This is a genomic window from Burkholderia sp. DN3021 (assembly GCF_049805555.1).
In the GTDB taxonomy this organism is placed as follows: Bacteria; Pseudomonadota; Gammaproteobacteria; order Burkholderiales; family Burkholderiaceae; genus Burkholderia; species Burkholderia pyrrocinia_C.
Genome location: NZ_JBNCAB010000059.1, coordinates 1 through 42,613, shown reverse-complemented (window position 1 = coordinate 42,613; position 42,613 = coordinate 1). Strand labels below are relative to the sequence as shown.

Annotated in this window: 36 protein-coding genes and 2 pseudogenes; 8 read left to right on the top strand and 30 right to left on the bottom strand. The window is 67.4% G+C overall.

Annotated elements, in window-relative coordinates:
• Nucleotides 1-131: 131 nt before the first annotated feature.
• A pseudogene (locus ACPUER_RS25315) lies at nt 132-368 on the top strand (LysR substrate-binding domain-containing protein); the annotation flags it as partial.
• Nucleotides 369-419: 51 nt separating this feature from the next.
• Here the strand turns inward: ACPUER_RS25315 and ACPUER_RS25310 are convergent.
• The 5 genes from ACPUER_RS25310 to ACPUER_RS25290 form a co-directional block, all read right to left on the bottom strand.
• Nucleotides 420-1,682 (bottom strand): MFS transporter, encoded by a 1,263-nt coding sequence (locus tag ACPUER_RS25310; protein ID WP_425132427.1) that lies wholly within the window; start codon nt 1,680-1,682, stop codon nt 420-422.
• A 273-nt stretch (nt 1,683-1,955) separates the two neighbouring features.
• Complete coding sequence (locus tag ACPUER_RS25305) at nt 1,956-3,443, bottom strand: MFS transporter (protein ID WP_425132426.1); 1,488 nt, start codon at nt 3,441-3,443, stop codon at nt 1,956-1,958.
• A gap of 83 nt (nt 3,444-3,526) precedes the next feature.
• Nucleotides 3,527-4,546 carry a cyclase family protein gene (locus tag ACPUER_RS25300; RefSeq protein ID WP_425132425.1) on the bottom strand — a complete coding sequence of 340 codons (1,020 nt, stop codon included), beginning with the start codon at nt 4,544-4,546 and terminating at the stop codon, nt 3,527-3,529.
• A 66-nt stretch (nt 4,547-4,612) separates the two neighbouring features.
• Nucleotides 4,613-5,893, bottom strand: a complete 1,281-nt coding sequence (locus tag ACPUER_RS25295) for a CaiB/BaiF CoA transferase family protein (RefSeq protein ID WP_425132424.1) — start codon at nt 5,891-5,893, stop codon at nt 4,613-4,615.
• A gap of 72 nt (nt 5,894-5,965) precedes the next feature.
• On the bottom strand, nt 5,966-6,730 hold the full coding sequence (locus tag ACPUER_RS25290) for an IclR family transcriptional regulator (protein ID WP_034184341.1): 765 nt from the start codon (nt 6,728-6,730) through the stop codon (nt 5,966-5,968).
• 232 nt (nt 6,731-6,962) lie between these two features.
• Between ACPUER_RS25290 and ACPUER_RS25285 the strand changes: the two genes are divergently transcribed.
• The 3 genes from ACPUER_RS25285 (at nt 6,963) to ACPUER_RS25275 (ending at nt 10,673) form a co-directional block, all read left to right on the top strand.
• Nucleotides 6,963-7,865, top strand: coding sequence for an HpcH/HpaI aldolase/citrate lyase family protein (locus ACPUER_RS25285; RefSeq protein ID WP_425132423.1), 903 nt, complete (start codon nt 6,963-6,965; stop codon nt 7,863-7,865).
• A 201-nt stretch (nt 7,866-8,066) separates the two neighbouring features.
• Nucleotides 8,067-9,149, top strand: coding sequence for a porin (locus tag ACPUER_RS25280; RefSeq protein WP_425132422.1), 1,083 nt, complete (start codon nt 8,067-8,069; stop codon nt 9,147-9,149).
• Nucleotides 9,150-9,194: 45 nt separating this feature from the next.
• Nucleotides 9,195-10,673 (top strand): MmgE/PrpD family protein, encoded by a 1,479-nt coding sequence (locus ACPUER_RS25275; protein WP_425132421.1) that lies wholly within the window; start codon nt 9,195-9,197, stop codon nt 10,671-10,673.
• A 21-nt stretch (nt 10,674-10,694) separates the two neighbouring features.
• Here ACPUER_RS25275 and ACPUER_RS25270 read toward each other — a convergent pair whose 3' ends face one another.
• The 21 genes and pseudogenes from ACPUER_RS25270 to ACPUER_RS25170 all read right to left on the bottom strand — a co-directional run bounded on the left by ACPUER_RS25270 (nt 10,695) and on the right by ACPUER_RS25170 (nt 33,037).
• Entirely contained in the window at nt 10,695-11,624 is a 930-nt protein-coding gene (locus ACPUER_RS25270; protein WP_425132420.1) for a LysR family transcriptional regulator, read from the bottom strand.
• A gap of 291 nt (nt 11,625-11,915) precedes the next feature.
• Nucleotides 11,916-12,935, bottom strand: coding sequence for a cyclase family protein (locus ACPUER_RS25265; protein ID WP_425132419.1), 1,020 nt, complete (start codon nt 12,933-12,935; stop codon nt 11,916-11,918).
• The gene (locus tag ACPUER_RS25260; protein WP_310134124.1) at nt 12,932-14,425 is read right to left on the bottom strand and encodes an MmgE/PrpD family protein; all 1,494 of its coding nucleotides are present in this window, start codon (nt 14,423-14,425) and stop codon (nt 12,932-12,934) included. The genes ACPUER_RS25265 and ACPUER_RS25260 overlap by 4 nt, the downstream gene beginning before the upstream one ends.
• The gene (locus ACPUER_RS25255; protein WP_425132418.1) at nt 14,422-15,294 is read right to left on the bottom strand and encodes an HpcH/HpaI aldolase/citrate lyase family protein; all 873 of its coding nucleotides are present in this window, start codon (nt 15,292-15,294) and stop codon (nt 14,422-14,424) included. Before ACPUER_RS25255 ends, ACPUER_RS25260 begins: the two co-directional genes overlap by 4 nt.
• Nucleotides 15,291-16,529, bottom strand: coding sequence for a CoA transferase (locus ACPUER_RS25250; RefSeq protein WP_310134121.1), 1,239 nt, complete (start codon nt 16,527-16,529; stop codon nt 15,291-15,293). The genes ACPUER_RS25255 and ACPUER_RS25250 overlap by 4 nt, the downstream gene beginning before the upstream one ends.
• Nucleotides 16,530-16,631: 102 nt before the next feature.
• Nucleotides 16,632-17,795, bottom strand: a complete 1,164-nt coding sequence (locus tag ACPUER_RS25245; protein WP_072445218.1) for a quinone oxidoreductase family protein — start codon at nt 17,793-17,795, stop codon at nt 16,632-16,634.
• 57 nt (nt 17,796-17,852) lie between these two features.
• Complete coding sequence (locus ACPUER_RS25240) at nt 17,853-18,440, bottom strand: hydrolase (protein WP_204420686.1); 588 nt, start codon at nt 18,438-18,440, stop codon at nt 17,853-17,855.
• 9 nt (nt 18,441-18,449) lie between these two features.
• The gene (locus ACPUER_RS25235) at nt 18,450-19,934 is read right to left on the bottom strand and encodes an MFS transporter (protein ID WP_310134116.1); all 1,485 of its coding nucleotides are present in this window, start codon (nt 19,932-19,934) and stop codon (nt 18,450-18,452) included.
• Between the two features lie 461 nt (nt 19,935-20,395).
• Nucleotides 20,396-21,439, bottom strand: a complete 1,044-nt coding sequence (locus ACPUER_RS25230) for a lipase secretion chaperone (RefSeq protein WP_425132417.1) — start codon at nt 21,437-21,439, stop codon at nt 20,396-20,398.
• Between the two features lie 3 nt (nt 21,440-21,442).
• Nucleotides 21,443-22,534 (bottom strand): triacylglycerol lipase, encoded by a 1,092-nt coding sequence (locus tag ACPUER_RS25225; RefSeq protein ID WP_175963843.1) that lies wholly within the window; start codon nt 22,532-22,534, stop codon nt 21,443-21,445.
• 628 nt (nt 22,535-23,162) lie between these two features.
• Complete coding sequence (hutC, locus tag ACPUER_RS25220; protein WP_072445201.1) at nt 23,163-23,918, bottom strand: histidine utilization repressor; 756 nt, start codon at nt 23,916-23,918, stop codon at nt 23,163-23,165.
• A gap of 70 nt (nt 23,919-23,988) precedes the next feature.
• Nucleotides 23,989-25,482 carry an HAL/PAL/TAL family ammonia-lyase gene (locus tag ACPUER_RS25215; RefSeq protein ID WP_034184352.1) on the bottom strand — a complete coding sequence of 498 codons (1,494 nt, stop codon included), beginning with the start codon at nt 25,480-25,482 and terminating at the stop codon, nt 23,989-23,991.
• A gap of 7 nt (nt 25,483-25,489) precedes the next feature.
• Nucleotides 25,490-26,281, bottom strand: a complete 792-nt coding sequence (locus ACPUER_RS25210; protein WP_425132416.1) for an ABC transporter ATP-binding protein — start codon at nt 26,279-26,281, stop codon at nt 25,490-25,492.
• 27 nt (nt 26,282-26,308) lie between these two features.
• Nucleotides 26,309-27,055, bottom strand: a complete 747-nt coding sequence (locus ACPUER_RS25205) for an ABC transporter permease (RefSeq protein ID WP_175963845.1) — start codon at nt 27,053-27,055, stop codon at nt 26,309-26,311.
• Nucleotides 27,056-27,067: 12 nt separating this feature from the next.
• Nucleotides 27,068-27,790 carry an ABC transporter permease gene (locus tag ACPUER_RS25200; protein ID WP_175963846.1) on the bottom strand — a complete coding sequence of 241 codons (723 nt, stop codon included), beginning with the start codon at nt 27,788-27,790 and terminating at the stop codon, nt 27,068-27,070.
• Nucleotides 27,791-27,887: 97 nt separating this feature from the next.
• Nucleotides 27,888-28,748 carry a transporter substrate-binding domain-containing protein gene (locus ACPUER_RS25195; protein WP_310134239.1) on the bottom strand — a complete coding sequence of 287 codons (861 nt, stop codon included), beginning with the start codon at nt 28,746-28,748 and terminating at the stop codon, nt 27,888-27,890.
• A 418-nt stretch (nt 28,749-29,166) separates the two neighbouring features.
• Nucleotides 29,167-29,577 (bottom strand): annotated as a pseudogene (locus ACPUER_RS25190) (glyoxalase); the annotation flags it as partial.
• Nucleotides 29,578-29,655: 78 nt separating this feature from the next.
• The gene (locus ACPUER_RS25185) at nt 29,656-30,102 is read right to left on the bottom strand and encodes a DoxX family protein (protein ID WP_425132415.1); all 447 of its coding nucleotides are present in this window, start codon (nt 30,100-30,102) and stop codon (nt 29,656-29,658) included.
• Nucleotide 30,103: 1 nt separating this feature from the next.
• Complete coding sequence (locus ACPUER_RS25180) at nt 30,104-31,993, bottom strand: amidohydrolase (protein WP_425132414.1); 1,890 nt, start codon at nt 31,991-31,993, stop codon at nt 30,104-30,106.
• A gap of 19 nt (nt 31,994-32,012) precedes the next feature.
• On the bottom strand, nt 32,013-32,180 hold the full coding sequence (locus tag ACPUER_RS25175; RefSeq protein WP_034184358.1) for a DUF1427 family protein: 168 nt from the start codon (nt 32,178-32,180) through the stop codon (nt 32,013-32,015).
• A gap of 170 nt (nt 32,181-32,350) precedes the next feature.
• Nucleotides 32,351-33,037 carry a hydrolase gene (locus ACPUER_RS25170; RefSeq protein WP_072437974.1) on the bottom strand — a complete coding sequence of 229 codons (687 nt, stop codon included), beginning with the start codon at nt 33,035-33,037 and terminating at the stop codon, nt 32,351-32,353.
• 310 nt (nt 33,038-33,347) lie between these two features.
• Here ACPUER_RS25170 and ACPUER_RS25165 point away from each other — a divergent pair, with 310 nt between their 5' ends.
• Both ACPUER_RS25165 and ACPUER_RS25160 read left to right on the top strand, forming a co-directional pair.
• Entirely contained in the window at nt 33,348-33,614 is a 267-nt protein-coding gene (locus ACPUER_RS25165; RefSeq protein WP_111021481.1) for a XapX domain-containing protein, read from the top strand.
• A 332-nt stretch (nt 33,615-33,946) separates the two neighbouring features.
• Entirely contained in the window at nt 33,947-34,855 is a 909-nt protein-coding gene (locus tag ACPUER_RS25160) for a LysR family transcriptional regulator (protein WP_425132413.1), read from the top strand.
• A gap of 64 nt (nt 34,856-34,919) precedes the next feature.
• Here ACPUER_RS25160 and ACPUER_RS25155 read toward each other — a convergent pair whose 3' ends face one another.
• Nucleotides 34,920-36,383, bottom strand: coding sequence for a mechanosensitive ion channel family protein (locus ACPUER_RS25155; protein WP_175961651.1), 1,464 nt, complete (start codon nt 36,381-36,383; stop codon nt 34,920-34,922).
• Nucleotides 36,384-36,743: 360 nt separating this feature from the next.
• Entirely contained in the window at nt 36,744-38,537 is a 1,794-nt protein-coding gene (locus tag ACPUER_RS25150) for a winged helix-turn-helix domain-containing protein (RefSeq protein WP_425132412.1), read from the bottom strand.
• Nucleotides 38,538-39,043: 506 nt separating this feature from the next.
• Between ACPUER_RS25150 and ACPUER_RS25145 the strand changes: the two genes are divergently transcribed.
• A complete protein-coding gene (locus ACPUER_RS25145; protein ID WP_425132411.1) occupies nt 39,044-39,685 on the top strand; it encodes an HD domain-containing protein in 642 nt (213 codons plus the stop codon).
• Nucleotides 39,686-39,731: 46 nt separating this feature from the next.
• Here the strand turns inward: ACPUER_RS25145 and ACPUER_RS25140 are convergent, their stop codons facing one another.
• Complete coding sequence (locus ACPUER_RS25140) at nt 39,732-40,553, bottom strand: alpha/beta fold hydrolase (protein WP_175961654.1); 822 nt, start codon at nt 40,551-40,553, stop codon at nt 39,732-39,734.
• A 70-nt stretch (nt 40,554-40,623) separates the two neighbouring features.
• Nucleotides 40,624-41,049, bottom strand: a complete 426-nt coding sequence (locus ACPUER_RS25135; protein WP_175961655.1) for a DUF3331 domain-containing protein — start codon at nt 41,047-41,049, stop codon at nt 40,624-40,626.
• Between the two features lie 555 nt (nt 41,050-41,604).
• Here ACPUER_RS25135 and ACPUER_RS25130 point away from each other — a divergent pair.
• The gene (locus tag ACPUER_RS25130; RefSeq protein WP_425132410.1) at nt 41,605-42,426 is read left to right on the top strand and encodes an alpha/beta fold hydrolase; all 822 of its coding nucleotides are present in this window, start codon (nt 41,605-41,607) and stop codon (nt 42,424-42,426) included.
• The last annotated feature ends 187 nt before the right edge of the window (nt 42,427-42,613 follow it).

The window sequence follows — 42,613 nt, the reverse complement described above, 5'->3', positions numbered from 1 at the left end:
CCGATCAACCGCATCGACGAACTGCTGCCGTGGAACGTGGCTCTGTCGCTGCCGTCTACTGCTCACGTCGTGCCCATCCGATAGCATCGCGGCTCCCCGTCGTCGTCGACCTACGCTACGGTGCTGATCGAGTGCTTACGAACGGCGCGGGTATCGGCGTGCTTCAGGAACACGTCTGCATCGACGCCCTGGAATCCGGCCGGCTCGTCAGGCTGCTGCCGGATTACACGGTACCGGGATTCGACCTGCATGCGCTGCTGCCGGTCACGCGGCCCGTCCCTTCGAAGACACAGGTCGTCGTGAAGATCATCGAGGAGTATCTGCCAAAGGCGATGGCGCGGGCTGCGAACGGCGCGCTCGACATGTAGCGCGCCGCGCCGGAACGATCGGCAGCGATGCGCGCGCCGGGAGAAGACACATCAGTCGTAGGCGCGCGAGCCGACGGACACGGTCGGCACGGACCACTTTCGGCCATACGCCAGCATCATCACGAAGCTGAGGACGAAACTCAGGCCGCCGACCATCAGCAGGCCGAGCTCGCCGAGCACGGGCAACAGGTTGGTGAGGAAGCCCGTCACGACCCAGGCGATCGCCATCACGGAGCCGGCGACACCGAGCGCCCAGCCCTGGCGGTCCTCGGTCACCGCGTCCGAATACGCGGTGTACATGGTGGTGTATGCAACCATGTCGAAGCAGCCGACCACCATGCCGAGCACCCAGAGCGTGTTTTCGTGCGGAAACAGCGCCGACAGCACTTGCCCGACGCCCGCGATCAGCAGGCCCGTCTTCGCGATGTCGACCACGCTCCAGATTTTCAGCATCAGCCGCACGATCACCATCAGCCCGAACACGAAGGACATGCCGATCAGGCCGCTGAACAGGCCGAGCTGCGAGCTCGTGTACTGGAATTTCGTCTGCAGCACCAGCATGATCGTCTGCAGATACAGCCCGTATCCGACCTGCATCAGGAAGAACACGATCGACAGGAACGCGATGCGGCGGTGCGTGCCGGCCTGGTAGATGATCCGCAGCGGCATCAGCAGGTCCACACGCGTGTTGCCGGTCGGCGCGACCGCGTTGCGATACGACCAGAACGTCCAGAGCCCGCAGACGACCGACAGCGCGGCGACCAGCAGGAACGGCGTGCCGTAGTTGAAGAACGGTGCGATCGTGCGGTCCGACGTGACGCCGCCGAGCACGGGGCCGACGATGACGCCCGCGCTGAACGCGATCGACATGATGCTCATGTTGTACGCCTTGGTTTCCGGCGTGCTCATGTCCGTGATCGCGGCCTGCGCGATCCCCTGGCAACCGGCCATCAGGCCGCTCAGGCCGCGTCCGATCAGCAACAGCGCGATACTCGGCAGCAGCGCGCCGAGCGCCATCAATAAGTAGCTGAGAGCCAGCCCGAACACGCACAGCAGCATGATCTTCCGCCGGCCGTAGCCGTCGGACAGCTCACCCATCAGCGAGGAGCCGAAGAACATGCAGAACGGATAGACGCCGTACCCGAGCCCCAGGTAGAAATTGCGGAGTTGCGGACTCGTATCGGCCCCGATGATGCCGGATTGGGGATCGGAGAAGATCGCCGCCATGATCGGGTACACGAGCCCGAACCCCATCGCGTCGATCGCAATGGCGAGCAGGCATGGACCCAGTAGTTTGAGATTGAGTTTGGACATGTATGGCCTCGGTAGTAACGTGACAGCTACAGTAGTCGAAGGCCGGTTTTGCGAGTAGAGACGTATCTGCAATAGAAATTATCGTAGTTACCGATAACCAACGATATCCTTTCAGACGTGTAAGGAACGGCTAATGGTAGCGGGTCTGCGGCCCGATGAGTTTTTAAACGGGCAATCTTGTCGCGACGCGACGACGCTCGATCGACTGCGCGACGGCGCCTGCCGTCTTGAAACCGTTCGAATCCGCGTCCTACCCCGTTGCTGCCGGCGCCGTTACACCGCCCCATCCCCGGCTCCTTTACGCCGCCCATCGACACGCCGGGTTGGCAATGCGGCGAGCCCGCGCACCGCCGCCGCGTTCTCGGCGCCATCCTCGCTGCTGTCCGTGATCTCGTCCAGCGCCTGGTTGTTGGTGTACGGCCCGAACACCCCTATCGACACCATCACGATCAGCATGCTGCCGCCGATCAGCACGAACACCGCGGACACCCCGGCGCGTTCGAGCAGCAGCGCGACGATGAAACTGCTCGCGATTCCCGTCAGGCGGCCGATCGAATGCACGAAACCGAGCGCGCGCCCGCGGATCTCGGTCGGAAACACTTCCGACTGATACGCGGTGCCGTTGCTCGCGAGCACCGTGTTGGAGAGCGTGACGAGCAGGCCGAACGCGATCACGAACGGCGCCTGCGCCGACATCGCGAACGCGGTGCCGAACAGCGCGACGCCAAACGCCGACGCGACGATCAGCCACTTGCGCTCGATCCGGTCGGCGAGCAGGCCGGCGACGAACGGCGACACCGGATACGCGAACGCGATCACGAACGCATACCAGAGGCTCTTCGTGACGGTCGCGCCCTGCGCGGCGAGCAGCGTCGGCAGCCACTGGCTGAAGCCGAAGAAGCCGATGCTCAGGAATGCGTTGAACACGATCAGCATCGTCGTGCGGCCGCGATGCCGCGCATCCCACATCGACGGCGCGCGCCGCGCGGCCGGTGTTGCGACGGCCGGCATCCGGACCGCGGGCAGCGGCCGGCCGGATTCCCGCTCGACCGCCTGCTCGAGCCGCTGCAGCACGGCTTCGGCCTCGGCCTCGCGGCCGGTGCGGGCGAGCCAGCGCGGCGACTCCGGCAGCCGCGACTGCAGCCACCAGACGACGGCCGCGCCGCTGCCGCCGAGCAGCACGACCCAGCGCCATCCGGACATGCCCAGCGGATCGTGCGGCACCCACAGCCACGACACCAGCGCGAGCACCGGCATCGCGAGATAGCCGACCGCGAAGCACAGCGCGAACGCACGGCCGCGCACGGCCTTCGGCACCAGCTCGGTCAGGAACGCGCCGATCGTGATCAACTCCGCGCCAATGCCGCAGCCCGCGATGAAGCGGCACACGAGAATGCCGAGCGCATGGGTCTGCACGCACATCGCAAGGCTCGCCACCGTGTAGAGCAGCAGCGCGCCGGTGAACAGCGCGCGCCGCCCGAAGCGGTCCGCGAGGCGCGACACGAACATCTCGCCGACGAACAGCCCGGCGAACGTCGCCGCGCCGAGCGCGCCCTGGTCCGACATGCCGAGCACGCCGTGCGAGCCCGCGTGAAAGATGCCGTCGCGGATCAGCCCCGGCGGCAGGTAGGTCATCTGGAACAGGTCGTAGACCTCGAAAAACCCGCCGACGCTCAGGAACAGCACGAGCATCCAGATGCTGGCCGTCGCGGGCAGGCGGTCGATGCGCGCGGCAATCGACGCCGCATGGGAATGGGACATGGCGACTCCTCGATGATTCGCCCGCGCGGGCTGCGCGCAGCGGCGGACAGCGCGCCGGCGCGGGGTGCGCGCGGCGCCGGCGTTCATACGGTGGCGACCGGATTGACCGGCGACCCGACAAGCCCGCGCAGGTGCAGCGGCGGCGCGGTCAGCAGGAAGCGGTTGCGCCGGTGCGCGCGCAACCAGTCGGCGAGCGGCGTCAGGTGCCACAGCTCGCCGAGATGAATGCCGAGCTTGAACAGGCACAGCTCGTGCAGCGGCATCAGCGCGCCGGGCCGCTCGCGCGCCGACGCATGGCGCGGGCGCTCCTCGACCGCGTGGTTGTCCGCTGCGAGCGCGGCGAGCCCCGATGCGTCGATCCATTCGAGCAGGCACGGGTCGTTGCCGTCCAGCACGCAGCACACGTCCGACGCGCCGGGCTCGCCGCGCGCGTCGGCGTCGAGCAGGCGATCGGCGAAGCCCGTATGCACGCACACGATGTCGCCGCGCTCGACGACCACGTCGTCCTCGCGCAGCACCGCCATCCATTCCGCGTAGCCGATCTTGCGCCGCTCGTCGCCGAAGTGGCGGCGCAGGTCGACCAGCACGCCGCGCCCCTGCACGCCGGTTTGCGCCATCACCTCGATGCCGAGCGCACGCGCGCCGCCGCGCGGCGCGCCCGCTTCGGGCACCTGGATGTGCTCGTCCATCCGGTAGCCGTTGTAGAACACGCGGGCTCGCTCGCCGTCGCCCGCCGGATCGAACAGCGAGCCGACGTGCGACAGCGCATCCCATTGCGTCGAGAACTGCGAGTGCATGCAGAACGAATCGTCGCAGACCACGTCGGTTGCGTTCGCAACCTGTTCGTCCGCGCGATAGCCGAAATACGGCTGGTCGCCGAGCAGCGCCGGCATGATCGCCGGCGGCCGGCGCCGCGCGTTCAGCCCGCCGCCGCGCGGCACGTCGAGCGGCAGGCTCAGCGAAAACACGCGGCCTTCGCGCACCTCCGCGACGCCGCGCAGCACCGCGTCGGCCGTCAGCCAGTTCAAGCGCCCTTTCTGATCGTCCGGGCCGAAATCCCCCCAGTTCGAACCGGGCGGCCGATGGGTCCAGCGTGGCTTCATGGTGTCTCCTCCATGCAATGTCCAGGGTGCGGCGGCCGTCCTTCGCGGCCGCGTCGCAGGTCGCGCCTAGCGCGTGCGGATCACGCCCAGCCCGGCGAGCCGCTCGTATTCGCGTTCGCCGAGCAGCGGCAGCAGAATCTCGCGATTGTTCTCGCCGAGCGCGGGGGCCGGCCGGCGGAACGTGCCGGGCGTGGCCGACAGGCGCGGCGTGATGTTGTGCATCGGCAGGCTGCCGACGTCGTCGTCCGGCAGCTCGACGAGCGCCTCGCGCTCGATCACGTAGTGGTCCTCAACGATCTGCGCGATGTCCTGGATCGGCCCGACCGTCACGCCGGTATCCTCGAAGAACGCGAGATTGGCGTCGAGATCGCGCTCGGCAATGAATTCGCCGACGATCGCATCGAGCGCCTCCGCGTGCTGCACGCGCTGCACGTTGGTCGCATAGCGCGGATCGTCGATCAGGTCCGCGCGGCCGATCGCGCGGAACAGCCGCTCGGCCATCGCCTGCGTCGAGCTCGACAGGCACAGCCACTTGCCGTCACGGGTGCGATATGCGTTGCGCGGCGCGGTGTTCGACGAGCGGCTGCCGGTGCGCGCCTTGATCTCGCCGGTCATCACGTAGTTCGCGGCGGCCGGCCCGAGGATCGACAGCAGCGGCTCGAACAGCGACACGTCGATCACCTGCCCCGCCGCGCCGTGCGCGTCGCGCGCATGCAGCGCGACCAGCACGGCGATCGCGCCGGACAGCCCGGCCGTCATGTCGCCGAGGAACATCGGCGGGAGCACCGGCTCGCGATCGGCGAAGCCGTTGATCGCCGCGAACCCCGCGTACCCTTCCGCGAGCGTGCCGAAGCCCGGCTTGTGGCGGTACGGCCCCGTCTGCCCCCAGCCGGAGATCCGCGCGATCACCAGCTCGGGACGGATCGCGAGCAGGTCGTCCGGGCCGAGCCCCATCTTCTCGGCAACGCCGGGCTTGAAGCTCTCGACGAACACGTCCGCGTCGCGCACCAGCCGGCGGACGATGTCGATCCCCTCGGGCGCGCGCAGGTCGACGCATACGCTGCGCTTGTTGCGCCCGTACACCTTCCAGTTCGTGCTGATCCCGCCCGCGCCGACCGCGCGCAGCGTATCGCCGCGCTCGCTCTCGACCTTCACGACGTCCGCGCCGAAATCGGCGAGCTGCACGCTCAGCATGTTGCCTGCCATCAGGCGCGACAGGTCGACGACGCGCACGCCCGCGAGCGGCCCCTGCGCGCCGGCGTCGAACGGTTTCGGATGGATCGGGCCGGTGGACGCGCGACGGCGCGCGCCGGCCGCGTGAGCGGCCTGCGGGTCGGGAACGAACATGCTTGTCTCCTGGTTGGTGTGTGCGTCGTTCGATGCGGACTTCGAAGTGCGCGCGCTCGGTCGCGCACGGCGCTACTCGAGCAGCACGCCAAGCTGGTCGGCCGCGCGGAACGCCGCGCCCGCGGCGGGCAGATCGCCGCCCAGCGCATGCGTCAGCTCGGCGGCGGCCGCCTGCACGCGCGGCAGGTAGTCGGCCAGCACCTTCTTGTTGAAGCGATAGCGCGGCACGCCGAGCGAGATCGCGCCGCTCAGCACGCGGCCGACGCCGAACGCCGGGCACGCGATCGCCGCGCTTTCCGGGTCGCGCTCGGCGATCGACACCGCGTAGCCTTGCTCGGCCGTCTTCTCGTAGTCGCCGCCGCGCGTGCCGCTGAACGCGAGCAGCACGCGCCCGGCCGCGCCGACGTCGAGCGGGAAGCGGTCGCCCTCGCGCAGATGCGTGCGCACCGAGCGCTGCGCCTGGATGCGGAACAGGCACACGCGCTGGTCGCCTTCGCGCACGTAGAACGCGGCCGTCTCGCCGGTTTCCGCCGACAGCTTCGACAGGATCGGCATCACGTACTCGCGCAGCTGGAACGACTCGCGATACATCATCCCGAGCTGGAACACGGCGGGCCCCAGCACATAGCGCCCGTCCGGCAGGCGCTTGATGAAGCGGAACTGCTCGAGCGACTCGAACATCCGCAACAGCGTGCTCATGTTGAGCCCCGTCTCCTCGCTGACCTGCGCGAGCATCAGCCCGCCGGGCGCGTTGCCGAACGCCAGCAGCGCGGTCAGCGCGCGGTTGACCGCGGCCACGCCGCCCTCTGCCGGATTGCTTGTCTCCACCTTGTTCATGTCCACCTCGTGCGATGCCGGCAGAGTCGCGCCGCGACGCGGCGGCCGGCACCTAAAAAATGAAAGTTACTTTCATTATACGCAGATCATCGATGACATCAACATGAATCCGCGCGGCTTCGGTCGCTCATCTTCTTGCAACCGCCTTTGAAACTAGGCGTTAACGATAATCTTGACGAATGCCCTCATCCATCACAAAAATGAAAGTGACTTTCATTTTACGAGATCAACGATGAATTCGTCGCCTCAACCCGTCTGGCGTTCGCTGCTGTACGTCCCCGCCCACGTCCCCCGCTTCGTCGCATCGGCCGCCGCGAGCGACGCCGATGCACTGATCCTCGATCTCGAGGACAGCGTCCCGCCCGCGTGCAAGGAGGCCGCCCGCGACGGGCTGGCCGACGCCGTGCCGGCACTGCGCGCGCCGGGCCGCGACGTGCTGGTGCGCGCCAACGGTCCGCTCGACCTGCTGGTGCCCGACCTGCGCGCGGCCGTCCGGGCCGGCGTGGACGGCGTCGTGCTGCCGAAGGTGCGCGGCGGCTCGCACGTCGAGGCGATCGACGAACTGCTGGCCACGCTCGAGGAGGAAGCCGGCGTGCCGCCCGGCGGCACGCGGATCGTCGCGATCGTCGAAACGCCGCGCGCGTTCCAGTCGATGGACCGGATCGCGCGGGCATCGCCGCGCGTCGTCGCGATGATGCTGGGTGGCGGCGACTTCGCGCTGAACTGCGAAAGCGGCGCGGGCGCCGACGTGCTGCGCGTGCCGAAGCAGCTGCTGATCATCGCCGCGCGCGCCGCCGGCATCCTGCCGCTCGGCCTCATCGGCGGCCTCGACGAGCTGCGCGATCTCGACGCGTTCGAGCGCCTCGCGCGCGCGTCCGCGGAGCTCGGCTATGCGGGCGCGACCTGCATCCATCCACGGCAGGTCGGCGCGCTCAACCGCGCGTTCCGGCCCGACGACGACGCGGTGCGCGACGCGCACGCTGTGCTGGCCGCCTACGACGACGCGCGCGCGAACGGGCGCGGCGCGCTGCGCGTCGACGGCAGGATGGTCGACGCGCCCGGCGTCGCCCGCGCGAAGCGCGTGCTCGCACGTCACGCGGCCGTGCAGGCGCGTGCCGACGGCGCGCCCCGGTGATGCGCGCGCCGCCCTTCATCGCCGTGCTTCATCCCTGCGCACGCGCGCGTCGCGCGGTGCACGCGTGCGTTCCACCGCGCCGCTGCCCGTTCGCCGCCCGGCCCGGATAGCGGCGCCCCGCCGCACCGCCGCACCGCCGCACCGCTCGACCGGCGCGGCGCCGCATTCAAATAAATAACAAACCCTGGAAGGAGACAAGCCATGGGCAAGCGGATGTCCGCACTGTGCGGACTGGGCCTCGTATCGGCCGGCGCCTGCGCGCAGAGTACGATCACGCTGTATGGCGTGGCCGACATCTATACGGAATTCCTCACCCACCAGGCCGCGCCCGGCGACAAGTCGTCGGCATCGCTGGTGCGGATGGCGTCGGGCGGCAAGAGCGGCTCGCGCTGGGGCCTGAAGGGCGTCGAGGAACTCGGCGGCGGCTGGCAGGCCGCGTTCCGGCTCGAAAGCGGCATCAACCTGAACAACGGCACCGGCACCGGCGCGGGCGGCTTCGACCGCTCCGCGTGGGTCGGGCTGCAGCACGAGCGCTGGGGCGCGCTGCGGCTCGGCCACCAGTACTCGACGCTGTTCGACGTCATGGAGCGCTATTCGCCGACGGGCGCGTACTCGACGCTGTACGAGCCGGCCGGCGCGATCGTCGGCGTCAACTTCCGCGAGAACAACGTCGCCAAGTACCTGGCGAAGATCGGCTCGCTGACGCTCGAAACGCACTATTCGTTCGGCGGCACGCCCGGCGCGTTCCAGTCGAACGCCGCCTACGGCGCCGGCTTCGACTATGCCGGCGGCGCCTTCTCGTTCGCCGCCGCGTTCGACAACGTCAACACGCCGGAGCCGGGCAGCTTCGCGCATTTCCGCCGCTACGCCGCCGCCGCGATCGTGTCCGTCGACCGCACGCAGCTGCTGGCCGGCGTCACGCACGGCCAGAGCGGCGTCGCCACGCCGTCGGTCGTGACGCACTACACGTTCTGGTGGGCCGGCGTGCGCTACATGATCACCCCTTACCTGCAGGCGATCGGCGCGTTCTATTACGAGGACATCCGCGTACGGAATCCGCCGAACGCGCAGACGCCCGCGCCGCACCCGGCCAACCCGCAGCAGATCACGCTGCAGCTGAACTACTTCCTGTCGAAAGCCGTCACGCTGTACCTGGCGGGCGGCTACGCGCGCCGCGCCGCGCTCGATTTCGACAATTACAACTACAACTTCCTCCACTACTCGCTGGCCGCCGACCGCGCCGGCAGCGCGGGCGCAGCACTCGGCCTGCGCAAGCTGTTCTGAGCTCGCCTCTCCCCCAGTTTCAGGAACCTTCGGAGTCATCGCACCATGAACCGCCGCCACTTCCTTGCCACGCTGACCGGCGCGGCACTCGCACTGCCGCTCGCCCATGCCCGCGCCGGCGCGCTGCCGGCCGCCGGCGTCACCGCCGACAGCCCGGATCTCGCGCAACAGCTCGCCGACTACGCGGCCGGGCTGCAGTATCGCGACCTCGACGCCGCGACGATCGAGACGATCAAGGCGCACCTGATCGACGCGCTCGGCTGCGCGATCGCCGCGCACGACGAACGCCCGGTGCGGATCGCGCGCGACGCGGCGCTCGCATCGCCGGGCGGCGTATCGACGATCGTCGGCACGAACCAGCGCACGAGCCCCGATCTTGCCGCGTTCGCGACCGGCACCGCGCTGCGCTACTACGATTTCAACGACGCGTACGCCGGCAAGGAGACCGGCCATCCGAGCGACAACATGTCCGCGTGCCTCGCCGTCGCCGAAGCGCAGCATGCGAACGGCCGCGACCTGATCCTGTCGATCGCGATCGCGTACGAGATCGCGTGCCGGCTGATGGACGCCGCCGCGATCAGCCCGCGCGGCTGGGACCACACGTGCTACAGCCTGCCCGCCGTCGCGCTCGCCGCCGGCAAGCTGATGCGCATGCCCGCGCCGCAGCTGGTGCAGGCGGTGAACCTGTCGATCAACAGCCATCTCGCGCTGAACCAGACGCGCGTCCAGCAACTGTCGAACTGGAAGGCGCTCGCCGATGCGGACGCGGCGCGCAACGCGGTGTTCTCGACGCAGCTCGCGCGCGCCGGGTTGACCGGCCCGTCACCGATCTTCGAAGGCATGGCGGGTTTTTTTCCGCAGGTGTCCGGGCCGTTCGCCGTCGACACGCGCGAATTCGGCGGGCGCGGCGGCGCGTTCCGGATCGGCAAGTGCTTCGTGAAGTTCTATCCCGCGCAAGGGCTCACGCAAACCGCGATTCCGGCCGCGCTCGACGTCGCCGCGCAGGTCGGCGACCTGCGCCGCATCCGGCGCATCGAGATCCACACGACCGAAGTGGGCTACGTGACGGCCGGCCGCGACCGCGAAAAATGGGCGCCGTCGACCCACGAGACCGCCGATCACAGCCTGCCGTACATCGTCGCGCGTGCGATGCTCGACGGCGACATCACGACCGAGAGCTACCGGCACGACGCGCTGCGCGATCCGGCGCTGCGCGCGCTGATCGAGCGGATCACGGTGCACGAAGACCCGGCGCTGACCGCCCGCTATCCGGCGCAGGCGCCGAACCGGGTGACGGCCGTGTGCGAAGACGGCACGACCTGCGCGAAGCAGGTGGACGACCTGCCCGGCTCGCCGACGCGGCCGATGCGGCGCGACGACTACGACGCGAAGTTCACGAAGAACTGCCGGCGACACTGGAGCCCGACGCAGATCCGCACTGCGCTCGATTACCTGTGGCGGCTCGACGAGCAGCCCGACGTCGCCGCGCTGCCGCCGCTGCTCGTCGTCGGCCGACCCGCGTGAACGGCCCTGGGGCGGCTCACGCTAAGCCTCCGCCGCGACGCCGTGCCGCTCGAGCGCTTCCGCGACCTCGACGATGCGGCCGCGCAGCCACGCGTGCGCGTTGCTGCCGTCGTAGCGGCGGCGCCAGTACAGCGACCACGCGACGGGCTCCATCGCGAGCGGCAGCTCGCGGATCACGAGCCGCGCATCGTCGAGGCTCACGGCATGCCGCTCCGACATGATCACCGCGTACGGCAGCGCATCCAGCATGTTCGGCACGACGAGCCAGTGCGGCACGTTGAGCGCGATGCGCCGCGTGCAGTTCATGTTCGCGAGCAGGTTGTCGACCAGGCTGTGGTCGACCGGATTGATCGTCACGTTGAGGAAGTCGAGCGCGAGGAACCGTTCGAGCGTCAGCGGCCTGCCCGCGTCCGGATGGCTGCGGCTCATCACGCAGACCATCCGGTCATGAAACACGGTTTGCGACGACAGCGTGCCCGAATGTTCGAGGCCCGCGCTGACCGCCAGGTCGAGCAGCCCCGATTCGAGCGCGTCGGCGGTCTTGGCGGCGCTCATGTGCACGACGTCCATGCCGATATTCGGGCTGGTCAGGCGCATGCAGCGCAGCAGGGCCGGCAGCAACAGCAATTCGGTGAGATCCGACATGCGCACCGTAAAATGGCGCTCGGACGTAAAAGGATTGAATTGATAATCCGATTCAAATAATTCCTCGATTTGTTGCATGATCTGTCGAATCGGCATGGCCAGCGCCTGCGCGCGCGGCGTCAATTCCATGCCGACCGCGGTGCGCGCCAGGATCTCGTCCTTGAACACGAATCGCAGCCGCGCCAGCGCGTTGCTGACGGCCGGCTGCGTGAGGCCGACCTTCTGGCCGGCCCGAGTGACCTGTTTCTCCGTCAGCAGCGCATCGAGTATGACCAGCAGGTTCAAATCGATCGAACGTAGATTCATGTTTGCGACCATCCACTAAACAGGTTAATCACCGCCTCCGATCACGATTGCGAAATTCCGCAATCGGAGCAATCCCCTGATATTTAGTGCAACGCACAAGAATAGTCCAATCTTGACTTGTCGATATTTTTTAGATAACGGCCGATATTATTTATGGTTTTAAATTAAATTGCCCGTTTCGCGTCGATTCTTCTGAATACCTTGTCAATCGGCAATTGAATTCGCACTTTGCGCAAGCCGGTCGCGCTGCAAAAAAAGTGCGGGCGGCCGCCGCCACGGCCGCCCGCACGCTCAAACGGTCGCGACAGGATTCACCGGCGCGCCGACCAGCCCGCGGATATGCAGCGGCGGCGCGGTCAGCAGAAACCGGTTCCGGCGGTGCGCATGCAGCCAGTTCGCGAGCGGCGTCAGGTGCCACAGCTCGCCGAGGTGAATGCCGAGCTTGAACAGGCACAGCTCGTGCAACGGCATCAGCGCGCCCGGTTGCGCGAGCGGCTGCGCATGCTGCGGACGCTCCTCGATCGCATGGTTGTCGGCCACGAGCGCGGCCAGCCCCGATTCGTCGATCCATTCCAGCAGCCGCGCATCGCTGCTGTCCAGCACGCACGCGCTCGCGACCGTCGCCGGCGATCCGCCGTCGTCGTTCAGCAGCAGATCCGCGAAGCCGGTGTGAAGGCAGACGATGTCGCCGCGCTCGACCTGCACGCGGTCCGCGTCCATCACCTGCATCAGCTGCGCGAAGCCGACCTTCGTGCGCGCGTCGCCGAAATGACGCCGCAGGTCGATCAGCACGCCGCGCCCCTGCACGCCCGTCTGCGCCATCACCTCGATGCCGAGCGCGCGCGCGCCGCCCGTCGCGTCGCCTTCCTGCGGCACCCGCAGATGCTCGCCCATCCGGAAGCCGTTGTAGAACACGATTTCAGGCACGCCGTCGTCGTCCGCGTCGAACAGGCCGCCCACGTGCGACAGGCCGTCCCACTGCGTCGAGAACTGCGAGTGCATGCAGAACGAATCGTCGCAAACCACATCGGTTGCGTTCGCAACCTGTTCGTCCGCGCGATAGCCGAAGTACGGCTTGCCGCCGAGCAGCGCCGGCATGATCGCCGGCGGCCGGCGCCGCGCGTTCAGCCCGCCGCCGCGCGGCACGTCGAGCGGCAGGCTCAGCGAGAACGACAGCCCTTCCCGAACCTCGGCTGCGCCCTGCCGCACCTTGTCCGGCGTCAGCCAGTTCAGCCGCCCCTTCTGGTCGTCGGGACCGAAATCGCCCCAGTTCGAGCCGGGCGGCCGCTTTTTCCAGCGGGGTGCATTCAAGATCGGTGTCCTCCTTCAGACCCTGACGTCAGCGCCGCAAGCGCGTCGAGCGGCGCATCGTCGGCGAGCGCCTGCACCGCGTCGCGCAGTGCGAGCGCGCGCGCCGTGCCGAGCGCCGAACTCGCCGCCAGCACGAATTTCGCGGTGAGCTCCTGTTCGGTCAGCGGCCGCGAATTCGTGCCCTTGCTCGACTCGATCCGCGCCTCGCGCACCTGCCCGTCGCGCAGCTCGACGCGCAGCACGGCCGGCAGGAAAGTCGGGAAGCGTGCGTCGCACCACGGATCGGCCACGCAGCGCACCTTCGCGGCCAGCGCGCGCCGTGCGGGGTCCTGCGCAAGCGCATCGCCGAAATCGTCGAACCAGACGCCGAGCCCGCCGCCGCCGAGCAGCGCCGCCGCGACCGTGTACGGCCCAGAGAACGCCGCCGCATAACCGTTCGGCGGATTCGCCTTCAGCTCCGCCGGCTCGCCGATCGTGCGCAGCGTCGACGTCGCGACCCGCAGCTCGGCCGACACCACGTCGTCCGCCGTCACGCCTTGCGCCTTCAGTTGCAGCGCCGCGTCGATGCCCGGATGCGTGAAGTGGTTGCACGGATACGGCTTGAAGATGATCCGGCTCGTCTCCCATTCGTCGCCCAGGTCGCGCAGCACCGCGTCGACGTCGGCGAGGTCGCCGCACCACGCGTGGAAGAAGCCGAAGCGGCCTTCGAGCGCGGTCGGCGGCGCGGTCACGCCCGCGCCTGCCAGTTCCGCCGCGCTCACGCCCGCGTGCGCCGCCCAGCCGCAGTGGATCCGCTTCACCGAGCCGCCGGTGCGGTTCGCTTCGAGCAGGCCCGCGCCCATGCTCGCGGCAATGCCGAGCGCCGCCGCGATCTGCGCGGCGTCGAGCCCGAACAGCATCGCCGCGGCCGCCGCCGCGCCGACCGTGCCGCAGATCGACGTCGCGTGCTGGCCGCGCTCGAAGAACACCGAATTGCCGAGCCGCTCGTTGTACGCGGCGACCCCGAGCCGGATGCATACCTCGGTGCCGACCGTGATCGCATCGAGCAGCGCCGCGCCCGACGCGCCGCTCGCCTGCGCGGCGGCGAGCGCGGCAGGAATCACGGACGCGCTCGGGTGCAGCACCGACAGCATGTGCGAATCGTCGAAGTCCATCGCATGCGCGAGCGTGCCGTTGACGAGCGCGGCGCTCGCGGCCGGCAGCCGGTCGGGCGCGCCGATCACGCTCGCCGGGCCGGTGCCGGCCCAGCGCCGCGCAACCTGCAGCACCGACTGCGCGACCGGTTCGTCGTGCGCGATCAGGCTGTTGCCGACCACGTCGAGCACCCGCGCGGCGGCCTCGACGCGCAGCCTGCGATCCAGCCCTTCGGCGCGCACCTCCGCCGCGAAGCGGCCGAGCGCGCCGACGATGCCGTCGGGCGGCGCGGGCCGGTTCGGTACGGTCGTATCGGCGGCCGCCGCCGGCGCGGAAAGCGTGTCGGGTGTGCTCATGCCAGTGCTCCACTGAGTCGAAGATTGTTCGCGAGCGCGAGCGTCACGCGCGCGTTGGCGATCAGCGGCGGCGCGACCACGCGGCCGTCCGGCAGCACGAACACCGACGACGCCGAGGCCTTGCCCGCCGCCGCATCGACCGCCTCGAGCACGCGCTGGGCCGCGCGGATCTCGTCGTCCGACGGCGTGAACACCTCGTTGATCACCGTAAGCTGCGACGGATGGATCGCGAAGCGGCCGACGAACCCCATCGATTTCGCGCGCAGCGTCGATTCCTTCAGCCCGTCGAGATCGGGCAGCGTGTGATAGACGGTCTGGATCGGCCCGTTCAGCCCCGCCGCCCGCGACGCGACCACGCAGCGCGCGCGGCACACCTCGAGCGTGAAGTTGTCGACGCCGATCTGCAGATCCGCGCGCAGGTCGCTCTCGCCGAGCCCGATCCGTTCGAGCCGCGGCGACGCGGTCGCGAGCTGGTAAGCCGTCTCGACGCCATACGCCGACTCGATCAGGATCTGGATGCCCGCCTCGCAGCCGAGCGCGTCGAGCCAGCCCGCCACTTCCTGGATATGCTGCGGCAGGTCGCATTTCGGCAGGCGCAGCGCCTGCAGCGCGGGCTGCGCGATCGCGTCGACGTCGTCGCGGCACCACGGGCTGCCGATCGGGTTGATCCGTACGTACGTCGGCTTCGGCGGACCTTCCGCGAGAATCGCGGCGGCCGCCTCGCGTGCTTCGGCCTTGTGGCTGGCCGGCACGGCATCCTCGAGGTCGAGCACGACGGCGTCGGCTTCGCTTGCATACGCCTTCTCGACCACCTGCGCCTTGTGCGCGGGCACGTAGAGGTAACTGCGGTAAGTTGCGCTGGTTTTCATAGAATGCCCCGTTCGGTCAAATCGGCGATCTCGCGCCGCTCCAGTCCCAATGCGCCGAATACTTCGTCGTTGTGCGTGCCGCGCGCAGGCCCGCCCCAGCGGATCGCGCCGGGCGTGTCGGACAGCCGGAACGGCACGTTGTGCGTGCGGAACGCGCCGAGCTCCGCGTCGGGCACCGACACGATCGAGCCGAGCGCCGCGTACTGCGGATCGCGCAGCACGTCGGCGACGTCGTAGATCGGCGCGACCGCCGCCTGCGCGCGCTCGAATTCGGCGATCACGTCGTCGCGCGTGCGCTGCCCGATCCAGCCGCCGACCGCGGCATCCAGCTCGTCCGCATGCTTCGCGCGCTCGGCGCCGTTCGCGAACCACGGTTCGTCGATCAGGTCCGCGCGGCCGACGAGGCGCATCACGCGCTCGGCGATGCTGTGCGCCGACGTCGACAGCGCGACCCACTTGCCGTCCGACGTGCGGTAGACGCCGCGCGGCGAATTGTTCGGCGAACGGTTGCCGGTGCGCTCGGGCACCCGGCCCGTCTGGTCGTAGCTCGCGACCTGCGCGCCCATCGCCGCGAGCATCGTCTCGATGATCGCGAGATCGACGACCTGGCCGCGCCCGGTGCGCTCGCGCGCCTTCAGCGCGGTCATGATCGCGAATGCGGCGGTCAGCCCCGCGACCGTGTCGGCGAGCGGGAACGACGGCAGCAGCGGCGGCCCGTCCGCCTCGCCGGTGATCGACGCGAGCCCGCTCATCGCTTCGGCCAGCGTACCGAAGCCCGGGCGGCTCGCATACGGGCCGAACTGGCCGAAGCCCGTCACCCGCACGAGCACGAGCCGCGGGTTGAGCGCGGACAGCACGTCGTAGCCGAGCCCCCAGCGTTCGAGCGTGCCGGGCCGGAAATTCTCGACGACCACGTCCGCCTGCGCCGCCAGCTCGCGGAAGATCCGCTGGCCGTCGGCCGTGCCGAGATTCAGCGTGACCGCCCGCTTGTTGCGCGCGAGCACCTTCCACCACAACGGCACGTCGTCGCGGCGCGCGCCGTACTTGCGCGCCGGATCGCCGTCCGGATGCTCGACCTTGATCACGTCGGCGCCGTAGTCCGCGAGCATCGTCGCCGCGAGCGGGCCCGCGAACAGCGTCGCGGCGTCGATCACGCGGATGCCGTCGAGCGGCGCCGGTCTGGAGGCGTCCGACGCCGTGCCGGCGTCGACATCCCCGATTTCCACAGTGGCCATGCCGTTCTCCAGTCAGATGGATTGCACGGCGCGCCGTGCGCCTACATCGTCTGCATGACTAATCGTCGTGCAGCGATGCGGGCGCGGCGCGCGACCTGCCGCTCAGACGGCATTGATCCGGTAGATCGGGAAATACGTCTGGATCTTCCCGTTCAGGTAGTCGGACGCAAGCTTCGGCACCTCGTCGAAATCGAAGATCTCGGTCGGCTCCTGGCCGATCCAGCCGCTCGTTTCCTGGAAGTCGCGGATCGTGATGCTGTCGTCGTAGCGCCACGCATGCGTGTGGATGTGCAGGCGGCGGTTGATGCATTCCGTCGCGCGCAGGTTCCACAGGCGCATCCCGGTCTTCCAGCCGACCGTCGTGACGATGCCGGTGCGGCCGACCACGCGCATCGTCGCGCGATACAGCGCGCCGCCGAGGTTGTCGAGGAAGATCGCGACGCCGCGGCCGCCGCTCAGTTCCGCGATGGTCTCCGCGAACACGCGCTCCGACTCGCGATAGCTCGCCTGGTACTCGGGATCGGTCTTGTAGCGCTCGTCGTCATACGCGAGATTCGGGAACTTGCGGCGATCGACCGGCGTGATGCCGAGCTTCGCGAGCTCCTCGAGGCGCCGGTCGTTGCTCGCCGTCATCGCGACGCGAAAGCCCTCGCGCTTCGCGAGCTGCAGCTCGGCGAGCGTCGTGCCGCCGCCCCAGCCGAATACCAGGTAGTCGGCCGGATCGACGTCCGGCAGCTGCGAGCGCCAGCACGCCGACGCCACCTTCCAGTTGTCCCACGCGGTGAAGTAGCGGCCGTACGTCGCCCATTGCAGCAGCGAATGCCGGCTGTCGGTCGGCACCGCCACGAGGTTGTCGGCGCGCATCTTGGTCCGCTGCGCCATCACGCCGATCGTGCCCGGCGCGTCGTACGCATAGACGAGCTCGGCGAACCCGTATTCGTCGCGCTTGCCGAACGGCATCACCATGCAGATCTCGCCTTCCTTCAGCGTCTTCACGCCGCTGCCGCGCTCGACGATGCGCACCAGCGCACCGTTGCCGAGCACGATCTTGTCCTCGCGGCGCTGCCGGCAGATGTCGACCGGATTGCGCGACAGCGCGTGGTCGAGGTTCGCTTCCCACGATCCGTACAGCGGCTCGACCAGCACCTCGTCGGCTTCCAGATCGGAGAATTCGAAGGTTTCGCGACGCAGCTCGCCCGCCACGGGCGCCTGCTTCCTGCTCGGTTCCGGTCCTGCGTAGAGAACCCATGCATCGGTCTTGATCATCGTCATGCCTCGGTAAATGACTCTGTATGAATGTGCACGCCGAACACGCCGCTTCGTTCAGCGCGAATACGCCTGCTCCAGTGCCGCCTCCACGTCGGCCGTCGCCGCGACCTGCCCGAGCTTCGGGAAGATCTGCGTCAGCGCGAAGTGCTGCGCGTCGGCGGACGACGTGCTGACCGCGTCGCTGACGACGACGACGTTGTAGTTGTTCTCGTATGCCTGGCGCGCCGTCGATTCGACGCCGATGTTGGTCGCGATCCCGGTCAGCACGATGTCCGTGATGCCGCGCCGGCGCAGCTGCACGTCGAGGTCGGTGCCGGTGAACGCGCCCCACTGGTGCTTCGTCACGACGATGTCCGACGGCCCCACGCCGAGCGCCGGCGCGAACGCGCTCCATTCGGGATCGAGATTCGGCGGCGCCGACGGCGCATCCGTCCTGACCTTCAGCGCCACGCCGCCGTCCGGCTGATAGCTCGTGTGCACGTAGATGACGGGAAGCTGCAGCGCGCGGAACGCGGTCGCGAGCTCGACCGTCTTCGCCACGACCTGCGCACCGGTGTAGGGCACGACCGGCAGCGACACGATGCCGTTCTGCAGATCGATTGCGACCAGCGCGACCGTGCGATTGAGCGTCGGAATGGACATGTCAAAACCTCACTTCTGTTGGGAGATGGAAGAAGCGGCGGCATCCAGGTGCCGGCTCGATGCCGCGTTGAGCAGCAGCAGCACGCTGACGACCGCCAGGACGATGGCCAGCTCGCGCAGGCCGCGATCGCTCGCCGGATGGCCGAGCGCCAGCCCGACGAGCGCAAACGACAGGCTGCCGCCGACATACTGCGCGGTGCGGTACAGCCCCGAGGCCGTGCCGATCCGGTCGTGCGGCGCGCTCTGGTAGAGCGCCGCCTGGTTGCCGAGATTGTTGAAGCCGTTCGGCACGCCGAACACGATCGACAGCAGCACGATCGACCAGACCGGCATCGCGCTGGTGAGGAGGCTCATCACGACGCTGCCGATGCACAGCATCGCGGAGCCGACGATCAGCACCGGCCGCGAGCCGTGACGGTGCGCGACGCGGGTCGCGAGCATCGTCGCCACCGTGCCAACCCCGGCGATCGGCAGCATCACGAGGCCGGCGTCGGCGGCCGACAGGCGCTTGGCCTCCTGCAGCCATATCGGCAGCGCATAGAAGATCGCGTAGAACACCGCGTAGGTGCCGACGCAGCGCAGGTACGTGCTCGTGAGCGCGCGGTTGTCGCTCAGCATGCGGATGTCGATCAGCGGCGTCGCGGCCAGCCGCTCGCGCCGGACCAGCAACGGGCACAGCACCAGCGTCGCGACGAGCAGCAGCCAGTCGGGCTCGCGCGACACCGATTGCAGGAACAGCAGCAGGCTCGTGAGCGTCAGGACGAACAGCACGACGCCGGGCAGGTCCAGCTCCTTCAGCGTGCCCCGCAGCGTACGGCGTTGCCGCGCGCCGCGCGGGACGACGTCGGCCGGAATCCACAGCCACGCGAGCACGAAGGCCAGCAGCACGATCGGCACGTTGATCCAGAAGATCGCACGCCAGCCGGCGAACTGCACGAGCGCGCCGCCGAGCGGCGGCCCGAACGCGACGGCCACCTGCGCCGCGACCGAGATCGCGCCGAGGCCGCCCGTCGGCGTCGCACCGTTCGCATGCTGTTGCGACCACGTGCGGATCATCGCCATGCCGGCCGGATACGCGGCGGACGTGCCGATGCCGAGCGCGACGCGCGACGCGATCAGCCACCCGAGCGACGGCGCGAACGGCGCGAGCGCGGACGCGATCAATACGATCGCGAGGCCGATGCAGAAGATCCGCTTCGCGCCGAACCGGTCGGCGAGCCGCCCCATCGTCGGCTGGCCGACGGCCGTCGCGAGATAAAGGCCCGACACGAGCCACATCGTGTCGATGCGTTCATGCGCGGCGCCCTGCGGGTCGAACGCCTGCTGGATGCTGACGAGCGCGACCGCGATCATCGACGAGTTCAGCGCATTGAGCAGCGTGCCCAGCACGATCGGGCCCACCAGCCTGCCCGGCAGGCGCAGGCCCGTCGCGCGCCCATTGCCGCCGGGGGACGAGGGTGTTGCTTGCGCAGGTCGATCGTGATTCGTTTTCATGGCATCGTCGCGTGGTGAATTCGCATCGCCCGATCAAATTCGAACGTGCGTTCACCTTACCGTTACGATTGCCGTGAATGAAATGGATTGTTGCGATGCACACATTCGTCGCTTGAATGCAGATCGCGAACCGGATGCGCGAAAGCGGCCCCGGCTAGCCGGGAATCACATCGGCAAACAAACCGCGTCCCTTGCCGGACGGGCATATCCCGGGAGCGCGGCGGATCTTGCAGAGTGCGGACGAAATTATTTGCGCCGTGTGCTTCCGTCGGCCGACGACTGTTTTATGCGGCGGTGCAATGGGGATTCAGAGCAAGGGCTCTAGAGCGGCATGCCGGTTCTGCAATGAGGCTCGTCTTGACCGCGCTGAAGCGCCGACAAACCACGCGCTGTCGACCGCTATCGACAACGCGTTGCGGAAATCGCTCGATATACGACGATCCGCTCGATCGCACTCCGATCTATTGCGTGCGCGTCGACACGCTGCCGTGATCGAGCGACGCCGCACGCAGCGCCTCCCCCGGCTCCGTAAAGTAGCGCTGCCGCAACTGCGCGATCTGCGCATCGCGATCCTGTGTCGACAGGTTCTGCGCATCGATCTGCGCGCGCTGTGCCGCATATTCGTTGTACTTCGCACGCCACGCGTTGTCCGCCTGCTGCATCTTCACGACTCGCTCGGCAGCCTCCGGCCCGAGCGTTTGCGCGAGCTGCACGCGCATTTCATCGGGCGTCGCGTTTGATTTCTGCATGTGGTCGATCTGCGCGATCGCGTTGTCCTGCTCCTTCTGGCGTTCCAGCTCGGCGCGCCGCTCGGGCGGCAGTTGCTGCTCGAGCGCGGCAAGACCCGCCGCCTTCTGTTCCTCGGTCAGCGACGGATCGCGGACGATCTTCAATCGTGCGAGATCGTCTCGCTGCAGCGTCTGCTCGGCGCCGACGAACGGCTCGCTCCAGTCGCCGAGCGTGCGGCTCGCGATCGCCGCACGCCGGTCGAGCGCGAGCTGCAGTGCCGCGAGGTCGAGCTTGTCGTCCACGGCGCCGCCGCCCGGCAGCTTCGCGAGTTCGGCGAAATACGCACGGTAGCGCTGCCAGACGTCGAGCGCCTCGCGTTGCGCAACCGTGCCGTCGAGCTGCGCGGCAACCGCGCGCGCGACGAGCGCATCGAGTTCCGCGGCGCGCAACTGGTTTTGCGCGGTCAGGAAATAGTCGAAGAAGCCGCGCACGGCCACGACCTTTGCGAGATGGCCGTGCGCATCGAGCGTCAGGCGCGGCGCAGTCGAGCCGGCGAGTGCCGGGGGCAGCCCGCTTGCGCCGAAACCGGGCACGGTGCTCGCCGCCGTGCCGCCCGCCGATGCGGACGACACGGCCCCGGCAGGCGCGACGCCGGACATGCCGGCGTCTCGCGTCTTCCGGGCGTCGAGCCCATACCAGACCGCGCCGGCCGCGACGACGCCCGCTGCCCCGTAAAGCGCGACGCGTCGCGCGATGCCGCTCTTGCTACCTGTCATCGCTTACACGCCTTGCGTTTTCAGCCGGTTCGCGTGCGTGCGGATCGCCGCAACCGGATCCTCCACATTTGCGCCAAGCACGCCGAGAATCTGGTTGATCGCATCGGTGTGATCCCAGTGATACGTGCCGAGCACCTGGCCGAACAGCGCGCTGCATTGCGATACGACGCCGTCGTTCGGACCGGAGCCGCGATTGATCATCACCGTGCCGCTGCCGAGCAGCGCCAGCGTGGCCGGATCGAGCACGTTCGCCGGATCGGTGGCCCCGCTCACGCTCGTATCGACGGCACCCGTCACACCGGCCACCGTCGTTGTCGGCTGGATCGCCGTGCCGCCCCACGAATAAAGCAGGTGCGTGTTGCCGTTGACCGTCTCGGTCGACGCGCCCGCCCGACACGAGCCCGGCGCACCGAGACCCGCGCTCGGAAATTTCTGGTTGTATTCGGCGGCCTTCGCTGTCGTCAGCACCGACAACGCCTGGATCGCATTCTGGTTCGTATTGAAGTTGCTGCTCGTCAACGTGCCGAGCGCATTCGCGAACGCGCTGAGCACGACCGACGACAGGCCGGTCGGATCCGCCTGCAACAGTTGCTGGACGAAGTCCGCGAATTGCGAACCCCAGTGCGGCGTGCTGATCGTCGTCACCGATGCGACCAGTTCCGGCGCAACAGACGCAACGTAACGCGACGTCAGGCCGCCCTGGCTATGGCCGATCAGATTCACTTTCTGCGCGCCCGTCGCCGCGAGGACCTGCTTCACGTAGGCAAGCAATTGCTCGCCGCGCCCGTTCGGGCCATCGTCGCTCTGATAGCCGGACAGATTGGCAACGTATACCTTCGCGCCGTGCGCCTGCAGATCCGCCGGAATGTGATACCAGTACTCGACGACGCCGCCATACTTGTCGGTGCCGGTCAGCCCGTGCACGAGAATGATCGGGTACCGGGTCGCCGCATAATCGTCGACGGCGGTCGTCGCGGCGGAAGCGGCCTGCGCGCCGGCCAGCGACAGAATGGTTCCAACACTCGCGGCGGGAGCCGCGCTCATTGCGAATGCGACCACGGCCGCCGCTGTCTTCGCTCGTATCGATCTGCTCATCTTGTTCTCCATTTTTTACGTGCATGTCAGTTGCTTGAGGATGAGGACGCGAGAATCTCCGATGCAGCGACGCTTCCGGCACTGAAGCGTCGCCCGGGCGGGGGGATGTCGGCCATACCGGCCTCGACGGCCTGGCGCGACACACACCGATGCCCGAAAACGAATAAAAACGAACACAAACGAACGTTTTCGCACCGGCAGGCGAAGTGAATCACGTTAAGCGAGACTGCGCCGACGGTTAGACAGGGCCCTCCAGTCAGTTGACAACGGGTGCATCAACCGCTAAATCCATCGCTCTTCCTCGATGTCTTGCGATCCCGGCTGTTGCGGCTGTGCGCCGACGCGCATCAAACGGATCAATCGCGCCCGGGTGACCTGCCCTGGAATTTTCGGAACCGGCGGCAGCGTTTCGGCGGCCTGGCGGCGGACGACGTCAAGCGGCGCAAGCTACTCAAGCTACTCGAGCAGAAGCACGCAGGGCTGAAGAAGATGCCGGCGGGGTGCGCCCTGAGGTGGGCCGCGCGCAACGGCATGGAGATGGCACTCGACGAGCCGGGCAAGCCCTGGCTGAACGGCGCCGGCGTGGACGAAAGTTTCAACGGCGAGTTCCGGGATGAATCAACGCCCCCTACACCCGCCCCGCCAGATGAAACCGCGACGCCGGATGCCACAACCGCACCGACGTCGCGATGTGCTCGCCGACCCACGTGCGGCGGCTCAACAACAGACACGGCTCGCCGATTTCCATCACGAGATGCCGGCGCACCTGCGCATTGGGTTTTTCCGCGTAGATCCGAAACTCGGCGCGCTGGATCGGCGCGAGCCGCACCATGTAGTGATTCGGCGTCTCGATCGTGAAGTCCTGTTCCAGATACGCGGGAAACAGCGCCGGATTGACGTAGCGATCCTCGAACTGGATCGGCTCGTCTTCCTCGTAATGCACGATGCGCGAATGGAACACGGGCCCCGAACGCAGCCCGAGCGCTTCGACCGCCTCCTGATCGTCGCTGCTTTCGATCAGCAATACGCGCGCGCTGTGCCGATGGCCGCGCTCCGCGATCTCGTCCGCGATGTTGCGGATTTCCAGCACCGTCGATTCGTAATGCCGCCGTTCGACGAACGTGCCGGCGCCCTGGATCCGGGTCAGCACGCGCTCGGCGGTCAGCTCGCGCAGTGCGCGCGACACCGTCATCCGCGCGACGCCGAATTCCTTGACCAGTTCGGCCTCGGTCGGAATCGCGCCGCCGGGCTTCCAGTCGCCGTTCGCGATCCGCTCGACGACGTAGCGCTTGATCTGCTGGTAGGCCGGCAATGCGCGCGCCGGCACGCCGTCGCCCGGTGCGCCCGCCAGCCGGCCGGCAAGTTGTCGTTGCGTTTCGTTCATGCGCCCTCGATCGAATGAATGATGGATCGTCCGCCGGCCGTCGCGTCGCTCGGCGGCCGGCCTCCGGCCGTTACATCACGGGCGGCGGCACGCTCGCGACAATACCGGCGGCGATCGCGATGTCGTCCGCGAGCGGCCGGTCGTCCCGGTACACCGGCACGCGTTCGCGCACATGCCGCCACAGCGCGTCGGTGGGTGCGGCCCGCGATGCGCCGTCCGCCTGCAGATCGTAGGCCTGTGCGGCGGCCAGCAGCTCGATCGCCAGCACGCGCGTCGTGTTCTCGATGATGTCGAGCGCTTTCAGCGCCGCCGGCGTCGCGTGGCACAGATGATCTTCCTGCAGGCCCGACGTGATGCCGCCGTCGAGGCTCGCCGGCGCCGCGAGCCGCTGGTTCTGCGCGACGAGCGCGACCGCCGTGTACTGCGCGATCATGAAGCCCGAACAGGTGCCGCCCGGCGTTGCGAGAAACGCCGGCAGCCCGCTCACGAGCGGATTGACGAGCCGGTCGAGACGCCGTTCGGCGATTGCCGCGACCTGGGCCATCGCGGCCGCGAGGCTGTCCATCGCCAGCGCGATGCCCGCGCCGACCGCATGCGCCTGCGAATGGACGGTCGGCGCGTCGCGCGTGCCGGCCACGATCGGATTGTCGGTCACCGACGCCAGTTCGCGATCGACCACCTCCGCCGTCACGTCGAACACGTCGCGCGCCGCACCGTGCACGTGCGGAATCGTGCGCAGGCTGAGCGGATCCTGCGTATGCCGGCCGCTTGCCGCCGCGAGCATCCCGCTGTCGGCAAGCAGCGCACGCAACCGCGCGCCGACGTGCCCGATGCCGGGCGAAATCCGCAACGCAAGCGACGCCGGATCGAAGGCGGCGAGCTGTCCGCCGAGGTTCTCGAAGCTCGTCGCCGCCACCCAGTCGGCCCAGTCGAGCAGCCGCTCCGCGCGCGCGAGCGCGAGCGCGGCCAGCCCCGTCACGCACGGCGTGCCGTTGACGAGACTCAGCCCTTCCTTCGCGCCGAGCACGAGCGGCTCGCGGCCGATGCGGCGCAACGCCTCGTCGCCGCGAATCCGCTCGCCGCGGTGGCGCGCATGGCCATGGCCGATGCAGACCAGCGCGACGTGCGCCATATGGGTCAGATAGCCGACCGAGCCGTGCGCCGGCACCTCCGGCAGGCAATCGTGTTCCAGCAACGCGACGAGCTGGTCGACGACGTCGGCACGCACGCCCGAATGCCCGTGCGCGTAGTTGTTGATCGCCGCCGCGACGATCGCGCGCGTTTCCGCCGCGCCGAGCGGTGCGCCCACGCCGACCGCATGGCTCATCAGGATGTTGCGCGACAGCGTGCTCTGCTGCGCCGGCGACACGATCACGTCGCACAGCGCGCCGACGCCCGTATTGACGCCATAAGCGCGGATGCCGCGCGCAACGATTTCGTCGACGAGCTCGCGCGCCGCGACGACGCGTACGCGCGCATCGTCGGCCAGCGCGAGCGGCTCGCCGGCTGCCACTGCCGCGACCTGCCGCCAGTCGAGCGGCTTTGCCGAACGGAATACGGTCATGGCAGCCTCAGTTCGCGGAACGGTCGTGATGGCTCGACACGAACTGCCGGAAGCGCTCCGAGCACTGGCCGCCGAACAGATCGCCGGGCGTGCCGTCCGAATCGACTTCGCCCTGATGCAGTAACATCACGCGGTTCGACACGTGCCGTGCAAAACCCATCTCGTGCGTGACGACCAGCATCGTGCGCCCTTCCTCCGCGAGCGAGCGCATCACGCGCAGCACCTCGCCGACCAGCTCCGGATCGAGCGCCGACGTCGGTTCGTCGAACAGCATCACCTTCGGATGCATCGCGAGCGCACGCGCAATCGCGACGCGCTGCTGCTGGCCGCCCGACAGGTGCGCCGGATAGTAGCCGCGCTTGTCCGCGAGGCCGACGCGCGCGAGCAGCGCCTCGGCTTCCTCGACCGCTTCCGCGCGGCTGCGCTTCTGCACGCGCAGCGGGCCTTCGACGAGGTTGTCGAGCACCGTCATGTGCGACCACAGGTTGAAGTTCTGGAACACCATGCCGAGCTGCGAACGGATCCGGTCGACCTGACGCCGGTCGCCCGGATGCAGCTTGCCGTCGCGCGTGCGCTTCATCTTCAGTTCCTCGCCGGCGAGCGCGACGGTGCCGTCGTCGGGCGTCTCGAGCAGGTTCAGGCAGCGCAGGAACGTGCTCTTGCCCGAGCCGCTCGCGCCGAGGATCGAGATCACGTCGCCCTCGTGCGCATCGAGCGAAATGCCCTTCAGCACATGGTGATCGCCGAACGACTTGTGGATGTTCCTGACCGACAGGGCAACGGGAGCAGCGGTGTTCATCGGATTCTCCGGGAAGGATGGATACGCTCAGGGCGCGACGCGCCGGGCATTGCGTGCCGCCGCGGCGGGCACGCCGGCCGGCTTCGGCGCGCGCAGGTGGGCCGACAACCGCCATTCGAGCGCGCCGAGCACGCGCACGACGATGAAGTTCAGGCCGAGGTAGATGAGGGCCGCGCACACGAACACCTCGGTCGTGCGGTAGGTCTGCTGGATGATCTGCTGCGCGACGCCCGTCACTTCCCACACCGTGACGAGGCTGGCCAGCGCGGTCGACTTGACGAGCAGCACGGCTTCGGTCGAATACGCGGGCAGGCACTGGCGCAACGCGATCGGGCCGATCACGCGCCGCAGCAGCGCGAAGCCCGACAGGCCGATCGAATAACCGGCCTCGATCTGCCCGACCGGCACGGCCATCAGCCCGCCGCGCACGATCTCGGCCGTATAGCCTGCCGTGCACAACGCCAGCGACAGCACCGCGCACGCATACGGTTCGCGCAGCAACGGCCACATGAAGCTCTCGCGAATCACGCCGAACTGGCCGAGCCCGTAGTACACGAGAAACATCTGGATCAGCAGCGGCGAACCGCGAAACACCAGGATGTACGCGCGCGCGAAGCGGTTCGGCAGCCAGTGCGGCGACACGCGCATCGTGACGATCACGAGCGACAGCAGGCCGCCGAGCACGAGCGACGCGAAGAACAGGCCGAGCGTGGTCGGCACGGCCGCGAGCAGCTGGCGCAGCGTGTCGATGAGGAAGTCGAAATCGATGGACATGCGTGCTCTCCGTCAGTTGCGCGCGAAATTGCGGCGGAACGAGCGGCCGACGATCGCTTCCGCCCGGTTGAACACGCGGTTCGACAGGCCCGTCATCACGAGGTAGAGCGCGCCGCCCGCGACGAAGAACACGAAGTACTGGTGCGTCGAGTTCGCGGCGATCTGGCTCGTGCGCAGCAGCTCGGCGAGCCCGGTGACCGAGATCAATGCGGAGTCCTTGAGGCTCAGTTGCCACACGTTGCCGATGCCGGGCAGCGCGAAGCGCAGCACCTGCGGAATCAGGATGCGGCGCAGCACCATGCCGCGCGACATGCCGATCGAGCGCGCCGCTTCGAGCTCGCCCTTCGACACGGCCAGCACGGCCGCGCGGTAGACCTCCGCCTGATACGCGCCCGAGATCATCCCGACCGCCAGCGCGCCGATCACGAACGGCGGCACGCCGATGAAGCCTTCCGCGCCGAACCACTGGCCGATGGTCGTGACGAGCGTCGAGCCGCCGAAATAGAACAGGTAGATGACGAGCAGTTCGGGCACGCCGCGAAACACCGTCGTGTAGAGATCGCCGAGCAGGCGGGCGCTGCGGTGGCGCGACAGTTTCGCGGCCGCGATCGCGGCGCCGATCGCGGCGCCGACCGCGAGCGCGGCGAGCGTCAGCGCGACCGTCATCAGTGCGGCGAGCAGCAGCACGCCGCCCCAGCCTTCGGTTCCGAAGCCGAGCATTTCAAGAATCGCCATGCGTGTCTCCCGGCATGCGTTGAGTGAATCTGCAGGATGCGCGCCGCCGTGTCGTTGCGTCGTGACGTCAACTACGCGGCGGCGGCCGAACGCGCGCTTACGGCGTCACGTCGGTCTTGAACCACTTGTCGGCAAGCTTCTTCACGGTGCCGTCCGCGAGCGCCGCGCCGATCGCCGCATCGAACTTGGTCTTCAGGTCGGCATCCTGCTTGCGGAACGCGAGACCTTCGCCCGGCCCCCAGATCGGCCCGCCGAGCTTCGGGCCCGCGAGCACGATCGACGCGTTTTCCTTCTTCTCGGTGTTCGCCGCGTAGTACGTGACGTCGTCGAACGACGCATCGATGCGCCCGGCGACGAGGTCGAGATCGCGCTCGGGCGAGGTCTTGTACACGCGGATCGACGCGATGTCCTTGAAGCTGTCGTTGATGAATTTCGTATAGACGGTGCCCGACTGGATGCCGATCGTCTTGCCCTTCAACTGCTTGCGCAGCGCGTCGACGGTCGGCTTGTCGGCGTTCGCGTCGCCGGTCAGCTTGACGGCCGGCGCGCCGGGCGCGGCTTTCGGCAGGATCTTCGTGTCGGTGACGGCGAACGTCGCCGGCGTGGCCGCATAGGGGCGCGAGAACAGCAGGATCTTCTCGCGCTCCGGCGTGATCGAGATCGCATCCATCAGGACATCGAACTTGCCGGCCTGCAGGCCGGGAATCATCCCGTCCCAGTCCTGCGCGACCATGTTGCACTGGATCTTGATCCGGCCGCACACGTTGGCGAGCAGTTCCGGTTCGAAGCCGCCGAGCTTGCCGCCCGGCAACGTGAGGTTCCACGGTGCGTAGCCGCCTTCGAGCGCCACCGTCACGGTCTTCCATTCCTTTGCCTGAACCGGCGCGGCAAGCGTTGCCGCTGCAGCCGCGATGACGCCGATCGTCCTGATTGCCCACTTGATGCGCTTGCCGTTCACGAGATTTCTCCTTGCGTTGAAGTTCGTCATCCCCTCGGTCATTCAAGCCGCCTCAGGAATTTGTCTATACAAGCATGCAAGAAGAAAAACCGCGGGACAAGCGCTGATCAAAAAAAACCGCGTAAACGCGGGAAATCCCCTAAATACAGGGCTCTAGCGCGCGTCATTGCGGGGAATCCGGGCACGGATTTGGTGCAGCGAACGTGGACAAATCCCAAGGATGACTAGACAAATTTTGAATTCGATCGCCTGGGTGCCGACCATTCGACGCGCGGAGACAGGCAGGTCGGACTGACCGGCATAAGGTCTGAGGATTGGATATCCCGGCGATGCCCGAACGAGTATTCCGGGCCGCGCTTCGACATCGCGCGCGCCCGGTATGGCCGCGCGTTCGCGTTCTCCGGAAGTCGACGCGAGCGCGACCGATCGGATCGGGGAACATGTCGACGCCCCCATCCGCGCCATGCTCGCGCGCCACCTTCATGGCCGTTTCGATGTCGGCCACGAGATAGCCCGGGCGCGCCGCTGCGGGCGGCCAGGGGATCGGTGTCTTGAAGCGAAACGAGGAAATCGTGCCGGACGGCGCAAGGACGAGCCGAGACAGGGGCCGACCGGGTGTCGGCGTCACCTGGAAGACACCTGATTCGACTTGCTGCCGCCAGACCTCGCGACAAAGCTGTCGGTGAAACGGTTGAAATCGCCCGAGGGCGACGGACACGAGCGTCGTGCCGTATTGCAGACCTGCCGCGAGCGCACGTGCATGCGTAGCGGCAGGTCCGGGAGGCGTTGCGAACGAAGCGGGAGCGGCAACGAAGCCGTCCGCCAGCATCAGCACAAGCAATGCAGTTCGGTGCGAACGTTCTCCGCGGTTGAATTTCCTTCCTGTTTCAACCTGCCGGACAAACGATCAGGCGCGGCTGTCCCCTTCCCCGCTTCGAACATCGCCAAGCATGGTGACGAGGACGAGCGCGGCGATCAGCCCCAGGTGCTCGAAGAAGCTGTTGAGCGCCATGAAGCGCGCCACGCCCGTGCGGTTCCAGAAGTCGTTCGCCACCAGCATCGCGACGACGGTCAGCACGCCGAGTCCACCCGCGCCAATCCAGGTGAACCGGCGAAATACCACGCACAGCGAACCGCCGATCTCGACCACAACCGCCAGTGCAGCCCAGAACGCGGGCGGATGCAGGCCGAAATGCGCCTGCTCCGCGATCGCATCGTCGAAGTGCAGTGCCTTGTCGACGCCTCCGATCAGGAAGGCGGAAACCAGCGCAAGTCGCACCAGCACGCCGACCCACGGCTGCGCCAGCAGGACGCGAATCCACCCTGGGCTGTACCGGCCGATTGTCGTCGACATGTCAGATCGCCCAGCAGGAACAACCGAACGCGCCCCAGAAGCCCTTCGCGTCCGACGTCGGCAACGCACTGCCCCACGCGCTCGCATGTGCATGCGCGTGCACGTTGCACGCGCTCGCGCAGCCGCACATCGCGGCGGCCGCCGCACGCTGCAGCGGTGCGCCGTTGCGCTGCGTCGCGCCCCAGCCGCCGTAGCCGCCGTACTCGCGCACCGGCGACCAGTCCGGCATCGCGGGCGGAATCGGCGCGTCGTGCGACGCGAACGGCCCCGCGCCCCATACGATCTTGCCGCCGACCACCGTCAGCAACGCGGTCGTGCCCGCGATATCGTCCTCCGCGCATGCGAAGAAATCGCGATCCGGGACCACCAGGTCGGCGAGCTGCCCGACCGCTACACGCCCTTTCTTCCCTTCCTCGTTCGAGAACCAGGTCACGTATTCGGTCCACATCCGCAGCGCGGTCTCGCGATCGAGCAGGTTGCGCTGCGGATACATGCGCAGCCCACCGACCGTCTTGCCCGTCACGAGCCACGCGAGCGACACCCACGGGTTGTACGACGCGACACGCGTTGCGTCGGTGCCGGCCGACACCTTGATGCCCTTCGACAGCATCTTCGCGACGGGCGGCGTCGCTTCGGCTGCCTGTGCGCCATAACGCTCGACGAAGTATTCGCCCTGGTACGCCATCCGGTGCTGCACCGCGATGCCGCCGCCCAGCGCCGCAATACGGTCCATCGATTTTTCGGTAATGGTTTCCGCGTGATCGAAGAACCAGTTCAGGCCGTCAAGCGGGATGTCCTTGTTGACCTTCTCGAACACGTCGAGCGCGCGGCTGATCGTTTCATCGTAGGTCGCATGCATGCGCCATGGCCAGCGATTCTGTGCGAGCACGCGCACGACGCCTTCGAGATCGTCTTCCATCTGCGCCGGCAGATCGGGACGCGCGACGCGGAAATCCTCGAAGTCGGCCGCCGAGAACACCAGCATCTCGCCGGCGCCGTTGTTGCGGAAATAGTCGGTGCCGTCGTGATACTTGACGCTCTTGGTCCAGTTCACGAAATCTTCCTTCTCCGCATTCGGCTTCTGCGTGAACAGGTTGTACGCGATCCGGATCGTCATCTCGCCCGCGTCGTGCAGCTTGCGGATCACTTCGTAATCGTCGGGATAATTCTGCGAACCGCCGCCCGCATCGATCACGCCCGTCACGCCGAGACGGTTCAGTTCGCGCATGAAGTGGCGCGTCGAGTTGTACTGGTATTCGAACGGCAGCTTCGGCCCCTTCGCGAGCGTCGCGTAGAGGATCGTCGCGTTCGGGTTCGCGAGCAGCAGCCCGGTCGGGTTGCCCGCGGCGTCGCGCAGGATCGTGCCGCCCGGCGGCTCGGGCGTGTCCTTCGTGTAGCCGACCACGCGCAGCGCGGCCGCGTTCAGCAGCGCACGGTCGTACAGGTGCAGGATGAACACCGGCGTATCGGGCGCGGCCGCGTTGAGCTCCTCGATCGTCGGCAGGCGCTTCTCGGCGAACTGGTGCTCGGTGAAGCCGCCGACCACGCGCACCCATTGCGGCGCGGGCGTGATCGCGACCTGCCGCCTGAGCATGTCCATCGCGACTGCGAGCGACGGCACACCGTCCCAGCGCAGTTCCATGTTGTAGTTCAAACCGCCGCGAATCACGTGGCAGTGGTTGTCGATCAGGCCCGGCAGCACGGCGCGGCCGCCGAGGTCGACGACCTTCGTCGCGCGCCCGGCGAGCCGCATGACGTCCGCTTCGTTGCCGACCGCAACGAAGCGGCCGGCGGCTATCGCCACCGCTGTCGCGGTGGGGTTGGCGCGGTCGAGGGTCGTGAACCTTCCGTTGTGAAGGATCAGATCCGGTTGGGACTCGGTTGCGGTCATATACGTCACCTCGTTTCGATCAGAAGCCAAAGAGCTGTTTGAGGGTGGGGATGGCCTGCACGCCGATCAACATGCCGAGCAACCCGACAAGCGCAATCAGCGGCGGCGCCGGAGAACGGACCTTGATTGCGCTGTAAATGACACCGATCAGCAAGCCCGCACCAAGGGAAACCAGATAAGGTTCCATACGATCAATTTCTCGGACAGGTTGGAATGCAGGTCGTAACGTCCTGGCAAACACGCTGCGGGCGGCATCCGTGAATCGACCACGTACGCCGCCCGCGATTTCATATTGCCGATGCCGCGTGTTCGCGGGGAACACGCCGCATCAGCATCGACAGTCGCGACTGCCTTCGGTCACTTCGCCGGCACGGGCGGGATCGACTCGTGCGGCGTCGCGGTACGCTGCGCGGCCTTGTGGACCATCGTGTACGCGTAATCGACACCCATCCCGTACGCGCCCGAGTGCTCCTTCGCGATCGCCATCACGGCGTCGTAAGTCTCGCGGTGTGCCCAGTCGCGCTGCCACTCGAGCAGGACCTGCTGCCACGTGACGGGCACCACGCCGGCCTGCACCATCCGCTGCATCGCGAAGTCGTGCGCGTCCTTCGACGTGCCGCCCGATGCGTCGGCGACCATGTAGATCTCGTAGTCGCCCTCGAGCATCGCGCAGAGCGCGAACGTCGTATTGCAGACTTCGGTCCACAGACCGGAGACGACCACCTTCTTGCGGCCGTTCGCGGCCAGCGCGTCGCGCACCTTCTGGTCGTCCCACGAGTTCATCGACGTGCGTTCGAGCGTCTTCTGGTTCGGAAACACGTCGAGCAGCTCGGGATAGGTGTGACCCGAGAAGCTGTCGCTTTCAACCGTCGTGATCGTGGTCGGGATGTTGAATACCTTCGCAGCCTTCGCGAGCCCGACGACGTTGTTCTTCAGCACCTGACGATCGATCGACTGCACGCCGAATGCCATCTGCGGCTGCTGGTCGATGAAGATCAGCTGGCTGTTATGGGGGGTGAGTACTTCGAGTTTCGGATTGCTCATGGCTGTCATGTCCTTTGACGCGGAGAAAAAAGAGGGTCTGCCTCGCCGGCAAGCCGGGGGCGCCCAATGCGCTGTGCCGGCAGGTTTTCCTGCCAGCCGGTGTCATTCAACACGCGATTTCATGTTAACGCCACTTAATCAAATCGATTAATAAAATCCCTAAAAACATGCCTTAAAAGATCTTAAAACCATCGAATTGAATGATCACATCAAAAAAGACCTGCTACGCTATTGAATAAATACAGGATCGTCCACGGATCAGTAGTTATCCGTATTTTTCACACGATTGTCATTCATTTATATCCGAATCATGAAGCCGTATATTTCATCGCTGCTTGCCGGGATTCTCGCCGGCGTCGTCTACTTCCTGATCGGCGTGCAATCGCCCGCTCCGCCCACGATCGCGCTGGCCGGCCTGCTGGGCATCCTTGCCGGCGAACAGATCCTGCCGATCGCACGGAGGATGCTTGCGGGGATTCATCTGAAAACCGCGTGGAGCGAGGCGAAGTGCAGCCAGCACATGTTCGGCTCCCTGCCCGGCGCCCAGGCATCCGATGCCGCCGCGAAGAAACGTTAATCGACGCCGTCGTGCCCCACGTTGACTGACCGGATTCGGGGAGGCCGACCGGCGTGCCGGCCAATCCCCCGACGCCGACCACACGCAGGCAAGCCGGAACGCGAAGCAGCCGCGAAACCCGGGCCCATTCTGCACGGCTCCCCCGTGCGGTGACGCTGCGGAAATGGCGCACATCGCCAATACCGATCGGACGCTGAATTCGCGCGAGGCAATCCTGCCCGAAAAAGGATAGCGCCTCCGGCGCCGGCAACCGGATTAATTGTTCTGAATCGCATTGGTCTCCGCGGTGCTTGGCGATACCATGACAGCCCGACGCCCGCGTGGATTCCATCATGAAGCTGTCATTCGAAGCGCTCGAAGCACTGGACGCGATCGATCGCACCGGCACATTCGCCGAAGCCGCGGAGCTCCTGCACCGCGTACCGTCTGCGCTGACCTATCTCGTACAAAAACTCGAAAGCGACCTCGACGTCGCACTGTTCGACCGCAGCGGGCGCCGTGCGAAGCTCACGCACGCGGGCCGCGTGGTCGTCGAAGAGGGCCGCCGGCTGCTGCATGCCGCCCAACAGCTCGAACTCAAGGCGCTGCGTGCACAGCAAGGCTGGGAAACCGAGGTTCGCATCTGTATCGACGAGATCCTGCCGTTCGACGCGTTGTGGCCGTACGTGCATACGTTCTACGGACTCGAGATGAACACGCGGCTGCGCCTGTCCACCGAAGTGCTCGGCGGGACCTGGGATGCGCTGATTTCGCGCCGCGCGGATCTCGTCGTCGGCGCGGTGGGCGAGCCGCCGGAGCTGCCGGACATCGTCGCGCGGCCGATCGGCACGCTCAGGCACGTGTTCGCCGTCGCCCCCACCCATCCGCTCGCGGCGTTGCCCGAACCGCTGTCGATGGCGTCGGTCGTCGAGTATCGCGGCGCCGTCATCAGCGATACCTCGCGCGAACTGCAGCCGCGCTCGGTCAACGTCGATGCCGGGCAGCCGTATCTTGCGGTCCCCACGCTCGCCGCAAAACTGGCCGCGCAGTGCGAAGGACTCGCGGTGGGCACGCTGCCGGATTGCGTCGCGGCACGCGCGATCGCGCAGGGCAAGCTCGTCGCGCGCCAGGTGACCGGCATGCGCGACACGACGCATTGCTATATCGCGTGGCGCGGCGACGAGGCCGGACGCGCGCTGCACTGGTGGGTCGAGCAGTTCGACCGCCCCGATCTCGTCGACCGGTTCACCGCGCTCGCCTGATTCCGCCGCACGCCGGCCGCACCGCTCGATCGGCGTTTTCCCGCGATCTCCCGCCACCGCCGCGTCAGCCGAACGAATCGTGAAGGCGCTTCATCTCCTTCTCGAGCCATTCGATCAGGTTGAACGACGCATGCGCCTTCGCGGCCGGCGGGATCATCATCTTTTCCTCGGTCGCGATGTGTTCGTTAAGGGATTCGCACATCAGCCGTCCGAGTTCGGGTTTCCTCGCGAGCAGCGGCGACAGGTCGCGGCTGCTCAACTGATAGGCCGTCACGGCCGTCACCGCGTAGACGCTCGCATGAAGTTGCGTGCCGGCCAGCACGACGGACTGGCCGATCGCGTCGCCGGGCACCATCCGCCTGACTTCGATGTCGCCTGTCGCGCCCGGCACGAACACCGACGCGACACCGGACCCGACGATCGTCAGCAGGCGCGTATCGGAATTCGACGCGTAGATCACGTCCCCCTTGTGAAATACGCGCGACGCCAGCGCATTGGCCAGCACCGCCAGATCCTCGTCGCCGAGTTGCCTGAAGAGTTCGACCGCGCGCAGCAGCCGTTGACCGCTCGAAGCCGGCCGGTGCGCCTCGGCCGTCCCGCCGAGCGGGCGCAGCGCGATGTCCGCGGCGGCGAGATGCCGGTGGGCCAGATCGTAGAGCCGGTTACGCACCGCCACCTTTTTTTGCAGCGCGTCGACGTAACAGACGAGTTCGTATTCGACGGAATTGGTCTTGAAGGCCTTGACGACCGAGATCGGCGCGGGACTGGCCAGCACGTCCAGCGAACTGGCGGCAGCGCGGTCGAGCGCATCGACGACGACGGCCGGCCGCACCGCCGGATCGATCTCGATCGTCAGTGTCACGCCGTGCACGCTCGCGGGTTCGCTCAGGTTGACGATCGTCGCCTTCGCCGCCGTGCTGTTCGGCACGACGACCAGGTTGCCGAGGCTGTTGATCAGCTTGGTCGCGCGCCAGTTGCTTTCGACTATCCGCCCTTCCAGTTCGCCGATGGCCACCGTATCGCCCAGGCGAAACGGCTGGGTGGTATTCAGCACAAGGCCCGAGAACACGTCATTCAGCGTGTTCTGGACGGCCAGGCCGAGGATCACGGCCACGGCGCCCGAGGTCGCGACCAGGCCGCTCAGCGGCAGGCCGAGTACGTAGCCCAGCGCGGCTACCGCGGCCGCACCGAACACGGCGCCCGCGGCGATGTCGTGAAACAGCCGTTGGTTGCGCCACGCGCGCGGCAGCAGCAGATGATCGAGCATCAGGCTGAACACCAGCGCGCACTGCAGCCACCAGGCGACGCCGATCGCCTGGATCGCGAGCCGGTCGAACCGGTCGGGCGACGGCGGCACCGCGAGCGGGCTCACGCCGGTGGCGAACAGCACATAGGTCAGCGCGGCGAACGACGCGCAGCGCCAGACCGCTTTCGTCGTCGAACGGCCAGGCCCGAGCAACCGCCATGCAACGAGGTCGGCAACGACGATCGGTGCGCCGTAGGCGACCGTGACGGACAGGTTCAGCATGCTGGAACGGGCCGCGGGCGCGCTGCGCGACTGGCGGGGAACCCGCGCGATCGCATGGCTCGTGCTACCCGATCCGGCGAGCGGCCGCCCGCGGCGAATCGTGGCGTGAAAGGTCGGACTGGACAGGTTTCATGCGGTAGTCGTTCGATGACGCGCGAAGTCGCCGCGGCACGACATGTGCCGAGCGCCGCCCCACGCCGGCATTCGGTGGCGTCGGGATATCGACAAGCGGCGGTGCGAGCCGGTCTGCTGCCCGCCCGCCGATCGCCGACGGTCTCCATGCATGCAATGTAGACGCACCGGCCGGCCAAGTCCTGAGTTCAGGCTGAAACGTTCTGAATTCGGCAGCGGCGCGCGCCGTTACGGTTCGCGCGCCGGCAACCCGGCCTCGTCCGCGGCGACCCCGAGCGCGTGCAGTTCGGACCAGGCGTCGTGCACGCCCCGCGTCGGCCCCGACGTATGGGCGAGCGCGGCGGCATAGGCGGCCAGCAGGCGCACGCGCGCGTCCTCGCGCGCCGGCGTCTCGTCCATATTCCGCATTGCGTCGAGCGCCGCGCGCGCCCGTTCGCGACATTCGTCCACCAGCGACAGGTCGAACAGGCACGGGACCGCGACAGCCGCCAGTGCGATGCCGACCTGCTCATCGCCGTTCGGCGAAAACGCCCAGTCGAGCGCCGCGCGCAGATTGCCGAGTTCGCGCCGGATCACGTCGAGCCGCGATTCGGCCCGCGGCCCGTCGTCGCCGCCGGGCGCAAGCCTGAACAACGTATGGAAGTAGTTCGCATGCGCGAGTGCCGCGGCCGCGCATTCGCCGTTGTTCGCGAGCTGCTGCAGCGCATACGCGCGCGTCGTGGTCAGCAGCCGGTAGCGCGGCGCGCCGTGCGCGCTCTCGAGGCTCAGGAGCGACTTCGAGACGAGGCCGGCGATCGTGTCGAGCAGGTCCGCATCGACCAGCCCCTTCGTGCCGACGATCTCCCGCACCGCGTCGATCGAGAAGCTGTCGCGGAACACGCCGAGCCACCGCAACAGCAGGCGCTCCGCGTCCCCGAGCAGGCGGTAGCTCCAGTCGTACATCGCCTGAAGCGTCTGATGACGCGGCAAGGCCGTACGAAAACCGCCGGTCAGCAACCTGAAGTGATCGTCGAGATGCGCGGCCAGCACATCGATGCCGAGCACGGCCGCTCGGGCCGCTGCCAGTTCGATGGCGAGCGGGAGACCGTCGAGACGCCGGCATACCGACGCCATCAGCGACACACTGCGTCCATGGAGCGGAAAGCGAGGGTCGGCGGCGCGCGCGCGCGCCGAGAACAGTTGCACCGCGCTCGCGCGCAGGATCTCGGCATCGTCGGCGCCTTCGCCGGGCACATCGAGCGGCGGAATCGGACACAGCCGCTCGCCCTGGATACGCAGCGCCTCGCGGCTGGTCGCGAGGACGCACAATCCGGCGTCGGACTCGGTCAGTGCAGTCGCGATCTGCGCGGCGGCATCGAGCAGATGTTCGCAATTGTCGAGCACCAGCAGCATCCGGCGGTTCGCCACGCTGGCCAGCACCGCTTCGAGCGTCAGCGATCCGGCCGGCTGCACGATGCCGAACGCACCCGCGAGCGCGGCGGGCACGAATTGCGGACACGCAACCGTGGCCAGCGACACGAACGCGGCACCCTCCGGAAAACTCGCCTCGGCCCGCATGGCCGCTTCGAGCGCGACCCGCGTCTTGCCGATGCCGCCCGCCCCGACCAGCGTCACGACGCGCGCGGTGTCGAGCGCCGCGAGGACGTCGGCGACGGTCTGCTCGCGGCCGACGAGCGCGGTCGGCGCGGCGGTCAGCCGCGACGCCGCGGGACGCACGGCCGCCGCGCTTTCGGCCTGGACGCCGACCAGCCGATAGCCGCGCCCCGGCACCGTGACGATCAGGTTCCGGTCGCCGGCCAGCGCCTTGCGCAACGCGGCGATATGCACCTGCAGGTTGTTTTCCTCCACGATCGTGTGCGGCCACACACGCTGCATGATTTCGTCTTTCGATACCAATGCGCCATTCGCCCGAATCAGGAGTTCGAGAATTTCGAATGCGCGGCTGCCGATGCGCAGCAGTTTGCCGTTCGAGCGAATTTCACGTCTGTCTAGAAAAACGTGAAGTGTTCCAATCCTGATCATGGAAATTCTTAATCGACTTCATTCATTGATGCCCTGTCAGAAATGACACCGGTTTGGTGCCATGCTACGGCATTTGTCTAATGAGGTGATTCAAATTATTAGAACGGAAGGAGCAAATTTTTTGAATCGACGAGAACCGTGATCGCCGCGACGCCTCCCGGGCATGCTCGTATGCCGTCCGGCACGGCGCACCACGACATCCTGCATTTTCAATGTGCGAAACATTCGTTCATTCGTGAACCCGTTTCTCGGATAAAACGGCCGATTGGCGGGAATCGATTTCGTGATCTCGTTAATTGAAATCGCAGTTCGAATGACTTGCGAAAAAAACCAGGTAAAAGCGACGTGCAAAGCGCGGCGAAATCGATTCCGGGCGTGAGAGCCGGTCGGATTTCCCGTTCAGAACGATTCAGGCGCCGCTCAGGACATTCAGCGGCGCGGCGCGCGACGATGGTTCGACGGCGCCAGCGTCGCGCGACCGCCGTCACGCCGCGAGGAACACGACCATGGGCAACCGTATCGCCGGCATCCCGATTCCCGACGGCCCGATCGCTCGGGAGGCCGCCGCGACCGTGCGCGCCGGCGAACCGGAACTCCTGTTCCGGCACGCGATGCGCGTGTTCGCATTTGCGTCGATCATCGGGCTGCGTCGCGGCATCGCATGCGACGCCGAGCTGCTGTACGTCGCCGCGCTGTTCCATGACTTCGGGCTGACGGAGCGCTACCGGGATTCGCGCCGGCGCTTCGAAATCGACGGCGCGAATGCCGCTCATGCATTCCTCTGCGGATACGGCGTCGCCGCCGGCGATGCGGAAGAGGTCTGGCGTGCGATCGCGCTGCACACGACCTTCGGCATTCACCCGTACATGACGCCGTTGACGGCGTTGCTCGGCGCAGGTATCGAGACGGATCTCTTTGCGCGTCATTTCGACGAAGTGAGCCGATCCGAACGCGACGAGATCGTGAACGCGTGGCCGCGCGGCCCGTGTTTCAAGGAGCTGTTCCTCGAGGTGCTCGCCGCGGGCACCGCGCATCGCCCTGCCGCTGCGTTCGGCAACGTCGGCGCCGACGTGCTCGAGCGTTGCGACCCGGACTATCGTCGGACGAATTTCTGCGGCCTGGTGCTCGGGTCGAAATGGACGGAGTGAGCCGTCCGGTCGGCCGGGCCCACTCCGCCGCGTCATCCCCGCCGGGTCATGCGCGGGCGAACGCCAGCAGTTCGTCGTTCAATCGTTGCGCGTGCGACAGATACAGCGCATGCGGCCCGCCCTCGTAGACGCTCAGCGTCGCGTGCGGCACGCGCTTCGCGGCGGCGGCGCCCGTGAGCGCGAGCGGCACCGTCTGGTCGTCGTCGCCGTGAATCACGAGCGTCGGCACGTCGAACTTGTCGAGATCCGCCCTGAAATCGGTTTCGGAAAACGCGCCGACGCAATCGAGCGTGCCCTTCAATCCGCCCTGCAGCGCCATGAACGACGTCCAGTCGAGCGCGGCGCGCGAGATCGTCGAAGCGGCCCGGTTCGAACCGGTGAACAGCGGCCAGAAGTTCTCGAAGAAGGCCGCGCGGTCGGCCACGATGCCCGCGCGAATACCGTCGAACACGGCCACGTCGACACCGTCCGGATGGTCGTCGCGCCGCGCGACCAGCGGCGTCACCGACCCGATCAGGACGGCCTTCGCGATGTGTCGCGTGCCGTGCCGGCCGATGTAGCGTGCCACTTCGCCGCCGCCCATCGAAAAGCCGACGAGCGTCACGTCGCGCAGCCCGAGCGTCTCGATCAGCGTCGCGAGATCGTCCGCCAGCGTGTCGTAGTCGTATCCCGTCCACGGCTGGCCGGATCGGCCGAAGCCGCGCCGGTCGTAGGCGATGCAGCGAAAGCCGTTCGATGCGAGATGATGCATCTGGACGTCCCACATGTCCGCATTCAACGGCCAGCCGTGAATGAATACGACCGGGCGCCCTGCGCCCCAGTCCTTGTAGTGGATCGAAACGCCGTCGCGTGTCGTGAACGTGCTCATGAAGATTCCTCAGCGGTGAAAAAGTAGCGGCCGCCGGCGATGGCCGACGGATGGGGCGCACCGTTCCGGGTCATGAACGGGACAGCCTGACGATGAACCGGTCCAGTTCGGACGCGAGGATCACCTCCCGGTAGTTCGCGGGGCGCTTCGCTCCGCGCCACTGCGGCTTGTAGATCGCATCGCCGGTATGAATCGTGATGCCGGTCAGCGCGCAGCGGCCGAGGGCGCGGGATTTTGCGCTGATCCAGCGCTGCTCGTCGTAGCGGCAGCGGGTCGGATCGCTCCACGATATCAACACCGACGAATCGGTCTGCCGCTCGGCGGCGACGATCGCGCAACGGCGGCGCACGCCGCCGCTCGACGCGGGCGGCGCATCGTCGCGATGGCGACGGCGTACGGGTTCCGGGTCGCGCAGATGCGGCGGCGCACAGCGGCTTGCGGCCGGCGACGGGTCGAGCAGCGTCATCACGTGTTCCCAGCGATTGAATTCGTCCATGGCGGCGTACCCAGGCAAGTGGCAAAGGGCGCGGATGTATCGCACCCGCCCGCATTGCGGTCGTCATCCGCCGGCACGAACTGGCAAGACCCGCGACGGGATGACCTGATGCTGACGATACCGAGCCGCCGCTGAAGAGTCTTGATTCCAGGCTTAATTTTTCTGGCCGGTGCGTTCGCGCGGCTTGCGCCGCGACCGGCTTCATGAAAATTCAGCGCGATTTCAGTACAGGCTGCATGACCCCGCGATAGGCTCCTGTCGGCGTTCGTTCGCTAACACTTGCGCGCCTGCCGGCCCGCGACCGCGAACCCACGCCGGCTGCCGGCGCGATTGCCGCATGCGGGCAGGTCCGCACCATCCATCCAACGCGGCATCGTTCCACCGCACGTTCAAGGAGTCCCAATGCGTCCAGCAGACATCGACGCCGTTCCCTCGGCGCGTCGCCGAGACATGCTGCTTGCCGGCGCGACCGCCGTTGCAGCCGCCGCGCTGCCGGCCGCTGCCGCCGCTGCCGCCCCCAAACACGCCGCTTCCGCCCATCAAGGAGCTCATGCGATGAACACGATCACCACCAAAGACGGTACGCAGATTTACTTCAAGGACTGGGGCAGCGGCCGCCCGGTCGTCTTCTCGCACGGCTGGCCGCTGTGCGCCGACGCGTGGGATCCGCAGATGCTGTTCCTCGTGCAGCACGGCTATCGCGTGATCGCGCACGACCGCCGCGGTCACGGCCGCTCGAGCCAGCCGTCGCACGGCAACGACATGGACACGTATGCCGACGATCTGGCGGCGCTGATGGATGCGCTCGACCTGCGCGAAGCCACGCTCGTCGGCCATTCCACCGGCGGCGGCGAAGTCGCGCACTACATCGGGCGCCACGGCACGAAGCGCGTGTCGAAGGCCGTGCTGATCGGCGCCGTGCCGCCGCAGATGGTGAAATCGGCGTCCAATCCCGGCGGCCTGCCGATGGACGTATTCGACGGAATCCGCAAGAACGTCGCCGAGAACCGCTCGCAGTTCTACAAGGATCTCGCCGTGCCGTTCTTCGGCTTCAACCGTCCGGACGCCAAGGTGTCGCAGGGCACGATCGACGCATTCTGGGCGCAGGGCATGATGGGCGGCGCCTATGGCCAGTATCTGTGCGTCAGGGAATTCTCCGAGGTCGACTACACCGAAGACCTGAAGAAGATCGACGTCCCGACGCTGATCCTGCACGGCGACGACGACCAGATCGTGCCGATCGACGATTCGGCCCGCCTGTCCGCGAAGATCGTCAAGCACGCGCAACTCAAGGTGATCCCCGGCGGCGCGCACGGGATGTGCGTCGTCAACGCCGACCGGATCAATGCCGAACTGCTCGCGTTCCTGAAGGCGTAAGCATCGCGGCACGGGGGGGCCGGCCCTCGGGGCGGGGCGCCCCGCACTTAGTTTTATGATTTTTTATGTTTCCCCCCAATAGTTTCGGCGGGGGCGCTACCCAAGCAGTATAATATAAAAAAAAAACAACCCACCAAAAAACCAAACGTAATTGGGTTTTCCGCGTTTTGTTGTTAAATTTGGGGGG

Bases quoted from the DNA above. Each gene is read 5' to 3' on its own strand.
- ACPUER_RS25270 (WP_425132420.1), bottom strand. From the start codon at position 11,624: ATGAATCTACGTTCGATCGATTTGAACCTGCTGGTCATACTCGATGCG.
- ACPUER_RS25305 (WP_425132426.1), bottom strand. From the start codon at position 3,443: ATGTCCCATTCCCATGCGGCGTCGATTGCCGCGCGCATCGACCGCCTG.
- ACPUER_RS25130 (WP_425132410.1), top strand. From the start codon at position 41,605: ATGAACACGATCACCACCAAAGACGGTACGCAGATTTACTTCAAGGAC.
- ACPUER_RS25205 (WP_175963845.1), bottom strand. From the start codon at position 27,055: ATGTCCATCGATTTCGACTTCCTCATCGACACGCTGCGCCAGCTGCTC.
- ACPUER_RS25255 (WP_425132418.1), bottom strand. From the start codon at position 15,294: ATGAAAACCAGCGCAACTTACCGCAGTTACCTCTACGTGCCCGCGCAC.
- ACPUER_RS25185 (WP_425132415.1), bottom strand. From the start codon at position 30,102: ATGTCGACGACAATCGGCCGGTACAGCCCAGGGTGGATTCGCGTCCTG.
- ACPUER_RS25200 (WP_175963846.1), bottom strand. From the start codon at position 27,790: ATGGCGATTCTTGAAATGCTCGGCTTCGGAACCGAAGGCTGGGGCGGC.
- ACPUER_RS25215 (WP_034184352.1), bottom strand. From the start codon at position 25,482: ATGACCGTATTCCGTTCGGCAAAGCCGCTCGACTGGCGGCAGGTCGCG.
- ACPUER_RS25280 (WP_425132422.1), top strand. From the start codon at position 8,067: ATGGGCAAGCGGATGTCCGCACTGTGCGGACTGGGCCTCGTATCGGCC.
- ACPUER_RS25230 (WP_425132417.1), bottom strand. From the start codon at position 21,439: ATGACAGGTAGCAAGAGCGGCATCGCGCGACGCGTCGCGCTTTACGGG.
- ACPUER_RS25300 (WP_425132425.1), bottom strand. From the start codon at position 4,546: ATGAAGCCACGCTGGACCCATCGGCCGCCCGGTTCGAACTGGGGGGAT.
- ACPUER_RS25310 (WP_425132427.1), bottom strand. From the start codon at position 1,682: ATGTCCAAACTCAATCTCAAACTACTGGGTCCATGCCTGCTCGCCATT.
- ACPUER_RS25295 (WP_425132424.1), bottom strand. From the start codon at position 5,893: ATGTTCGTTCCCGACCCGCAGGCCGCTCACGCGGCCGGCGCGCGCCGT.
- ACPUER_RS25275 (WP_425132421.1), top strand. From the start codon at position 9,195: ATGAACCGCCGCCACTTCCTTGCCACGCTGACCGGCGCGGCACTCGCA.
- ACPUER_RS25150 (WP_425132412.1), bottom strand. From the start codon at position 38,537: ATGATCAGGATTGGAACACTTCACGTTTTTCTAGACAGACGTGAAATT.
- ACPUER_RS25235 (WP_310134116.1), bottom strand. From the start codon at position 19,934: ATGAAAACGAATCACGATCGACCTGCGCAAGCAACACCCTCGTCCCCC.
- ACPUER_RS25180 (WP_425132414.1), bottom strand. From the start codon at position 31,993: ATGACCGCAACCGAGTCCCAACCGGATCTGATCCTTCACAACGGAAGG.
- ACPUER_RS25285 (WP_425132423.1), top strand. From the start codon at position 6,963: ATGAATTCGTCGCCTCAACCCGTCTGGCGTTCGCTGCTGTACGTCCCC.
- ACPUER_RS25245 (WP_072445218.1), bottom strand. From the start codon at position 17,795: ATGATCAAGACCGATGCATGGGTTCTCTACGCAGGACCGGAACCGAGC.
- ACPUER_RS25290 (WP_034184341.1), bottom strand. From the start codon at position 6,730: ATGAACAAGGTGGAGACAAGCAATCCGGCAGAGGGCGGCGTGGCCGCG.
- ACPUER_RS25170 (WP_072437974.1), bottom strand. From the start codon at position 33,037: ATGAGCAATCCGAAACTCGAAGTACTCACCCCCCATAACAGCCAGCTG.
- ACPUER_RS25145 (WP_425132411.1), top strand. From the start codon at position 39,044: ATGGGCAACCGTATCGCCGGCATCCCGATTCCCGACGGCCCGATCGCT.
- ACPUER_RS25175 (WP_034184358.1), bottom strand. From the start codon at position 32,180: ATGGAACCTTATCTGGTTTCCCTTGGTGCGGGCTTGCTGATCGGTGTC.
- ACPUER_RS25155 (WP_175961651.1), bottom strand. From the start codon at position 36,383: ATGCTGAACCTGTCCGTCACGGTCGCCTACGGCGCACCGATCGTCGTT.
- ACPUER_RS25260 (WP_310134124.1), bottom strand. From the start codon at position 14,425: ATGAGCACACCCGACACGCTTTCCGCGCCGGCGGCGGCCGCCGATACG.
- ACPUER_RS25240 (WP_204420686.1), bottom strand. From the start codon at position 18,440: ATGTCCATTCCGACGCTCAATCGCACGGTCGCGCTGGTCGCAATCGAT.
- ACPUER_RS25225 (WP_175963843.1), bottom strand. From the start codon at position 22,534: ATGAGCAGATCGATACGAGCGAAGACAGCGGCGGCCGTGGTCGCATTC.
- hutC (WP_072445201.1), bottom strand. From the start codon at position 23,918: ATGAACGAAACGCAACGACAACTTGCCGGCCGGCTGGCGGGCGCACCG.
- ACPUER_RS25165 (WP_111021481.1), top strand. From the start codon at position 33,348: ATGAAGCCGTATATTTCATCGCTGCTTGCCGGGATTCTCGCCGGCGTC.
- ACPUER_RS25140 (WP_175961654.1), bottom strand. From the start codon at position 40,553: ATGAGCACGTTCACGACACGCGACGGCGTTTCGATCCACTACAAGGAC.
- ACPUER_RS25210 (WP_425132416.1), bottom strand. From the start codon at position 26,281: ATGAACACCGCTGCTCCCGTTGCCCTGTCGGTCAGGAACATCCACAAG.
- ACPUER_RS25160 (WP_425132413.1), top strand. From the start codon at position 33,947: ATGAAGCTGTCATTCGAAGCGCTCGAAGCACTGGACGCGATCGATCGC.
- ACPUER_RS25135 (WP_175961655.1), bottom strand. From the start codon at position 41,049: ATGGACGAATTCAATCGCTGGGAACACGTGATGACGCTGCTCGACCCG.
- ACPUER_RS25250 (WP_310134121.1), bottom strand. From the start codon at position 16,529: ATGGCCACTGTGGAAATCGGGGATGTCGACGCCGGCACGGCGTCGGAC.